The organism is Kineococcus rhizosphaerae, assembly GCF_003002055.1.
In the GTDB taxonomy this organism is placed as follows: Bacteria; Actinomycetota; Actinomycetes; order Actinomycetales; family Kineococcaceae; genus Kineococcus; species Kineococcus rhizosphaerae.
The window spans coordinates 167,938-225,608 of sequence record NZ_PVZF01000004.1; the positions used below are offsets into that span (position 1 = coordinate 167,938).

Below are 57,671 nucleotides of genomic sequence, written 5' to 3' on the forward strand. Positions count from 1 at the left end.
GTCCGTCACTAGCCGGCGCATGGCCGGGGTGGCGCGCAGACGGCGCGGGCGGATCGGCAACTGCACCACGGGGGAACCTCTCGACGGGACTCAGCGCGCCCGGCGGCGCGCGGACGACTTCTTCTGGCTGGGCCGCAGGACGGGTTCGCCCGCCTCGACCGCGGCGGCGCGCAGCACGTTGCCGTACGAGGCGAGGGCCTCGACGAGCGACTCAGCGCTGGGTTCGGCGGCGAGCACGTCGACGCGCAACCCGTGCTCCTCGGCCGTCTTGGCCGTCGCCGGGCCGATGCAGGCCACGACGGTCGACGGGTGCGGTTTGCCCGCGATCCCGACGAGGTTGCGCACGGTCGAGCTCGACGTGAAGACGACCGCGTCGAACGCGCCGGTCTTGATGGCGTCGCGCACGGGCGCGGCGGGCGGGGCCGCCCGCACGGTCCGGTAGGCCGTGACGTCGTCGACCTCCCAGCCGTTCTCGACCAGGCCCGCGACGAGAGTGTCGGTGGCGATGTCGGCGCGCGGCAGGAACACCCGGTTGATGGGGTCCAGGACGTCGTCGTAGGGCGGCCACGCCTCGAGCAGACCGGCCGCCGACTGCTCCGTCTCCGGCAGCAGGTCCGGTTCGATCCCCCACTCGCGCAACGCCTCGGCGGTGACGCCGCCGACCGCAGCGACCTTCAGGCCGGAGAACGCGCGGGCGTCGAGGCCGTACTCGGTGAACTTCTCGCGCACGGCCTTGACGGCGTTGACGGACGTGAAGCCGATCCACTCGTAGCGGCCCGTGACCAGGCCCTTGACGGCCTTCTCCATCTGCTGCGGGGTGCGCGGCGGTTCCACGGAGATGGTCGGCACGACCTCGGCGGTGGCGCCGTGGCCGGACAGCCGGGCGGTGATCCCGCCGGCCTGCTCCTTGGTGCGCGGCACCAGGACCCGCCAGCCGAACAGCGGTTTCGTCTCGTACCAGGAGTTCTGCTCGCGCAGGGCGACGACGTCGCCGACGACGGCCGTGGTGGGCGAGGAGTCCAGTCCGGCGACGGCGGCGGCGAGCTTGCCCAGCGTGGTCGTGGTCGTCGTCTGGCCCGTCGTCGTGCCGTGCGAGGTGAGCGCGACGGGCGTCGCGGCGCCCCGGCCGGCCCCGAGCAGCCCGGCGGCGGCGGCGGCGATGTCGTCCCCGGAGCCGAGCACGACGACCGTGGCGTCGGCGTCGGCGTGGCGCGACCAGTCCAGCGAACGGCCCGCGGGGTGCACGACGTTGACGCTGGAGGTGCCCGGCGTCGTCATGGGGATGCCCGCGTACGTCGGGACGGCGTTGACGGCGGAGACGCCCGGCACGACGTCGAACGTGACCCCGGCCTTGCGGCAGGCCGCGACCTCGTCGACGAGCCCGGTGAAGGTGGAGGGGTCCCCGTCCATGAGCCGCACGACCCGGCCACCGGCCTTGGCCGCCCTGACGACGAGCTTGGCGCGCGCGGCCCGGGCCAGCGGCTGGCCGTCGTCGCCGAAGGCGGCGTCGAGGACCTCCACCCCGGGCCGGGCGAAGCGGGCGACGAGGTCCTCACGGCTGCCCTGGTCGAGCACGACGACGTCGGCCGCGCCGAGCAGGTCCACGGCGCGCACGGTCAGCAGCCCCGGGTCGCCGGGGCCGGCCCCGACGAACGAGACGTGCCCGAGGTCCTTGTCGGTCTTGTCGCCCTTGAGCGTCTTCTCCGAGCTCCTGGCCGCCTTGGACCCGGACCGGCCCGCGGCCTTCTTCGCCCGCGACTGCGCGGGCACCTCGGACTTCTTGGCGTCGAGGACCTCGCTCAGGTCGCTCACCTCGGCGGGGGCGTCCACCAGTGCGCCGGCCGGCGTCTCGGCGGGCGCCTGGACCAGCAGGTCGACCGGGGTGCTCACCGGGGTGTCGACCGGGGCCTCGACGGCTTCGAGGACCGGTTCGACGAGGACCGGTGCGGTGACCGGGCTGTTCGTCATCGTGCTCACGAGCCACTCTCCGGATCGGGACGTGGACCGTCGTCGGAACGGTCCTGGGGGTGGTTCTCCAACGTGACTTCGGGGTCCCCGCCGCGAGCGGCGGAAGTGTGCGGGCGCAGCTCGTGCTGCAGGAGGTCGCGGGCGATCTCGGCGCCCAACGTACGCGCGGAGGGCTCGTCGGGGACAGTCGCGAACGGCCGGGCGCGGCGCACCAGGACCCCGGCGTGGTCCTCGACGGCCACGTGCAGGGTCTCCTCACCGGCGTGGGCGCCGACGGGGGCCGAGCAGCCGGCCTCCAGGGAGGCGAGCACCTGGCGCTCGGCGGCCACGGCCCGGCGCACGTGCGGGGCGTCGATGGCGGCCAGCACCTGCAGGACCTCGGCGTCGCCGCTGCGGCACTCCACGGCCAGCGCGCCCTGGCCGGGGGCCGGGACGTACTCGGTGGGGTCGAAGAACTCGGTGACGTCCCCGAGCCGGCCGAGGCGGGCCAGGCCGGACGCGGCCAGGACGACGGCGTCGAGCTCGCCGGCGGTCACGAACCCGATCCGGGTGTCGACGTTGCCGCGGATGGCGACGACGTCGAGGTCCGGGCGCAGCGCCCGCAGCAGGGCCGTGCGGCGGGGCGAGCCGGTGCCGACGCGGGCCCCGGCGGGCAGGTCGGCCAGGGTGCGCCCGCCCGAGGCGACGAGCGCGTCGCGCGGGTCCTCGCGCTCGGGGACGGCGCCCAGGACGAGCCCGTCGGCGGCCGCCGTCGGCAGGTCCTTCAGGGAGTGCACGGCGAGGTCGACCGCGTCGGCGAGCAGCGCGTCGCGCAGCGCCGAGACGAACACACCCGTCCCGCCGATCTGGGCCAGCGGCGCGCGGTTGACGTCGCCGTGGGTCGTGACCTCGACGAGCTCGACCTTGGACCCGTTGGCGCGCAGCAGGTCCGCGACCCACGTGCTCTGGGTGGTGGCCAGGGCGCTGCGCCGGGTGCCGAGCCGGAGGACGCGCGTCTGCGACACGGGGGTCACGACACGCGTCCCACCGCGTCGGCGACGGTCCCGGACAGCGGGGCGTCCCCGGGCAGGGCTCCCCCGCCGATCCCGACCTCGAGGTCGAACAGGGCCCGCAGCGCAGCGGCGTACCCGACGCCGCCGGGGGCCTCGGCGAGCTGCTTCACCCGCACCGTCGGGGTGTGCAGCAGCTTCTCGACGATCCGGTGCACCGTGCGGTCGACCTCCGCGCGGGCCGCGGCGTCCAGGTCGACCCGGCTGGCGAGGCGGCGCATCTCGGCCTCGACGACGTGGCGGGCCTGGGCCCGCAGCGCCACGACCGTGGGGGCGACGTCGGCCGCGCGCAGCGAGGCGGCGTGGGAGGCGACCTCCTCGGCGACGATGGCCCGCACCGAGCGCAGGTCGTCGGCGACGGCGGAGGCGGCCAGGTCGGCCCCCAGGCCCTCGAGGTCGACGAGGTGCACCCCGCGCAGGGTGGCGACGTCGGGCTGCACGTCGCGCGGCAGGGCGAGGTCGGCGACGAGCAGCGGCCGCTGCGGGCGGTCCAGGACGGCGGCGGCGACCGTCGCGACGTCCAGGACGTGCCCGACGGCGCCGGTGCAGCTAGCGACGAGGTCCGCGGCGGCGACCTCGGCGCGCAGGTCCTCCAGGCCGGTGGCCCGGCCCCCGACGGCCGCGGCCAGGCGCTGCGCGCGCTCGGGCGTGCGGTTGGCGACCACGACGTCCATGCCCGCGCGGGCGAACGTCGTCGCGACCAGCGCGCTCATCGCCCCGGCGCCCACGACGAGGGCGCGGCGACCGGCCAGCGGCCCGCCCACGACGTCGACCGCGCGGCGCATGGCGGCCTCCACCAGCCCGGCCCCCGCGGCGTCCAGTCCCGTCTCGGAGTGGGCGCGCTTGCCCACGCGCAGGGCGTTCTGCAGCAACCGGTCCAGCGTCCCGCCGGCCAGCCCGCGCTCGTGCAGGTCGCGCAGCGCCAGGCGCAGCTGGCCGAGGATCTGGCTCTCGCCGACCGCCATGGAGTCCAGCCCGCAGGCGACCCGGAACAGGTGCTCGACGCCGGCGTCCTCGTAGTGGACGTACAGCTGCTCGCCGAGCTGGTCCACGCCGAGCCCGATGCGGCGGCACAGCGCGTCACCGACGTCGGCGACCCCGCCGTGGAAGCGCGAGACGTCGCAGTACAGCTCGACGCGGTTGCACGTGGAGAGGACGAAGACCTCCTCGACGTGCGGGGACGCCGTCAGCTCCTCGACGACCCGGGCGGCGGCGGCCGCGTCGAAGCTGGCGCGTTCGAGGACGTCGAGGGAGGCCGTCCGGTGCGACAGGCCCACGACCATGAGCGCCACTCAGACCACCTCCCCGATCCGTTCGCCGACGGTGGCGGTGGGCGCGGGGACGCTGGAGCGCACGGCGCGGCGCTGGGCGTGGAAGGCGAGGATCTGGAGCTCCGAGGCGAGGTCGACCTTGCGCACGTCCACGTCGGCGGGGACGCGCAGCACGGTGGGGGCGAAGTTCAGGACGCTGGTCACACCGGCCGCGACGAGGCGGTCGCAGACGCCCTGGGCGTGCTCGACCGGGACGGCGAGCACGCCGATGGTGGGTTCCCCGGGGCGCACGACGGCTCCGAGGTCGGCCAGCGGACGCACCCGCAGGCCGTTGACGACCTCGCCGACCACCTGGGTCCCGTCGTCGAACAGACCGACGACGCGGAAGCCGCGGGAGGCGAACCCGCCGTAGCCGGCGAGGGCGTGGCCGAGGTTGCCGATGCCGACGATGACGACGTTCCAGGGCGTGGTCTGCCCGAGCCGGTCCGCGATCTGGCGGTGCAGGCCGGCGACGTCGTACCCGACGCCGCGGGTGCCGTAGCTGCCCAGGTGCGAGAGGTCCTTGCGGAGCTTGGCCGACCCGACGCCGACGGCCTCGGCGAGGGCCTCGGAGGACACCGTCCGCAGACCGGCGTCGGCCAGGGCGGCGAGGGCGCGCAGGTACTGCGGCAGTCGCGCCACGGTGGCCTCGGGGACGTCGACCGTCCCCACCTCGTCCTCGTCCACAGCGGTCAGACCGGCATCCTCGTACGCGTTGCTCAGGCTCCGGGCAGACCCCGGAACCACTGGTCGTGCCCCAGCAGCCTAGGCTCTTGTGAAGCCGCGCACAAAGTCGTGACGGGCCCGCGTGACGAGCGCCACGTCCACCCTGAGTCCCCCCTGAGCTGCGGCTTCGGAGGCAGGGAAGGCTCACCTGACCTCGCTCAGCGCCCCCGGCGCCGCCACCAGCGCCGTCCCGCCAGCGCCTGCTCCAGCCGTGCGGCGTCCAGCCGGCCGAAGTCGCGCTCGACACCGTCCACGAGCACCACGGGGACCTTGTCGGAGTACCGGCGCAACAGCTCCGGGTCGGCGTCCACGTCGACCTCCGACCACGTCACCCCGCGGGCCCCGGCGACCGCCCGGACCACCTCCCGGCCGTCGTCGCACAGGTGGCAGCCCACCCGCGAGACCAGCACCACCCGAGCCCGTTCCCCGTCCACGACCCCTCCTCCGCACCGACCCGGGCCTACGATGCCGCAGTGCCCCGGCCGACGACGCCCCCCGTGACGCCCCCCGTCCCGCCGGGGGTCGACGCGGCCTTCTTCGACCTGGACAACACCATGGTCCGCGGGGCCTCGATGTTCTACTTCGCCCGGGGGCTGGCCGCCCGCGGCTTCTTCTCCCGCCGCGAGCTGCAGCGCTTCGCCCGCCGCGCCCTGCACTTCACGCTGCGCGGCGAGAACCTCGGGCACCTCGGGGAGATCCGGGAACTGGCCCTGGCCTTCGTCGCCGGGCACTCCAGCGAGCAGATCCGGCAGATCGGCGAGGAGGTCTACGACGAGCACGTCGAGGCCAGGGTCAGCGCCGGCACCCGGGCCCTCGCCCGCCACCACCTGGCCGCCGGGGCCCCGGTCTGGCTCGTCACCGCCGCCCCCGTCGAGCTCGCCGACGTCGTCGCGCGCCGCCTGGGGCTCACCGGGGCGCTGGGGACGGTCGCCGAGACCGTCGACGGCACCTACACGGGCCGGCTGCGGGGCGAGCCGCTGCACGCGCAGGCCAAGGCCGACGCCGTGCGCGCGCTCGCGGCGCGCTCGGGGTTCGACCTCGCGCGCTGCGCGGCCTACTCCGACTCCGCCAACGACCTGCCGCTGCTGTCGATGGTCGGTTCGCCCGTCGTCGTGAACCCCGACCGGGTGCTGCGCCGGCACGCGGGCGCGCACGGCTGGCCCGTCCACGAGTTCCGGCAGTGGCAGCGCGCGGCCCGCTGGAGCGCGCGCGCCGGGGTCCTGGCCGTGGGGACGGTGGCCGTGGTGGGGCTGTGGCGGCGGCGCTGACGTGACGCAGGTGTGGTGCACGTCACACCCGAGAACGCTCAGGTCCCGTCCGCCGCGGGTCGAGGATGCGGCGTGCCCCGACTGAGCGCCCTCGCCCCCCGGATCGCCGCCGTGACCGCGGTCGCCGGCCTCGTCGCCGGCGCCGCCACCGCCGTCACGACCCTCGACACCCCCCGCGCGGCCGCGGCCGCCGCGATCTGCGACCAGTACGGCAAGGCGACGACCGCCGACGGCCGCTACGTCGTGCAGAACAACCGCTGGGGCACCTCCGCCGAGCAGTGCGTGGAGCCGACCGCCACCGGCTTCCGCCTGAGCAGGGCCGACGGCGCCGTGCCGACCTCCGGCGCACCCAAGAGCTACCCGTCGATCTACTGGGGCTGCCACTACGGGACCTGCACGCCCGGCTTCTCCCCCGTCCAGGCCTCCAGCAGCACCTTCGGCGACGTCCGCACGAGCGTGTCCATGACCTACCCGACCAGCGGCGAGTGGGACGCGGCCTACGACCTGTGGTTCGACCCGACCCCCCGCCTCGACGGCCAGAACACCGGCGCCGAGGTCATGGTGTGGCTCAACCACGCCGGCCGTCCCCAGCCCGTCGGGTCCAAGGTCGCCACCGTGACGCTGGCCGGCGCCACCTGGGACGTGTGGTTCGGCAACACGGGCTGGAACGTCGTGTCCTACGTGCGCACCAGCGCCACCGGCTCGGCCGACTTCGCCGTCCGCACGTTCTTCGACGACGCGCTGTCCCGTGGCTACGTGCAGCGCTCCTGGTACCTCACGAGCGTCCAGGCCGGGTTCGAGCCCTGGGTGGACGGCGCTGGCCTGGCGGTGACGTCGTTCTCCGCCGGCACCGGCTCGACGCCCACCCCGGCACCCACCGGCACGCCCACCCCGAGCCCCACCAGCCCGACGATCAGCCCCACCACCAGCCCCACGACCAGCCCCGTCCCGACGGTGACCCGCTCGCCGCGCCCGACGTCGGGCCGCCCCGTCTGCACCGCCACCGGGCGCACCGAGTCGGCCTGGGGCGCCGGCGCCGTCCAGACCGTCACCGTCACCAACGGCGCGCAGGCCCGCTCGGGCTGGACGGCCGTGGCGACCCTGCCCGCCGGGCAGACGGTGACGAACCTGTGGAACGGGACCTGGACGCAGACCGGCCGCACGCTGACCGTGCGCAACGCCTCCTACAACGGCACCCTCGCCGCGGGAGGCTCGGCGACGTTCGGCTACCAGCTCGCCGCGACCGGCAGCACCGCCACCCCCACGACGATCACCTGCACCTGAGCGCCGGGCGGGTCAGGACGCGAAGACCACGACGTTGTCCCGGTAGTGGCCCGTCGCCCGGTCGAACGAACCGCCGCAGGTGATCAGCCGCAGCACCGGGCCGGGCGCCGGGCCGTAGACGGCACCGGTCGGGAAGGCGTCCTTGGGGTACTGCTGGACACCGTCGACCGTGAAGGACCGGTCGGCACCGTCCGCCGCGGTGACGACGACCCGGGCCCCGACGGACAGGTCCCGCAGGCGGAAGAACGGGGCCGGGCCGTCCTTGCTGTCCACGTGCCCGGCGATGACGGAGGGGCCGGTGTCCCCGGGGGCGGCGCTCCCGGTGAACCACCCGACCTGCTGGTAGTCGGCCGGGACCTCGAGCGAACCGTCGGGGTTGGTGCCGAGCCGGATCAGCGGCACGTCGACCCCGATGGACGGGACCTGCAGGCGGACCGGGACCTTCGCCGGGTCCAGCGCCCGCACCGGGTCCCCGACCGCCGGCACGGCGCCGCCCCCGTCCGAGGACGACGGCGATGGTCCGGCGGGTCCCGACGGGGCCTCCGGGGGCCCCGCAGGCCTCGCGGACGGGGACGTGCTCTCCGTCGGTGGTGCGCCGGCCGACCGGCTCTCCGCGAGGGACGAGGAGCACCCCGCCGCCGCGCCCAGCACCCCCAGGCCCAGCAGGAGGACGGCGCGTCTGCCCGGGACGGACCGGCTCACGAGGCGTGCGACACCGTCGCCCGCCGGCGTGCGAGCAGCCCCAGACCGCCGACGACGAGGAACGCGGCGAGCCCCGCGGCGACCTCCCGTCCCGGCACCCACGAGGTGGAGCCGACACCCCCGGACGCGGTCCCGCCCCCGCCGGTCTGCGCACCGCCGACCGGCATGGTCGCAGCCCCCGCGGCATCGGTGACGACCTGGACGCCGAGCCCGCCGTCGCGGTCGACCACGGCCAGCGTGTAGATGCCGCCGGCGGTCAGGTCGACGTCCGTGCTCGCCGCGGCGAGACCCTCGGCGGAGGCCTGCAGGGTCCACTTCCCGGCCGGGACGGAGGCGTAGCGCGTGGGCTGGCCGAAGACGGCGTCCTGGGCGAGGACGGGCCCGTTCGCCGCCTGCACCGTCACCGCGGCGGCCGACGACGCGGCGGGCAGCAGCCGGACGCTCACGGTCCCGGGCGCGGGAGGGGTCAGGTCGTCCTGCAGCGTGGCCAGCCGCGGCGACTGCAGGGAGCCGAGCCCGGCGAGGGTGTACGCGGCGCCCGAGGTGGCGCTGAAGGTGCTCGACAGGACGGGCGTCGTCGTCAGGGCAGCACCGGCCGGACGCAGCTCGACGGTGTAGTCACCCGGGGTGAGGCGCTGGTAGGGGGCCACGTCACCGTAGGCCGCCGACGCGGCCAGGACCACCGGGTCACCGCCGGCGGCGGGACGGGCGGTGACCTCCATGGCCCCGAGCCCGGGCACCAGGTGCGCGGCCCGGACCCAGGCGTCACCGGGGACGGCGGCCGAGGCCGGACGGGCGCAGGACAGCGAGACCAGCAGCAGGGCCAGCACGGCGACGACCACCGCCCACGCACGGGACTGCGGGCGGGCGCGAGGGGGTGTGACCAGCACGACGGACTCCTCCGGTGGGACGGGTGCGTTCACGGGCACCCGGACTCGGACCAGCGCGAGCGCCTCCGAGGACCGCCCGGGTGCCGCGCGTGCCCCCAGTGTGCGCCAGACCGGGAGGCCTCGCACGCATGAGCGGCCGGCTCCGCACAGGTTGACTTCACGTGAGGCTCGAACTACTGGGAGTTCCCGGACGAGCCCCGGAACGGTCCTGGGAATTCACTCAGGGTGCATCTGATATCACACTGCGAAGTACTTTTCCAGAACCCCCATCCAACCGGGTGACTGGTCCGAACTCGCGGGGAAAAGGGACCTAGCGTTCGTCGACGAGGCCGCTCCACGGCCCGGGGAACCTCGACGGCGCGGACCCTGAAAACCCGTCGAGAGGTTCACCATGGTCTCCCCCGTCGCTGTCCGTCCTTCCCACCCGTCGGTGACGATCGTCGTGCCGGCGTGGAACGAGGCCCGCAACCTGGAGATCGTGCTCCCCAAGCTGCCGGACGTCCATGAGGTCATCGTCGTCGACGGGAACTCCACCGACGACTCGGCGGAGGTCGTCGCCCGCGTCCTGCCGCAGGCGAAGTTCCTGCAGCAGACCCGGCGCGGCAAGGGGAACGCCCTCGCGGTGGGGTTCGAGGCCGCGACCGGTGACGTCGTCGTCATGTTCGACGCCGACGGGTCCGCCGACGCCGCGGAGATCGCCGACTTCGTGGCCGCCCTCGTCGCGGGCGCGGACTTCGCCAAGGGCAGCCGGGTGCTCGCGGCCGGCGGCAGCGACGACATCACCCTGGTGCGCGACACCGGCAACCGGGTCCTGACGGCGATCACGAACGTGTTGTTCCGCACCAGGTACACCGACCTGTGCTACGGCTACAACGCGTTCTGGCGCGACGTGCTGCACCACATGTCGATCCCGTCGTCGCGCTACGACACCGCGCAGTGGGGCGACGGCTTCGAGATCGAGACGCTCATCAACTGCCGCGTCGCGGCCGCGGGCCTGCAGATCCACGAGGTGCCCAGCGTCGAGCTGCGACGCATCCACGGGGAGAGCAACCTGCACGCCGTGCGGGACGGCATCCGCGTCCTGCGCACCATCCTGACCGAGCGGTTCCAGCACGGGCGCAGCACCACCCCGACGCCCAGCGCCGACCTGCTCACCCACGCCCACGCCGACTCCGCCCACGCCGAGGCCACCGAGCGCGTGCTCGACGCCGTCGCGAACGGCTCGGCCGACGCGCCACTGCTGGCCGCCGACATGCCGATGGTCCAGGTCATCGACCTGCGCACCCCCGCGGAGCAGGTCGTGCTCCCCGAGCAGGGTCGCGACGTGCCTGCTCGGGAGAACGCGTGAGCCCCACCGCCGCGGCGGGCGGGAACCGCCGGACGCGGGTCCTGGTCGTCGGGTCGGGCTGGCGCTTCACCTCCGGCATCAGCTACTACACCTGCCGCCTGGCGAACGCCTTCGCCGAACGGACCCCCACCAGCGTCGTGCTCATGCGCCGGCTGGTGCCCCGGGCCCTGTACCCGGGCCGTTCACGGGTGGGCTCGGTCGTCAACGACATCGACTACTCCCCCGGGATCGACGTGTTCGACGGGGTCGACTGGTACTGGGGACCCAGCACCCGGGGGTTGCCGACGTTCCTGCGGCGCACGTCCCCCGACGTCGTCGTCCTGCAGTGGTGGACCGGCGCGGTGCTGCACTCCTACCTGCTGCTGACCCAGCTGGTGCGCCGGCGCGGCGCCAAGGTCGTCGTGGAGTGGCACGAGGTGCAGGACACCGGCGAGGCCCGCGTCCCCGGGGTCGTCCGCTACGTGCGGTCGGCGATGAAGACGATGCTGCGCCGGGTCGACGCCCACGTCGTGCACTCCGAGTACGACTCCGAACTCCTGCAGGGCGCCTACGGGCTGGATCCGGAGTCGATCACGGTCATCCCGCACGGGCCGTACGACCACGTCCTGGACACCACGGCGGAACGCACGGGGACGTCGACGGCGCAGACCCCGCTGCGGTTGCTCTTCTTCGGGACGATCCGCCCCTACAAGGGGCTCGAGGACCTCGTGGAGGCGTTCTCCTCGCTGCCGCGCGAGGTGGCCGAGGAGTTCCGGCTCACGATCGTCGGTGAGACCTGGGAGGGGTGGACCGGACCGCTGGACGCGGTGCGGGACAGTCCGCACCGCGACCGCATCGACCTCGTGAACCGGTACGTCACCGACGCGGAGGTCCGCACGCACTTCGCCGCGGCCGACGCCGTGGTGTTGCCCTACCGGCGGTCGTCCTCCTCCGGTCCGCTGCAGATGGCCATGAGCGCCGGGCTGCCCACCGTGGTGACCGCGGTCGGCGGTCTGGTCGAGGCCGCCCGGGAGTACGAGGGAGCTGTGTTCGTCCCCCCGGCGTCTCCCCGCGAACTCGCAGACGCCCTGCGCGGACTGCTCGAACGCCGGGGAGTCCGCTACGCGGACCCGCACTCGTGGGACACCTCGGTCAGCCGTTTCGCGCGCGTCTTCCGGGAACTCGGCGTGCCCGGGACCCTGGACGAACCCGGCGGGAACCGGGTCACGTCCCACGAGCAGAGCGACCGGCACGCCGAGGTCACCCGGGACGTCGTGGCCTGAGGGCCCGCGACAGGCCGCCCCGCGGAGCAGTCCACCGGTGCAGGGGCACGACCTCACTCCCCCGCGAACCCCCGGGCCAGCCGCGCGGTGACGTCGAACAAGGGGTCGCGGTCGGCCCGCACGACGTCGTAGCCGTCCGTTTCCGCCGTGCTGTAGTGCCACACCAGGTACCCGGAGGCTCCCGCGGCGAAGGCGGCCTCGGCCTTGGCCCGCAGGAGTTCCGCGCGCCGGCCGCGGCCGCCGGCGTCGTCCGCGGAGATGCCCGCCTCACCGACGACGATCGGTTTGCCGAGCTCTTCGGCGATGGCGAAGGAACACGCGACGGGTGCCGTCCGGGACCGGCAGGTCGACGAGTCCACCGCGGGCAGGGTCCCGTCGGAACCGGCTCCGGGCATCGCCTCGGTGTCCGACCCGTACCGGGCCCAGTCGTGGACCTCCACGAAGTCGAGGTCGGACTGGTTGTAGACCTCGCGCAGGTCCGCGCCGCTGGCCCCGGGAGCGCCGTTGCCCTGCGTCCCCAGGGTGACGAGGTGGTTCGGGTCGACCGAGTGCACCAACCCCGCGACGTCACCGGCGAAACTCACCAGGACCGATCGCCCGCGCTCGTCGCGGGCCGTGGTCTCCGCCTCGTTCACGAGCATCCACGCGACGATGGTCGGTTCGTCCCGGTAGTGCCGGGCCATGACCTCGGCGTACTCGCGGAACGACAACCGGGCGCTGCCGTACGGTTCGCGGTACCCCTGGGTGAACCAGGCCCCCTGGTCGGCCTCGGACAGCGGAACTCCCGGTTCGCCCGTGCTGCAGTCCCCCGGCCCGTCCTCCAGGACGGGGATCACCCGGATGCCGGTGGCCCGCGCGGCGGCCAGGACGGCGTCGACGGCGCTGAAGTCGCGGCCGGAGGCGGTGTACGTCTGGTAGGCCCAGAACCGGATGACGGTGACCCCCGCCTCGTCGTGCAGCCAGCGGAACTGCGCCTGCAGGTCCTCGGGTGGGATCCGGGAGGCGGGACGGCAGGAGTACCGGTCGCTGGCGGCGGCGTCGTACAGGTTGAAACCCACGAACCGGAACGGTTCACCGTCGACGGTGAACTCCCGCCCGTCCCGCTGCACGAACTCGTCGGCGCGGTCCGCGCAGGACGTCAGCCCGGCCCCGACCAGCGCGAGCAGGCTCAGCGCGGCGACGGGTCCGATCCCCGCCCGGCGACGGGACGGGCCAGCTCGTCCAGGACGGGAGCCATGCGGTCGACGACGCGTTCCCACGTGAACTCCTCCCGGACCCGCGCACGCGCCGTGGCGGCCATCGAGGAACTGCTGGCGGGGTCGGCCAAGGATCGCACGAGCGCTTCGGCGAGCGCCCGCGGGTCGTTCGGGGGGACGAGGCGGCCCTCGACCTGGTCGCGGACGACGTCCGGGATCCCGCACGACGCGGTCGTCACGATCGGCACCCCGCGGTCCATGGCCTCGAGCAGGACCAGCGGGAGGGGGTCGAAGATCGACGGCAGGACGAACACGTCGGCCTGGGCGTAGAGGCGGTCGACGTGCTCGCGGTCGTGGATGCGGCCGAGCACCTCGACGCCGGGTTGCGCCGGGACGTCGGGACGGGTCCCGACCAGGCGCAGCGTCGCGCCGGGGAACCGGCGGCGGACCTCGGCGAAGGCGACCAGCAGGTCCGGTCCCCCTTTGCGGGCGAAGTCGTTGCCGATGAACAGCAGGTTCGGCGCCGCTCCCGGCGCACGGTCCTCCCGGGCCGGTCCGCGGCCCGGGTCGCCGTTCGCCCCGGCCCACACGACGGTGACCCGGCCGGGTTCCACGCCGTACTCCCCCACGAGGGAGTCCCGCGTCGCGGAACTGAACGCGAAGATGTGCCGGGCGCTGCGGTAGGCCGCCGTCTCGCGGGCGTACCAGCGCTCGAGGGCTCTGCCCCGCAGGGGGTTCCAGGGCGCCCACCCGGCGGCCGACTGGCGGTGGGTGCAGTCGACGTACAGCAGGCTCCCGGCTCCGCCGGCCACGTCGAACAGGGCGTGGACCTGCAGGACCGGGGCGAGCGGGTCGGGCGAGCGTCGGCGCAGGGCCTCGGCGTTGCGCGACCGCAGGGCGTGACCCAGGCCGCTCTTGTAGAACTGCTCGGCCCACTGGACGCGGGAGGGCCGGAACGTCGCGGCGGCCACGGCGAGCCGCTGCCACTGCGTGAGGTCGGTCTGCAGAACCCCCGAGACGGGGTACCGACGGTGGATCTCGGCGAACAGGAACGGCGTCAGCGCGTCTCCCCGGGACGCGAGCAGCAGACCGCCCGGGGGTGCCACCCCGGTCGGGGCGGGACCGACTTCCACGACCACGGGCGCGACGCCCCCTCCTGCTCGACGATCGTCCGCCGCGCGACGGACGGACCCCTCCCCAGTTTCCCCCAGTTTCCCCGCCGTGCGGTCGCACAGCCAGACCCTGTCCGGGTGACGCCGGGTCGTGACGGTGCGTCGCGGGAAGGTCCCGGACCGTCCCGCGACCGGACACCTCGTGACCGCCCGTCGCGGACTCGTCGGGCGGCTCAGGCCGGGCACGTCCCGGTGACCCCCGGCCGGACGGCGCCGGACCACGCACCCTGGACGCCGCGGACCGAGATGCCGGCGACGCGGTACTCGAAGGACTTGCCCGCCGTGGCGGTGGTGTCGCTCCACAGCGCCCCGCCCGCGGGCAGGACCACCTGGTCGCGGGCCTGCGCGGTGAGCCCTTGCCACGAGGTCGTCGACCCGGCCGGCCGGCGCTGCACCGCGTAGCGGACCGCCGGGGCCGCACCCCGCCAGCGCAGACCGGTGCCGCCGGAGGCGGGGACCTGGGTCAGACCGCAGGGCGCGGGCGGCGCGACGTCGGTCGGCGCGGACCCCGACAGGGTCGTGGCGAAGGAGCGCAGCAGGTCCGTGCGGTTCCGTTCGTCGTCGTCACGACCGGGGAAGAAGAACTGGAAGCCGTCGTCGTGGTCCACGAACCCGGCGGTGTCCGCGTGCGGCACCACCGACCAGCTGAGCGCACCGACGGCACCCGACGTGCGGACGGCGTCGAGGAACTGGGTCAGGGGGACGCCGCCGCGGTGGTTGTTCCAGTCGTACTCCCCCACGAGGTAGGCCTTCTGGTGACGGGCGGCCGTCTGCGCGGCCGAGAGCACCCGGTCGGTCTGCATCGGGTAGAAGTGGTCGTCGACGACGTCGACGGACGCGATGTCCAGGCTGGGCTCGTGCAGGCACCCCGTCCGGCAGGACGGGTCGGTGCCGTGGCCGTCGATGACCAGCTGCTGGGGCGCCACCGATCGGACGTGGTCCGCCACCGCCCGGGTCCAGGAGCCGTCCCAGTAGTTCCCCGCGCACGTCTGGCACCACATCTCGTTGCCCGTCTCCCACGCCATGATGGTCGGGTCGTCGCGATAGGCGAGCTTCGTGTAGGGGTTCACGTGCTGCACGAAGTGGGTGATGTACGCCTGGTAGTCGGCGATGACGCCGGGGTCGGAGAAGAACGCCCACTCCGGCAGCCCGCGCCAGCCGGTGTAGGTGAGCTTGCTGCCGTGGTAGTAGTCCCAGTTGTCGACCAGGGTGATGACCAGCCGCTGGCCGTGGCGGGCGGCCGAGGCCACGGCGTAGTCGATGGAGTCGAACGCGGAGTCCTGGAACTGCCCCCGGTGCGGCTCGATGCACTTCGGGCACCCGACGAGACCGCCCCAGGTGCGGACGACCGTCCCCCCGGAGGCCTGCGCGGCCCGGAAGGCGTCGTCGATGCGGAAGCGGGTCGGGACCGTCGGCTGCCCCGCGGCGTCCCGCACGTTGTCGTCCAGGCCGAGCCAGTAGACGTTGGTCCCCGAGAAGCGGAAGGGCTTGCCGTCAAGCGTCAGCTGGGTGCCCGCGCGACGCACGAACGCACCCGTCGGGGGCACCGCGGCGACCGAGCGGGTCGTGGCGACCGAGCGCGTCGTGGCCCTGACGGTCGCCGGGCCGCTGAAGGCCTCCGCCGCGCTCGGCACCCCGGCAGCCGTCAGCACCCCCGCCAGCAGCGCCAGGCACACCGCGAGGACGGGGCTGCGCAGGGGGCCGGGAGCGGTGGAGGTCGATCGGCGACGACGCATCCCGTCCCATCGGCACCCGGCGCCCCACCCTTGACGGCCTCAGTGCGGGCGCCGGCGGGACGAGGTCAGGCGGGCGCCGGGCGCCCGCGACGGGACCGGGCCCGCTGCTCCTCGTAGACGGCGTCGACGGCCGCGGCGGTGCGCCGCGCGTCGTAGCGCTGCACCACGGCGGGCGGGACGGGACGACGGTGCAGCCCGCGGGCGGTGAGCAGGTCGAGCGCCCCGCGCAGCGCCTCCGGTCCCCCGCCGGCGGCCCGGACGACCCCGTCGGGCAGGTCCCCGAGCTCCTCCAGCGCGGGGCACTGCACGAACACGGCCGGCAACCCCCCGGCGACCGCCTCCAGGACCGCCAGGCCGAACGTCTCGTCGCGCGAGGCGCTGACGAGGACGTCCGCCGCGGCGAGCACCGCGGGGACGTCGTCGCGCGCCCCCAGCCAGCGCACGGACGCCGCGACCCCCAGCTCCTCGGCCCGGGCCGCCAACGCGACCCGCAGCCCGCCCGCACCGGCCACGAGCAGCACGTGGCCGCCGCCGCGCAGCCTCGGCGCGAGCGCCTCCAGGACCTCGTCGACGCGCTTGACCGGGTCCAGCCGTCCCACGACCACGTGGACCGTCACCCCGTCGTCCACCCCCAGCTCGGCCCGGACCCGGCGCCGGTCCTCCTCCCGGGGACGGGCGGCGTCCAGGTCGATCCCGTTGTCCACCACGGTGATGCGGTCCCGGGGGACGCCCCAGGCCACGAGCCGGTCCGCCGTCGTCGCCGAGACGGCCACGGTGTGGTCGGTCAGCGACTCCAGCCCCCGGTACAGGCGCCGCAGCCAGGGGGTCAGCGGCCGTCCCTCGATCGAGTCGGCCATCAGGGAGTGCTCGCTGGAGACGACGACCGGGACGCCGGCCAGTCGCGCGGCGGGTATCCCCCACAGCTGCGCGGCCAGCAGGTGGACGTGCACGACGTCGGGCCGCAGCCGCCGCAGCCGGCGGGCGAGGCGGGCGACGGCCAGGGGTTTGCGCCACCCCTCCATGCCCAGCACCTCGACCGGGTGCCCCCGCCGGCGCACGGCGTCGGCCACGGGCCCCCCCTCGTACAGGCACAGGGTCCGCGCCTGCGCCGCCGAGCGGTCGAGCAGGAGCTCCAGCTGCCGCTCGGCCCCCCCGGTGGTGAGCGTGGTGATGACGTGGACGACCCGGAGCGGGCGGTTCACCGGGTGCCCCCGCCCAGGACGGTCCGGTACACCGCAGCGGTGGCCTCGACGCTGGACTCCCACGTGGGCAGCGCCAGCGCCCGCGGGACGTGCGGCACGTCCCCGCGCGCGCGGGTCGCCGTCAGCTCCTCCACGAGCGCGGCGGCCACGGTGGCGGTGTCGGCACCGCGCACCACGCCCCGCACCAGCCCGTCCTCGACGAGGTCGCCGATGCCGGCCTCGTCGCTGCCCACCACCGGCAGCCCCAGGGTCAGCGCCTCCATGACGCCCACGGGGTGCGCCTCGTAGTCGGACAGGGCGGCCATCACGGCGGCGCGGGCGAGCTCGCCGGCCATGGCCGCGCGGTCCGCCGGGGGCAGCGCGCGGAACTGCACGTGGTCCGCGACCCCGCACCGGCGGGCGGTGTCCCGCAGCTCCTGCTCGTAGGGGCCGCTGCCGAGGACGACGACGTGCGCCTCCGGCACCCGGCGGCGCACCAGGGGCAGGGCCTCGACGACCCGCTGGTGCCCCTTGTAGCGCTCGAGGCGGCCGCTGGTCACGATCCGTCCCGGCACCGGCGGCACCGCGACGGGCGAGGGGGGCAGGGCACCGCCGTTGGGGATGACGCTGAAGCGGTCCTCGGGCAGGCCCGTCACCGCGGCGAAGGCCGACCGCTCGAAGCGGCTGACCGCGATGAGGCGGGCTGCGCGGCGCAGCAGCGGGGCGAGCACCCGGTACTGCACCCCGCGGCCCGCGGTCCGGACCGGGGAGGAGTGACCACCGCTGTGGAAGGTCAGCACGTACGGCGTGCGGGCCGCGAGCGCGGCGAGCATCCCCACCGGCGGGGTCAGCGTGTTGACGCCCTGGACGTGCACGAGGTCCCAAGCGCCGCGCAGCACCGGCACCGGCAGGCCGGGCGAGAGGTACAGGTCCCCCTCGCGGGGCCAGGAACGGCGGCGCAGCACCGGGATGCCGTTGACGACGTCGCGCCGGGCCAGGGCGCCGCTGCGGTCGGTGGCCAGCACGGTGACGTCGAACTCCCCGGTGGCCGCCAGCCGGCGGGTGATCTCGGCGACGTGCGTCTCCAGACCACCCATCTCGGGGAAGTAGCGCTGCACGACGTGCAGGACGCGGGGTCGACGGACGCTCACCGGTTCACCACCAGGGTTCGCAGGGGCTGGACCTGCCCGGGGTTGTTGACGGTCACCAGCACCCGCCCCCGGACGGGGACGACGACCGTGGTCCGCACGGTGCCGCCGGCGGGGACGCTCAGCAGGGGGTAGGTGACGACGGACCCGTCACCGGGGTCGGTGCGCAGCTCCAGGGGGCCGGTGGCGTCACCGCTCGACACCTCGACGACGGCCTCGGCGCCGTCGAGGGAGGCCAGCGACATCTGCAGCGGCGGGGTCGAGCTGTCCTGGACGCTGCGCACGGACACGACGAGCGCCGCCACCACGACCACGACCGCGGCGAGCGCCCACGGCGACGTGCGCAGCACCGCCCGGCGCACGGACCCCTCGGCCCGGGGCGCCGGCGGGGACGACGGCTCGTGGGCGCGGCCGGCACCGACGGCACGCACGCCGAGGGCGAGGAGAGCGGTCGCGCCCAGCCCGATCGCCCACGTGCGCGGCCGCAACCCGACACCGCTCACCCCCAGGGCGACCCCCACCAGGACGAGGGCCACCAGGACGCCGCCGACCCCGGCCAGCACGCGGTCCACGACGCTGCGCCGCCACCCCCACCCGGCCAGGGGCACGGCCGTGGCGACCGCGGCGAGCAGCACCAGCGGGGCACGCACCGCCACCGGCGCGTCCAGCAGCACGGCCGCGACGGCGGCGACGACCAGGACGCCCGCTGCGGCGAGCAGGGGCAGGCCGGTCCGGCGCCGGCCGGGGAGCGGAGGGGTCACCGGGACAGCTCCGAAAGGTCGTAGACGGCGATGGCGCCGTTGTCGTAGACGCGGTCGACGCCGGGGACGTCGTCGAACTTCTGCAGCGCGGCCGCCGGGACGGGCGCGGTCCGGTCCTGGCCCCCGAACTCACCGCTCTCGATGTAGACGCCCTGGTTGGGCAGCCCGTTGGCGTCCCGGCGGTCCACGACGAGGTAGCGGATGCCGGCCCGGCGGATGAGGTCGACGTCGTCCTGGCCGAACTCCGGGTCGAGGATCAGGCGGGAGGCGTCGATGCCGGTGCTGATGTGCCGGACCGTGAACATCCCGCCGTCGGCCGCCACGAGCAGGCCGCTGACGCGGTCGGCGTAGACCCGGGTCTCCGGCGGCAGGGTCCGGCCCATCCAGTCGGCGGCGGCGATGTTGTCCGCGTCGACGCTGCGGGCGTCGGCGGAGACGAGGAACGGACCGGGCAGCTGCGCGCTGACCGTCCCCGACCCCAGGACCACGCCCCCGAGGAACGCCACCGTGGCGGCCGCCCCGAACAGGCCCGCGGCCCGCCGGGACGCCGCGCGGCGCACCAGCCACCAGGCCACGACGAAGCCGACGCCGAGGAACACGAAGCCCGCGGCCCGGTCCCCGACCTCCGAGGTCGCCCGCGCGACGTGGCCGCCGGGCACGAGGGGCCACAGCACGGCCGTCAGCACCAGGACGACGGCCAGGGGGACGCGGACCCGGACCCACGCCCTGGCCGCCCAGAGGGAGGGGACGAGGGCCGCCGCGGTGATGACCAGCCCGCCGAGCAGCAGCCCCTGCTCCCACCAGGCCGGGCCGACGCCGGCGGTGTTCGCGAACAGCGCCTTGGTCTGGCGGCCCTCGAAGAAGGCGCCGAGGTCGCTGGAGGAGCTGGTGACGATGGAGCCGAGGTAGCTGCCCAGGGTGTTGCCGGGGTTGAGCAGCGTCGCGGCGAAGCAGACGGCACCGACGAGCGTCATGACCGCCAGGGCCCGCGCGTCGCTGCCCGGCGGCACGGCCACCACCCCCCCGACCTGCTCGGACCCGCCGGCCGCGCGGCGACGCACCCGGGCCAGGAGGGCGTCGACGACGGTCCAGACGGCCAGCGCGACGAGCAGCAGGACCGCGGTCACGTGGTGGGTGATGACGACCGCGCCGAGCGCGGCGAGCGGGAGCAGCAGACCCCGCAGCGATCCCCGCCGCCGCGAGGCGAAGAGCGCCACGGTCAGCACCGCCAGCGGCAGGGCCAGGGTCTGGTAGCTGAACTGGGAGTTGAAGAAGAGCATCTGCGGGTTGCAGGCGTAGACGACGACGGCCACGGCACCCGCCCGGTGCGAGCGGGTCAGCCGGGTCACGACCGCCACGATCGCCAGGCTCAGGACGACCCGGGCGGCCAGCAGCAGCAGCACGGCGCTGGTGTGCTGGGACAGGCCCGTCAGGTCGCCGACGCCGTCGGTGGCCACCTCCAGGCCGGGGTAGTAGGCCGTGATGGGCAGCAGGGGGTTGACCCCGAAGAGCTGACCCGTGTCGGAGATCTGCCGCAGCAGGTTCGCGTGCAGCAGCTCGTCGTGGAACATGAAGCGCGTCGGGTACAGCACGACCCGGCTGAGCTGGAGCGCGACGGCCGCGGTCACCGCCGTCCAGACGCGCACGGTCCCACTGGTGCGCGGCCAGGTCGCCAAGAGGGCCGCGGGGGCGACGATCAGGACCAGCCCGGCCTCCCAGAGCAGCTGGGTGAGGCCGCCGTCGTCGCCCGTGGTGCGCGCCCGCCCGGCCGCCAGGGCCATGGCGAGCAGGCCCAGGGCGATCGCCAGCAGGGCCGGTCCCAGGCCCCGCGAACCGCGTCGCGACGGCGCCGGGTCGACGACGGAGGCGACCGCCGGCTCCTGCTCGAGCACGTCCACCACGTCGTCCCCCCCGCTCGTCCGCACCTGTCCGCCGTCGCCGCTCCGGTCGCCGTCCCCCGACCTCGTCCCGTCCCGAGCCCCGTCCTCGTCCGCTCGCGCGCCGGCGCCCTCGGGCCGGTGCTCGCGTCCGCCGCCGTCGGGACCGGCGAGCTCCTGCTCGCGGGTCCGGGTGACGAACCGGCGCCGCGCCCGCACGAGCGGGACCGCGAGCAGCACCGCCTCCAGGACCAGCACGAGGACCCAGGCGGCGCTCAGGCCCTCGACGCCGCCGAGGTGGGCCCCGATGAGTGCGGCCACCAGCTCGGCGGCGGTGCAGACGACCAGCACGAGCGTCGCGCTGCCGGTGCGGCCCTGCACCCGGCGCAACGCGACGAAGTGGTCCTTGACGACGAAGGGCAACCCGGCCAGGACGAGGATCCGCAGGACGTCGGCACCGTCCTCGGCGTAGGAGGCGCCGAACACCCGCAGCACGTACGGGGCCAGGGGCCACAACGCCAGGTTGGCGGCCAGGCTCACGCCGAGCCCCAGGGGCAGGGTCACCCGCATTCGCCGCAGGACCTCGCCGTCGTCGCCCTCGGCCGCGGCGAAGAGCCCCACGGACAGCGCGTAGGGCAGGGCGAAGACGAAACCGGTCAGCTGCAGCGCGGCACCGAACGGCGCGTTCGCCGCGGCGGACACCGTCGCGGTGACGATGACCGGCAGGAGCATCAACGGGCTCTGCAGCGTGGTGTTCAGCGCGTGGTGGCTCAGCGCCCGCCGGCCCAGGCCGCGCATCGAGGACAGGTCGACCAGGCGACGGTGGCGCTGCAGCGGGCGGCCCCCGCGGGTCCGGTGGGCCACGACGGGCAACGAGACCAGCGTCCCGACGGCCCAGGCGGCGAAGACGGCCATCCCGTCGGTGGCGCCGGCGGCCGCGAGCCCCAGCAGGACGACGACCTTCGTGGCGCTCGCCGTGACGTTGCGTTCCAGCTGCAGGTTGCCCGACCCGATGACCAACACGGCCTGGTCCAGCACCAGGGCCAGGGCGGCGAGGCCGGTGCCGACGGCGAACAGGGCCGCGTGCCCGGGTGAGCCCGCGATGGGACTCAGGTTGCCCAGCCCCAGGAGGTGCACGGCGACGAAGGGGACCACGACGGCCAGCAGCGTGCCGGCGACGCCGGACACGGCCAGCGCGGTGCGGACGGTCACGCGGCGCACCCCCTGCTCGGTGCCCGGCAGCAGGGAGATCAGCAGGGTGCCCAGCCCCAGCGTCCCGAGGGCCCCGAGCAGGCCCATCGCGGAGACGGCGGCGTTCGCGACCCCGAACTCCTCCCGGGTGAACCCGCGGGAGGCGATGGCCCAGAAGAGCAGGCCCAGGACGCTGGTGGCGGCCTGCGTGGTGACGAGGGAGGCCGAGATGCGCAGGATGCGCTGCAGGCCGGGCGGGATGCTGCGGTCGCGGGGCGGACCTGCCGTGCTCGGGGTGCTGGTCGCTCCCGGGGTCATCGGACTCCTCGAATCGGCGGCGGGTACCGCTGCTCCGCGGGCTCTCGAAGTCTAAGGAGCGCACGGGGCCCACCGGGACCGCCGAGGGGCCCGAGCGGGCATCCGGGCGGACCCTTCACCGGATCGGCCCGAACAGCTCATACGCAGCGCGAGGAACCGGGCACGGGCGGTGAGGACCCGGGACGCACGAAGGGCGGGCCCCCCGAGGGGGCCCGCCCTTCAGCGCATCACTTCTTGTTGCGACGCTGGTGACGCGTGCGGCGGAGCAGCTTGCGGTGCTTCTTCTTCGCCATGCGCTTGCGACGCTTCTTGATGACAGAGCCCAAGGGGTCCTCGCTCACTCGATACGGCTGGTTGCTGCCGGCCCACCGGCGGACCGGCGACCGACGTGCCGCTCCACGAGCGGCAGACCGTCGTCGAGTCTACCCGTCCCGCCCGACCCCCCGGACACCCGCAGTGTCGAGGAAGTTCACGGGCCGTGCGCTCAGGCGGTGTCGATGAAGGACTGGCGCAGGTACTCGTGCACCGCGTCCTCGGGCACCCGGAAGGAGCGACCGACGCGGACCGCGGGCAGCTCGCCGTTGTGCACGAGCCGGTACACGGTCATCTTGGACACGCGCATCATCGACGCGACCTCGGCCACGGTCAGGAACCGGACCTCCGACAGCGGGCGATCCTCAGGCATCCCCACAGCACCCTTCAGTTGGCGCGCCTTGATGCACCGTCCCCCGCGGACGGCCCGGTGGGGGCGCGTTCACAGACCACTGTAGGGGCACGTGTGACGTGCGTGGAAGATCTCCGTGTCCAAAAAGTCACGCTGCGTGATCTAAACAGCCCGTGACCAGCACTTACGCTCTGTAAATCCGCTGGGAGATCAGTCGAAGTCCGGGTCCAGACCGTGCAGCGGGAACGCCGCGCGACGGGTCGCGAGGATCGCGCGGTCCACGGCGTCGTCCGGGTCGTACCCGGACTCCCACCCCGCGAACGTCGCGGGTTCACCGTCCGTCATCGCCGACGGCGCGTCCCGGCCGAACGTCGCGCGCACGTGCTCGCGCCACGCCGCCGGCAGCGGCGTCGAGGGGTCCAGCGGCTGCTGCGACGCCTCCGCGACCAGGTGCGCCCACGTCCGCGGCACCACGTCGACGACCTCGTACCCGCCCCCGCCCAGGGCCAGCCACCGCCCGGCCGCCGCCTCGTGCGCCAGCGCGTGCATCGACGCCGCCGCCACCCGCTGCGCGTCGACGGAGACCTGCAGGTGCCCCAACGGGTCCAGGGCGTGGGTGTCGCACCCGTGCTGCGTCACCAGCACGTCGGGGGCGAAGGAGCGCACGAGCTGCGGGACGACGGCGTGCACCGCGCGCAGCCACCCCGCGTCGCCCGTGCGCGCCGGCAGCGCCAGGTTCACCGCACCGCCCAGGGCCCGCGGGCCGCCGAGCTCGTCGGCGAAGCCCGTCCCCGGGAACAGCGTCGTGCCCGACTCGTGGACGCTGACCGTCAGCACCCGCGGGTCGTCCCAGAACACCGCCTCCGTGCCGTCGCCGTGGTGGCAGTCCAGGTCCACGTACACGATCCGCTCCGCGCCGTCGCGCAGCATCGCCACGATGGCCGCGGCCGCGTCGTTGTAGACGCAGAACCCGCTCGCGCAGCCCGGCTTGGCGTGGTGCATCCCGCCGCAGAAGTTCACGCCGTGCTGCGCGCGGCCCGCCACGAGCGCGCGCCCCAGGTCCACCGAGCCGCCCACGATCCGGGCCGCGGCCTCGTGCATCCCCGGGAACGCCGGGTCGTCCTCGGTGCCGAGCCCGAAGACCGCCTGCGCCTGCCGCGGATCGGCCGAGGCCGCCTTGACGGCCTCCACGTACGCGCGGTCGTGGACGGTCGCCAGGAGCTCGTCGTCGGCCGGTTCGGCACCCACGACGCGCACCCCGGGGCGCTCGAACAGCCCGAGCTGCTCGCACAGCCGCGCCGTCAGGTCCAGCCGGACCGGGGCCATGGGGTGCCAGCGGCCGAAGTCGTAGCCCGTGAACGCCTGGTCCCAGACGACCTGCACGACGTCCGACTCCTCGGACTCCTCGCGGCGCTCGGGGTGGTGGTCGGACACCGCCGCCGGGCACGGCCCCGGTCCACCGCGTGGGGCACCCGCCGCCTCGTCCGGCGCCGCGCCCGGCGGCGTCGTCCGGCCGCCACCGCGCCGTTCGTCGTCCTCGTGACTCACCTCAGCCCCCCGAGAGCTGCTTCGAGCGGGCCGCAGCCGCTTCCACGGCCGAGACGAGCGCCGCCCGCACCCCGGAGTCGTCGAGCTGGCGCAGCGCGGCCGCCGTCGTCCCCGCCGGGGACGTGACCTGCTCGCGCAGGACCGTCGGGTGCTGGCCCGTCTCGCGCAGCATCGCGCCCGCGCCCACGACGGTCTGCACGACCAGCTCGGTCGCCGTCGCCCGCGGCAGGCCCAGCAGCACCCCCGCCTCGACCATGGCCTCCACGACGTAGAACACGTACGCGGGACCGGACCCGCTCAGCGCCGTTACCGCGTCGAGGTGCTTCTCGGCGAGCACGACGGCCTTGCCGCACGAGCGCATCAGGTCCTCGGCCTCGGCGAGCTGGGAGTCCGCGCACGCGGACCCGGCGGCCAGCCCGGCCATCCCCTCGTCGACCAGGGACGGCGTGTTCGGCATGACGCGCACCACCGCCGTCCCGGCGGGGACCCGGGCCTCGATGGCGGCCGTGGTGACCCCCGCGGCCAGCGAGACGAGCAGCACGTCGGGGGCCAGGTGCGCGGCGATGGAGTCCAGCAGCGCCGGCAGGTCCTGGGGCTTGACCGCGAGCAGCACGGTCTTCGCCGACGCGACGGCGGTGACGTCCTCCACGACGCGGACGCCGAACCGCTCGTGCAGTTCCTGGCCCCGGCCCGCGCGGCGGTCCACGACGAGGACGTCGGCGGCGTCGCGGCCGGCGCGCAGCAGACCGCCGAGCAGCGTCTGCCCCATCACCCCGGCACCGATGAGCGCGAGCGTCACGACGTCACCCCCGTCGTCCCCGTCGTCTCGGTGACCGCCAGGTGGGTGCGGGCGAACTCGAGCGTGCGGGCCAGCGCGACCTCGCGCGCGCGTCGGCCCTTCGCCTTGCGGGTGTTCACCTCGGCCACCACCGTCCCTCGGAATCCGTTGCGGGCCAACTCGTTCAACGCCTCGGCGACGGGCTGGGAACCGTCACCGGGCACCAGGTGCTCGTCCTTGGCCGACCCCGTCCCGTCGCACAGGTGCACGTGCGCGAGCCGGTCGCCGAAGGCCCGGGTGAGCTCCGCGCAGTCCTGCCCGGACGTCGCCGCGTGCGAGTAGTCGAGGGTGAGGTTGCGGTACCCCAGGTGGGTCGGGTCCCAGCCCGGCGCGTACATGACCAGCTCCCGCCCGCGGGCGCGCCACGGGAACATGTTCTCCACCGCCATCGTGACGCCCGTGCGGTCCTCCAGGGCCTCGATGCCGGCGACGAAACCCGCCGCGTACTCGCGCTGCCAGCGGAACGGCGGGTGCACGACGACGGTGCCCGCCCCCAGCGACGCCGCGAGCTCGGCGGACTTCTCGAGCTTGCCCCACGGGTCGCGGCCCCAGGTGCCCTGCGTCAGCAGCAGCGTCGGGGCGTGGACCGACAGCACGGGGACGCCGTAGTGGTCCACGAGCCGGTGCAGCGCCGCCGCGTCCTGGCTGACGGGGTCGGTCCACACGAGGACCTCCACGCCGTCGTAGCCGAGCCGCGAGGCGATCTCGAAGGCGGCCGTCGTCGACTCCGGGTAGGAGCACGACGTCGACAGGCCGACCGGGATCCCGCTCTCGACGGCGCCCACGTCAGCTCGCCACCCGGACGTCGGCGCCCTGGACGGTGATGGCGTCCAGGCGGCGCAGGATGAGGCCCTCGCGCAGCGCCCACGGGCCCACGAGGGCCTCCTCGACGCCCAGCAGCTCGAACGCGGCCTCGGCGACCAGCGCCCCGGCCAGCAGCTGCGGCGCCCGCTCGGCGCTGACCCCGGGCAGGCCCGCGCGCTGCTCGCACGTCATCCCCGCCAGTCGCGGCACCCACGGCGACAGGTCCTCGCGGCGCAGGACCCGGCGCACGGCCGGCCCGGCCTCGGCGGGGGCCGCACCCGTCAGCCGGGCCAGGCTGCGGAACGTCTTGGACGTCACGACGACCCGGTCCGGCGTCCCGGCGCGCGTCACGTCGCGGACGCGGGAGGCGATCTGCTGGCGCACGTGGCGGCGCACCTCGCGCACCGCGTCGGCGGCCGGCGGGTCCCCCGCCAGCCGGTCCCGGGTCAGCCGACCGGCGCCCAGCGGCAGGGAGAACGAGACGTCGGGGGTCTCGTCGAGCCCGGCGGCGACCTCCAGGGACCCGCCGCCGATGTCGAGCACGAGGAGGCGACCGGCCGACCAGCCGAACCAGCGCCGGACGGCCAGGAAGGTCAGGTCGGCCTCGGCCGTGCCCGGCAGCACCTGCAGCCGGACGCCGGTGCGCTCCTCGACGTGGTCGAGCACGTCCTCGCCGTTGACGGCCTCGCGCACGGCGGACGTCGCGAAGGCCAGCAGCTCCTCGACCCCGGCGTCCTCGGCGGCGGCGGCCGCGGCCGTGACGGCGTCGGTCAGGGCGGCGACTCCCGCCGCGTCGACGGCCCCGTCGGGGGTGAGGTGCTCGGCGAGCCGCAGCAGCCGGCGCGTCGAGTGGGCCGCCAGGGGCTGGGCCCCCGGGTGGGCGTCGACGACGAGCAGGTGGACAGTGTTGCTGCCCACGTCCAGGACACCCAAGCGCACCCCGCGACCCTACTGTCCGCGCCGAGGTGCTCCGGCACGTGCTTACCCTTCACCGGTGAGCGTCGAGACCCCGCTGGACACCGCCCGCCTGTGGCTGGAGTTCCCCGACCCGACCGACGTCGCGGACGCGATCGACCCCGAGCACCAGCCGGAGACGGTCTACCGCGTCGACCTGACCTGGCTCACGAGCGACTACACCTGCATCTTCGGCAACGGCTGCCCGGGCATCTACGCCGACCGGCCCGACGTCGGCTGCTGCGCCCTGGGGGCCCACTTCACCGAGAAGGCCGACCAGAAGCGCGTCGCGAAGGTCGTCGCGCGCCTGACGCCGGAGGTGTGGCAGTTCCACGCCGAGGGTCACGCCGGCGGCTGGACCGAGCTGGAGGACGGCGCCCGCAAGACCCGCGTGCACGAGGGCGGCTGCATCCTGGCCAACCGCCCGGGGTTCCCCGCCGGCGCGGGCTGCGCGCTGCACCTGCAGGCCCTGCGCGACGGCGTCGACCCGCTGACCTACAAGCCCGACGTGTGCTGGCAGCTGCCGCTCAAGCGCTCCTACCGCACGGTCACGCGCGGCGACGGCTCGACGTACCTGGAGGTCAGCATCGGCGAGTACGACCGCCGCGGCTGGGGCGAGGGCGGCCACGACCTGGACTGGTACTGCACGGGCAACCCCGCCGCCCACGTCGGCGAGCGCCCGGTGTTCCGCAGCTGCGAGAACGAGCTGCGGGAGATGATCGGCGACGCCCCCTACGAGGAGCTCGCGCGGCACTGCGAAGCGCTGGTGGCGAGGACGCGCGGGGGGTCGGCGCACCGGCGCCTGCTGCCGCTGACCGTCCACCCCGCCGACCGCACCCGCGCGGGCCTGTGACGACGCGCACGACGATCGGCGCGGTGGGGGTCCGGGGACGGCGACGCGCCGACGGAGTCGCTGCGCGGGGCCGGCCCCGGGCCGCCACCCCGGGCGCCGTGAGGAGTGCGCGCAGGTGGGTGACGCGCACGACGATCGGCGCGGTGGGGGTCCGGGGGCGGCGACGCGCCGACGCAGTCGCTGCGCGGGGCCGGCCCCGGGCCGCCACCCCGGGCGCCGTGAGGAGTGCGTGCCGGTGAGCACCGTGATCCCGAGCCCGAACGTCTGGGACTCCCCCGACGTCTACGAGCTGGAGAACCTCGCCGTCGACCGCGGGCAGCAGATCGAGGCGCGCGTGCGCGAGGTCCACGACTGGGCCGGGCTGGACGTCCTCGACGTCGGCTGCGGCACGGGGTTCCACCTCCCCCGGTTCGCGGTGGACGCCCGCTCGGTGACCGGGGTCGAACCGCACCCGCCGCTGCTGCGAAGGGCGCTGCGACGGGTCGCGGGGCTGGGCAACGTCCGCGTCCTGCACGGCGAGGCGGGGGCGCTGCCGCTGCCGCCGGCGAGCGTCGACGTCGTCCACGCCCGCTGGGCGTACTTCTTCGGGCCCGGCTGCGAACCCGGCCTGGCCGAGCTGGACCGCGTCGTGCGCCGCGGCGGGACGGCGTTCGTGGTCGACAACGACGCGACGCGCTCGACGTTCGGCCGGTGGTTCGCCCGGTCGCTGCCGGCGTACGACCCCGTCGCGGTCGACCGGTTCTTCGCCCGCCGCGGCTGGACGACGGACCGGCTCGAGGTGGCGTGGGAGTTCGACGCCCGGGCCGACCTCGAGGCCGTCGTGCGGATCGAGTTCACGCCCCGGCAGGCCGAGGCGATCCTCGCCGAGCACGCCGGGACGGTCGTCGACTACGCCGTCGTGCTGCGCCACCGCACGTTCTGACGCAGGTGCTCGTGCGCCGCGTCCTCGCTGAGCGGTCGCGCGAAGTGGTACCCCTGCCCCCACGTGCAGCCGGCCCGGGCGACGAGCTCGCGGACGCGGTCGGTCTCGATGCCCTCGGCCACCGTGAGGAGCCCGAGGGCGCCGGCGAGGGAGGCGATGCCGGCCAGCACCGCGACGCCGTGGCCCCCGCCGGCCCCGCCCCGCTCGTCGGCCAGGTCGTCGAGGAACGACTTGTCGATCTTGAGGATGTCGACGGGAAGCCGCCGCAGGTACGACAGCGAGGAGTACCCCGTCCCGAAGTCGTCCAGGGCGGTGCGCACGCCGAGGGAGCGCAACCCCTGCAACGTGTCCCGGGCCGCGGACAGGTCGGCGACGGCCGCGCTCTCGGTCACCTCCAGGCACAGCCGGGCCGGGTCGACGTCGTGCCGGCGCAGGGCGCGCGCGACGAGGTCCTCGATGCCCGGTTGCTGCAGCTGGTGGCCGGACAGGTTGACGCTGACCTCGGGGGACGTCCCGGCCGTGGTGCGGAAGCGGGCCGCGGCGGCGAGGGCGGAGTCCAGCACGAACTCACCGAGCTGCAGGATCGTCTCGGACTCCTCGGCCAGCGGCACGAACACGGCCGGCGGGACGTTCCCGCGCTGCGGGTGCTGCCAGCGCACGAGGGCCTCGAAGCCGACGGTGCCGCCGCGGGCGAGGTCGACGAGGGGCTGGTAGGCGACGTGCAGCTCCCCGGCGGCGACGGCCTGGCGCAGGTCGGCGGCGAGTTCGGCGCGTTCGTGCGCGGCGTCGAGCAGCGCCCGGGAGAACGGGACGCAGCGGTCGCGGCCGCGGGCCTTCGCCGCGCCGAGGGCGGTGTCGGCGCGCCGGAACACCTCGCGCGGGTCCTCGTGCCCCGCAGCCGGTTCCCGGACGGCCGACCCCGCGCTGAGCGTCACGCGGACCGAGCGGCCGGCCACCGTCACGGGGTCGCGGGCGATCCGCAGGACGCGGTCGGCCAGGACCGCCAGGGAACGGCCGACGGCCGCCTCCTCGCCCTGGACGAGCACCGCGAACTCGTCGCCGTCGAGGCGGGCCACCACGCCGTCGGACCCCACGACGTCGGTGAGCCGCCCGGCGAGCCGGCGCACGACCTCGTCGCCGGCGTCGTGGCCGAGCCGGTCGTTGACGGCCTTCAGCCCGTCGAGGTCCAGCAGCAGGAGCCCGCAGCCGGTCCCGGCGGCGGGGAAGGCGTCGAAGAGGCGGCGCCGGTTGGGCAGCCCGGTGAGGGAGTCGTGGGTGGCGCTGTGGCGCAGCGCCTCCAGGGCGCGACGCTCCTCGGTGGTGTCGCGGCAGTTCCAGACGACCCCGCGCACCCCGGCCACCGCGCGGGCGTCGCTGAAGCGGGCCCGGCACCAGCGCACCTCGCCCGTGGCGCGCACGAGGTAGCGGTGGTCGCTGTCGACGGGGACGGCACCGGGGGCGCACGCCCGGGCCAGGAGGGCGCGGGCGCCGGCGCGGTCGTCGGGGTGGACCCAGTCGAACGCGTCGCGCCCGACCAGGGCCCACCGGTCGAGGTTCCAGCGGCGGCTGAAGGACGGGCTGAGGAAGCGGACGCGGCCGTGCTCGTCGGTGACGAGCACCTCGTCGCTGGCCTCGCGGGCCAGGGCCTCGTAGCTCGGGGAGACGGCCGGCAGGCCCAGCCCGCGCAGCTGCTCGCCGAGCCGCGTCCACCGGGCGCGGCTCACGTCGCCGCTCCCGGCGCGCTCGCCTGCAGCACGCGGTCGCGGCCCGACGCCTTGGCCGCGTAGACGGCCCCGTCGGCCTGCGCGAACGCGGCCTCCCACGGGCCGACGGCGGCCCCGGCGCTGACCGTGACGACACCCCCGTCGGGGTGGGGCAGCCCCAGGGCGCGCACGGCGGCGCGCAGCCGCTCCCCGGCGGCGCCGACACCGCCGAGCCCGTCCGCGCCCCCGTCCCCGTCCCCGTCCCCGTCCCCGTCCCCGTCCCCGTCCCCGAACACGTCGTCGAACACGTCGTCGAACAGCACCACGACGAACTCCTCTCCGCCGAGGCGGGCCACCACGTCGTCCGGGCGCGCGTGCGCGGCGAGCGCTCCCGCCACCAGCGTGAGGCACCGGTCCCCCTCGAGGTGGCCGAACCGGTCGTTGTAGTGCTTGAAGTGGTCGACGTCGAGCACGAGGACGCCCACGGACCGGCCCGCCGGGGCGCGGGCGGCGAGGCGCTCGAACAGGCCGCGCCGGTTGAGCAGACCCGTGAGCTCGTCGCGGACGGCGGTCTCGGCGAGCGCGGCGATGAGCCGTTCCCGCTCGGCGGCCAGGACGCGCTCGCGGCGCTCGGCGGCGAAGCGGGCGCGGTCGCCGAGCTCGACGCTGCGGGCCATGACGAGCCCGAAGAACCCGGCGACGGCGACGGCGAGCAGGGCCGCCACCCCCAGGGCCCCGGCGTCGGCGTCGACGAGGGCCTGCCCCCAGGCGAAGCCGGCGAGCATCGCCGTCAGCACGGCCGCCGCGCCCCGCACGTCGGAGCGCAGCAGGGTCACGAAGAACACCACGACGACGAAGGCGCCCGCGAAGTAGGCCCCGCCGAGGGCGTCGGGCGCGCTGCGCTGGACGAGGGCCAGGACCACGACCACGAGGAGGGCGGCCGCCCCGGTGAGGAACCCGTCGAGGTCGCCGGCGGGGTCGCGGCGCAGCCGGCGCGAGCGCAGGACCAGCCCGGCCGCGACCAGGGGCGTGACGAGGCCGAGGCGCAGCAGCAGGGACAGCACGAGCACCTGCGGGGCCAGGGCGAGGTCGACGAGGACGTAGGCGTCGAAGAAGGCCAGACCGAGCACGGCGGTGGGTGTGAACCAGCGCGAGCGCGCGGCGGTGCGGGCGACCCGGTACTCCCGCTCGACGCCGGCGTCGAAGAGGGCGGGGAAGACCGGCTGCAGGGTCGGTCGCCGGGCCGGTCGAGGGGTCACCCCCTGCGTGTCGGCGGGCCGGGCGGCGGCCAGGAGGGTGCGTCACCCGCGTGGCGCAGGTGCCCGGCCCCGCCCGGGCCGCCACCCGGCTCACCACCCGGCTCGCCACCTGGGTCGCCGCGGGGGGGCCGGAGCGTGGATGATGGGGGCATGAGCGCGCACACCACCCCGGCCCGACACGAGGAACAGCGGGCGATCGCCCCGATCCGCTGGCCCCGCCCCAGCAGCGGCACCGTCGTCGCGCTGGTCATCTGGCTCGTGGGCGTGCTCGTCTCGGCGATCGTGCCGCTGGCGCTGCTCGGCGCCGACCCGTACTCGGCGGCCCCGGGCGGGCGGATCGCGGTGGGCCTGACGTTCACCCTCGTCGGCGCGCTGATCATGGTCTTCTCCGCCTACCTGCTGTACCGCAAGAGCGGCAGCATCGGTGCGGCGATCCTGGCCTTCGTGCCGAGCTTCGTCATGGCCGTCCTCGGCATCCTCATGGCGACCATGAAGGTCCTGTACGGCGTCTGACCCCCTCCCGCTCCGCCACGACCCCCGCACCGGCCCCGGTGCGGGGGTCGTGTCGTACCCGGCGCCTACGGTGTCGTGGTGCCTGCCAAGACCACCGGTCGTTCCCGTCCCGCCTACAAGTGCTCCGAGTGCGGGTGGACGACGGCCAAGTGGGTCGGCCGCTGCGGGGAGTGCCAGGCCTGGGGCACGGTCGACGAGGTCGCGGGGGCGACCAAGGTCGTGGGGCTGAAGTCGTCCTCGACGGGCACGGCCCCCGTGCGTCCCGCCCGGCGCATCTCGGAGATCTCGCGCACGCAGGTGGGCAACCGGCTGAGCACGGGGCTGGCGGAGTTCGACCGAGTCCTGGGCGGCGGGCTGGTCGCCGGTCAGGTGCTGCTGCTGTCCGGGGAGCCCGGGGCCGGCAAGAGCACGCTGCTGCTGACGACGGCGAACAGCGTCGCCGCCTCGACCCGCCGGCCGGTGCTGTACGTCTCCGGGGAGGAGTCCGTCGAGCAGATCGCGACCCGCGCCCACCGCATCGGCGCGACGTCCGAGCACCTGTTCCTGGCCGACACGAACGACCTGGCCGAGGCCATCGGGCACCTCGACGCCCTCGGGGACGACGTGGCGCTGGTCATCGTGGACTCGGTGCAGACCATGGCCTCGGCGGACGTCGAGGGCCGCGCGGGAGGCGTCTCGCAGGTCATGGAGGTCGCGGGGACGCTGACCCGCCTGGCCAAGGCGCGCGGCGTCGCGCACTGCCTCGTGGGGCAGGTCACCAAGGAGTCGACGGTCGCCGGCCCGCGCGCGCTCGAGCACGTCGTGGACACGACGCTGGCCCTGGAGGGCGACCGGCACACGACGCTGCGGCTGCTGCGGGCGGTCAAGAACCGCTACGGCGCGGCGGAGGAGATCGCCTGCTTCGAGCAGACCGACGCCGGGATGGTGGAGGTCCCCGACCCCAGCGTGCTCTTCCGCGCCTCCCGGGAGGCGCCCATCCCGGGGACGTGCCTGGCGGTGACGATCGAGGGCCGGCGGCCGCTGATCACCGAGATGCAGGCCCTCGTCTCGCACACCAAGGCCCCCAACCCGCGCCGGGGCGTCACGGGCCTGGACTCGGCCCGGGTGAACATGCTCGTCGCGGTCACCGACAACCAGTCCGGGCTGAAGCTGTGGGAGCAGGACGTCTACGCCGCGACCGTGGGCGGGTTGCGCTCCACCGACCCCGGCGGGGACCTCGCGGTGTGCCTGGCGATCGCGTCCGCCTCGGCGGGTTTCCCCGTGCCGCTGGACGTCGCGGCCATCGGGGAGGTGTCGCTGTCCGGGGACATCCGGCGCGTGACGATGCTGGGGCAGCGCATCGCCGAGGCGGCGCGGCTGGGGCAGCGCCGGATCCTGGCCCCGCCCGGGGCCCGCGACGCCGTCTCGCACGAGAAGGTGAAGGCCGAGATCGTCGAGGTCGCGACGCTCCTCGACGCCGTCCGCGCCGTCCGGAAGTGGGCTCCGCGCGAGCCGGCGGACGGGCGCTGACCCGGGGCCGACCCCTGCGAACCACGCGTCCCACCGGTACCCCGCTAGACTCCGCGCCAGGATCAGGTCGCGACGCAGAGTTCTCGGAGGTGCCCGGTGGTCGATCGGAGCCCCGAGGAGGTCCTCCGGGCGACCCTGGCGACGGTCGCCCCCGGCACGGAACTGCGCGACGGTCTCGAGCGCATCCTGCGCGGGCGCACCGGCGCCCTCATCGTCCTCGGTTTCGACCGGGTGGTGGACTCGTTGTCCACCGGGGGTTTCGCCCTCGACGTGGAGTTCTCCGCGACCCGCCTGCGGGAGCTGGCGAAGATGGACGGCGCGATCGTCCTGGACCGCGACGTCTCGCGGATCGTGCGGGCCGCCGTGCAGCTCGTGCCCGACTCCTCCATCGAGACCAGCGAGTCCGGGACCCGGCACCGCACGGCCGAACGCGTCGCCAAGCAGACCGGTTTCCCCGTCATCTCGGTGTCGCAGTCGATGCGGATCGTCGCCGTCTACACGGGCAACCGCCGCTACGTGCTGGAGGGCTCGGACGCGATCCTGGGCCGGGCCAACCAGGCCCTGCAGACGCTGGAGCGCTACCGCGCGCGCCTCGACGAGGTGACCGGCACGTTGTCGGCCCTGGAGATCGAGGACCTGGTGACCGTCCGCGACGTCTGCTCGGTCGTGCAGCGCATCGAGATGGTCTCCCGCATCGCCGACGAGATCTCCGGGTACGTCGTGGAACTCGGCGTCGACGGCCGCCTGCTGTCGCTGCAGCTCGACGAGCTCGTCGGGGGCGTGGGCCCGGACCGCGAACTCGTCGTGCGCGACTACCTGGAGGCCTCCCGCCACGAGGGGCCGCTGGAGGTCGTGCTGGAGAACCTGGCCGGGCTGCACTCGGCGGACCTGGTGGACCTGGCGTCCGTGGCCCGGGTCCTGGGTTTCTCCGTGGGCGGCGACTCCCTCGACTCCGCCGTGTCCCCCAAGGGTTTCCGGCTGCTGAACCGCGTCCCCCGGCTGCCGGGGGCCATCGTCGAGCGCCTCGTGGACCAGTTCGGGGACCTGCAGAAACTCCTCGCGGCGAGCATCGACGACCTCATGACGGTCGACGGCGTCGGCGAGCAGCGCGCCCGCGCCGTGCGCGAGGGGCTGTCCCGGCTGGCCGAGAGCTCGATCCTCGAACGCTACGTCTGACGGTCCGCCGGGTCAGCGCGGCAGCCGGACCTCGTCCCGGCGACGGCGCGATGCGCAGCCGGCCGAGGCGCCCCGAGCGGTCCTCGGAGCCCAGGAACCGCTCCACCGGGGCCGTGGTGGTCACCACCGACGCCAGGCCCCAGGTCAGCGGCTGGCCCGTGACCCCGGCCCGGGAGCACCGAGCCAGCCGCAGGCCAGCCAGGCGCCCGCGATCCCGGCGATGCAGGTGACGGCGACGACGGTCCGGACCGCCTCGCGGTGCCGTCCGCCGTCCCTGTCGTGCACGGCCCTCCATCGACCGGCGACGCGGGCGGCTGCGGCGCCGGACGGCCGTGCCGTCCGGTCGGGTGAGAGCAGCCGGGTCAGCTCGTCAGCGTGATGGTGACGGGCTGGGCGTCCATCCCGTTCCAGGAACCGCCGATCGTGTAGTTCCCGGCCGCGACGGCCTCCTGGCCCGTGGGGCAGCCCGGCGCGGAACGCTGCCGGGACCAGACCGTCGACATGGACCGGGTCCCGCCGGGGTCGAGCTGATAGGTCTGCGAGGCGGTCTGGCTCTGGCAGTCGGCGCTGGACCACACCTGGGTCCCGCCGCTGCTCGCGGTGAACGTGCGCACGGCCGTGCCGATCTCCACCGAGCACGCCGCCTGCGACGTGTTCTTCACCGTCAGGACCAGCTTGGGGGTCTTGCCCGGGCCGTAGGCGGAGTACTCCGACGTCAGGGTCAGGTTCAGCGACTGCGTGGAGCACGCCGCGCCGGCGGCCTGGGTGCCGGTCTGGGTGCCGGTCGCCGTGGCGGTGCCCGTCGCCGTGTCCGTCCCCGAGGCGGTGGGGGTCCCCGTGGGGGTCCCGGCCGGGGTCGTCGTGGGGCTGGGGGTGGTGGCGACCGTGCTGGGGTCGAGCTTCGTCGGCTGCTGGGCGTTGGCGTCCGGGCTGGCCAGCGCGCGGACCCCGAGGGCCACCAGGACCACGACGACCACGAGCGCGAGCACCACGACCAGGCGACGTCGCCAGTAGGTGCCCTTGTCCTCCGGTCCGACGGGGTGCAGGACGCTGCTCACCGTCGCGAAGGTAGGCGTCCGGCCGGAGTCGGCGGTGGAGGCGCGCCGTGCGACGATCCTGCGCGATGAACGCCCCGTTCCCCCCCGACCTGCGCCCGGAGCTGCACCGGCGGGTGCTCGACTGGTACGCCGACCACGCCCGCGTCCTGCCCTGGCGCGAGCCCGGCTGCTCCCCGTGGGGGGTGCTGGTCAGCGAGGTCATGCTGCAGCAGACCCCCGTCGCGCGGGTGCTGCCGCAGTGGGAGGCGTGGACGGCCCGCTGGCCGACCCCCTCCGACCTCGCCGCCGACGCACCGGGTGAGGCGGTGCGGATGTGGAACCGGCTGGGCTACCCACGCCGGGCCCTGCGCCTGCACGCGGCGGCCGTCGCGATCCGCGACGAGCACGGCGGGCAGGTCCCCGACGACCACGCGGCGCTGCTGGCGCTGCCCGGCATCGGCGCCTACACCGCGGCGGCCGTCGCCTCGTTCGCCTTCGGGCAGCGGCACGCCGTCGTCGACACCAACGTGCGCCGCGTCCACGCCCGCGCGGTGACCGGCGACGCCGAGCCCGCCGCGGCGCTGACGGCGGCGGAGAACCGGCTGGCCGTCGCGCTGCTGCCCGACGACGAGGCCACCGCGGCGCGGTGGGCGGTGGCCGTCATGGAGCTCGGCGCGCTCGTCTGCACGGCCCGCGCGCCGCGCTGCGACGACTGCCCGCTGCTGGAGCGCTGCGCCTGGGTCCTGGCCGGCCGCCCCCCGCACACGGGCCCCGCCCGGCGCGGGCAGGCCTGGGCCGGGACCGACCGGCAGGTGCGGGGCAGGCTGCTCGCTGTGCTGCGCGAGAGCCCCGACCCGGTGACGGCCGAGGGGCTGGCGGCGTGCTGGGCCGACGCGGGGCAGCGGGACCGGTGCCTGGACGGCCTCGTCGCCGACGGCCTCGTCGAGCCCCTCGACGACGGGCGGTTCGCCCTCCCGCGCACCTGACCCGTCCCGCGATCGAGGGAGTCCCCACCGCGATCGAGGAATCTCACGGCGCGGCCGGATCCTCGATCGCGGTGGGGACTCCCTCGATCGCGGTGGGGACTTCCTCGATCGCGGGGTCAGTCCTCGGTGCTGCGGCGCAGCCGCTTCGTCTGGCCCCGGCGGCTCTTGGCCTCCAGGCGGCGGCGCTGCGAACCCCGTGTGGGCCGGGTCGGGCGGCGGGCGGCCGGCCCGGGGGCGAAGGCCTCGGCCAGCAGGACCCGCAGGCGCTCGGCGGCGGTGGCGCGGTTGCGCAGCTGGGCGCGGTGCTCGGAGGCGACCACCGTGACGACACCGTCGACGAGCCGGCCCCGCAGCCGCTCCAGCGCCCGCTCACGCAAGTCGTCGGGCACCGACGGCGAACGCTGCAGGTCGAAGAGGAGCTCGACGCGGGAGTCGGTCGTGTTGACGCCCTGGCCGCCCGGCCCGCTCGACCGGGAGAACCGCTCGAACAGCTCGGCCTCGGGGATCGTCACCCGGCGGTTCACGACGAGGTCCACGACCCGCCCCTCACACGACCACGCTCAGCAACAGCACCCCCAGCAGACCGCACACCGAGATGACGGTCTCCATGACCGACCAGCTCTTCAGCGTCTGCCCCACGGTCAGCCCGAAGTACTGCTTCACGAGCCAGAACCCGACGTCGTTGACGTGGGAGAAGAACAGCGACCCGGCGCCGATCGAGAGCGCCAGGAGCGCGAGGTGGTTGGCGCTGAGGTCCCCGGCGAGGGGGGCGACGATGCCGGCCGCGGTGATGGTGGCGACGGTCGCGGACCCGGTCGCGAGCCGGATGAAGACGGCGACGAGCCAGCCGAGGACGAGCGGCGACAGGGCGAGCGCGGCCGCCTGCGCACCCACGAGCTGACCGACGCCGGCGTCGATGAGGACCTGCTTGAACCCGCCGCCGGCGGCGATGATGAGCAGCGTCGAGGCGATCGGCGGCAGCGAGGCGTCGATGGTGGCGCCGATCGTGCGGCGGTCCATGCCGACGCCCGCCCCCAGCAGCACGATCGCGACCAGCGCGCCGATGAGCAGCGCCACCAGCGGGGTCCCCAGCGCGTACAGCAGGTCGTGGACCGCGTTGCCCTTCTCCGAGACGATCTCGGCGACGGCGCGGGCCAGCATGAGGACGACGGGCAGCAGCACGACGGTGAGCACCGCGATCAGCTTCGGGCGGCGGGCGTGCTCCTGGTCCCCGCCGAGGTCTCCGCCGGACGTCGGCAGGTGCTCGGCGTCCTGCGGGCCGAAGCGGGAGACCAGCGGCGCCAGCAGCGGCCCGGCGATGACCACCGTCGGGATCGCCAGCAGCAGCCCGAACCCGAGCGTGAGGCCCAGGTCGGCCTTGAGGCTCGCGATGGCCACCAGCGGGCCGGGGTGCGGGGGCACGAACCCGTGCAGGACGGACAGCCCGGCCAGGGCGGGGATGCCGAGCGCCAGGACGGGCCGGCCCGTCCGCTTGACGACGAGCAGCACGATCGGGACGAGCAGGACCAGCCCGATCTCGAAGAACATCGGCAGCCCGACGAGGGCGGCGGCCCCGGCCAGCGCCCACGGCAGCGCCTTGCCGTGGACGCGGTCGACGATCCGGTCGACGATCTCGTTCGCCCCGCCGGAGTCGGCGAGGAACCGGCCGAGGACCGCGCCGAGGGCGACGAGGATCCCGACGTCCGCGAACGTCTTGCCCGCACCGCCCGCGGCCCCGTCGGCGTCACCGAGCCCGATGGAGAACGAGGTGACGATGTCGCTGACCGACAGCCCGCCCACCAGGCCGAGGACGGCCGAGCCGAGCAGCAGGGCGATGAACGCGTTGAGCTTGGCCCAGGAGACGGTGACGACGACGACGGCGATGCCGAGCAGCGCCGCGACCACCAGCCGCGTGTCGTGACCGGTCCAGGCGGCGGCCTGGGCCGCGGCCGGGACGACCCCCGGCACGGACAGGGGGACGGACACGGGCATGGGCGGCTACCTCCGGGTCAGAGGTGGCGCAGCACCTCGTCGAGAACTTGGGCGGGTCCACCCTGCACCCGGACCCGGAAGCCCCGCTCGTCGGGGTGCAGGTCCTCGAGGGTGTCGAGCTGGCTGCGCAGCAGCGAGGCGGGCATGTAGTGGCCCTCGCGGTGGGCGAGCCGGTCCTCGAGCACCTCGTCGGGCACCTTCAGCTCGCAGAAGACGACGGAGGGGTTGTCCTGCGCGAGCAGGTCCCGGTAGGCGCGCTTGAGCGCGGAGCACGTGACGACGGCCGACTCCCCCGCCTCCTCGCGCTCGCCGATCCACGCGGCGATGGAGCGCAGCCAGGGCCAGCGGTCGGAGTCGGTCAAGGGGTGCCCGGAGCGCATCTTCTCGACGTTGGCCGCGCTGTGGAAGTCGTCGCCCTCGGCGTACGTCCACCCCTTGGCCTTCGACAGGTCCTGGGCGAGCGTCGTCTTCCCGCTGCCCGAGACGCCCATGACGATGACGGTGGTGGTGCTCACGCGTTTCCTCCTGTGAGCCGCAGCATGCGGCTGTTGCCCAACGTGTTCGGTTTGACGCGGGCGAGGTCGAGGAACTCGGCGACCCCCTCGTCGTGGCTGCGCAGCATCTCGGCGTAGACCTCCGGCTCGACCGGGGTCCCCTCGATCTCGACGAACCCGTGCCGTTCGAAGAACGCCGTCTCGAAGGTGAGGCAGAACAGCCGGGTGACGCCGAGGTCGTCGGCCCGGCGCAGCAGCGCGGACAGGATGAGGTGCCCCGTCCCCGTCCCGCGCACGCTCGGGTCGACGGCGAGGGTGCGCACCTCGGCGAGGTCCTCCCAGAGCACGTGCAGCGCACCGCACCCCACGACGTGGCCCTCGAACTCGGCGACGACGAACTCCTGCACGGCCTCGTAGAGGGTGATGAGCTCCTTGCCCAGCAGGATGCGCTGCCGCGCGTACTCCTCCACGAGGCTGCGGACGGCGCGGACGTCGCCCGTGCGGGCGGGACGGACCGTGATGTCGGGGCGCGGCATCCCGTGATCCTCCCAGACCCGTACCGGCACGTTGCCTCCCCGGTCGCTTTCATCGGGACCGGGGAGGCAACGTGCCCGAACGCGCCCACGGCCCCGGGACGCAGAACGGCCCGGCCCCCGCGAACGGGAGCCGGGCCGTGGGGCCTGCGAGGTCAGTCCTCGGTGGGCACGTCCCCGACGGGGACGGTCACCGGGAGGTCCTCCTTCGAGGTGCCCTCGAAGGTGAACGTCTGCTCCGAGCCCTCGCCGACGGTGTCGACGGAGACGATCTGGCCGGCGCGCAGGTCGCCGAACAGGATCTTCTCGGACAGGACGTCCTCGATGTCGCGCTGGATGGTGCGGCGCAACGGGCGGGCGCCCAGGACCGGGTCGTAGCCCTTGGTCGCCAGCAGCACCTTGGCCGAGGGCGTGAGCTCGATGCCCATGTCCTTGTCCTTGAGGCGGTCGTCGAGGCGCTTGAGGAACAGGTCGACGATCTGGATGATCTCGTCCTGCGTCAGCTGCGGGAACACGACGATGTCGTCGACGCGGTTGAGGAACTCGGGCCGGAAGTGCTGCTTGAGCTCCTCGTTGACCTTCGACTTCATCCGCTCGTAGTTCGTCAGCGCGGTCTGCGACCCCGCGGCGAACCCGGTGCCGACGCCCTTGGAGATGTCCCGGGTGCCGAGGTTCGTGGTCATGATGATCACGGTGTTCTTGAAGTCGACCATGCGGCCCTGGGAGTCGGTCAAGCGACCGTCCTCCAGGATCTGCAGGAGCGAGTTGAAGATGTCCGGGTGGGCCTTCTCGACCTCGTCGAACAGGACGACCGAGAACGGCTTGCGGCGCACCTTCTCCGTCAGCTGGCCGCCCTCCTCGTACCCGACGTAGCCGGGGGGCGAGCCGAACAGCCGCGAGACGGTGTGCTTCTCGGAGAACTCGCTCATGTCGAGCTGGATGAGCGCGTCCTCCTCGCCGAAGAGGAACTCCGCGAGCGCCTTGGCGAGCTCGGTCTTCCCGACGCCGGTGGGGCCGGCGAAGATGAACGACCCGCCCGGGCGCTTGGGGTCCTTCAGACCCGCACGCGTGCGCCGGATGGCCTGCGACAGCGCCTTGATGGCGTCGTTCTGGCCGATGACGCGCTTGTGCAGCTCGTCCTCCATGTGGAGCAGCCGGGTGGACTCCTCCTCGGTCAGCCGGACGACCGGGATGCCCGTGGCCGTGGCCAGGACCTCCGCGATCAGCTCCTCGTCGACCTCGGCGACGACGTCCATGTCACCGGACTTCCACTGCTTCTCGCGCTCGCCCTTCTGCGCCAGGAGCTTCTTCTCCTTGTCGCGCAGGGAGGCCGCCTTCTCGAAGTCCTGCGCGTCGATCGCGCTCTCCTTCTCGCGGCGGACGTCGGCGATGCGCTCGTCGAACTCGCGCAGGTCCGGCGGTGCGGTCATGCGGCGGATGCGCAGTCGCGCGCCCGCCTCGTCGATGAGGTCGATCGCCTTGTCCGGCAGGTACCGGTCGTTGACGTAGCGGTCGGCCAGCGTCGCGGCGGCCACCAGCGCGGCGTCGGTGATCGAGACGCGGTGGTGCGCCTCGTACCGGTCGCGCAGACCCTTGAGGATCTCGATGGCGTGGGCGAGGGTGGGCTCGGGGACCTGGATCGGCTGGAAGCGCCGTTCGAGGGCCGGGTCCTTCTCGATGTGCTTGCGGAACTCGTCCAGGGTGGTGGCCCCGACGGTCTGCAGCTCCCCGCGGGCCAGCATGGGCTTGAGGATGCTGGCGGCGTCGATCGCGCCCTCGGCGGCACCGGCCCCGACGAGCGTGTGGATCTCGTCGATGAACAGGATGATGTCGCCGCGGGTGCGGATCTCCTTGAGGACCTTGCGCAGCCGCTCCTCGAAGTCACCGCGGTAGCGGGAACCGGCGACGAGGGCGCCGAGGTCGAGGGTGTAGATCTGCTTGTCCTTGAGCGTCTCGGGCACCTCGCCGCGCACGACGGCCTGCGCGAGGCCCTCGACGACGGCGGTCTTCCCGACGCCCGGTTCACCGATGAGGATCGGGTTGTTCTTGGTGCGCCGCGACAGGACCTGCATGACGCGCTCGATCTGCGGGTCGCGGCCGATGACCGGGTCCAGCTTGCCCTCGCGGGCGGCCTGGGTGAGGTTGCGGCCGAACTGGTCGAGCACGAGCGAGCCGGAGGGGGTGCCCTCCTGGGGGCCGCCGGCGGTCGCGGGCTCCTTGCCCTGGTAGCCGGACAGCAGCTGGATGACCTGCTGACGGACCCGGTTCAGGTCGGCGCCGAGCTTGACGAGCACCTGCGCGGCGACGCCTTCACCCTCGCGGATGAGGCCGAGCAGGATGTGCTCGGTCCCGATGTAGTTGTGTCCGAGCTGCAGCGCTTCGCGCAGCGACAGCTCCAGGACCTTCTTGGCGCGGGGGGTGAAGGGGATGTGACCGGACGGGGCCTGCTGGCCCTGACCGATGATCTCCTGGACCTGCTCGCGGACGGCGTCCAAGGAGATGCCCAGCGACTCGAGGGCCTTGGCGGCGACGCCTTCCCCCTCGTGGATCAGGCCGAGCAGGATGTGCTCGGTCCCGATGTAGTTGTGGTTGAGCATCCGGGCCTCTTCTTGGGCCAGGACGACGACCCGTCGGGCGCGGTCGGTGAACCTCTCGAACATGCGGCGCTCCTCGCGGGTGGTCGGGCCCGGACTGCACGGGGGGCAATCCCCCGACCGGACCATTCCGATGCTAGTCCCGAGCCCCGACACTCTCACTCCCACCAGCGTCGCCGCAGTGGTCGTGAGCCGATCGTGACCCGGTTGTCCTGACCAACCTGCGCCCAGGACGGGGTGTTCCGCCAGTTCGTTCGCCGTCGGCGCAACGGCTCAGGTCCGGCCCCGCCCTGCCGCGCCCACCCGCTCGCAGCCCGCTCACCGCCCGCTCACCGCCCGCTCAACGGCGGGGTTCGGGCCCCACGTACCGCGCCGAGGGCCGGATGATCCGCGGGTCGGTGGCCTGCTCGAGGACGTTGGCGGTCCAGCCCACGACGCGGCTCGTGGCGAAGGTCGGCGTGAACAGGGACGGCTCCAGCCCGCACAGCGACATGACGACGCCCGCGTAGTACTCGACGTTGGCGTGCAGCCGGCGCCCCGGCTTCAGCTCCGTGAGCGTCTGGACCACCCGCTGCTCGACGTCGACGGCGAGCTCGACGAGCGGGCCGCCGAGGGCGAGCGCCGTCTCGCGCAGCAGCACCGAGCGCGGGTCCTCGGTCCGGTAGACGGCGTGCCCGAAGCCCATGACCCGCCCGCCCGCCGCGAGCTGGGCGCGCACCCACGCCGGGGCCCGCTCGGGCGTGCCGATCTCCTCCAGCGCGGCCAGCGCCCGGTCCGGGGCCCCGCCGTGCAGCGGGCCGGAGAAGGCGCCGAGGGCCGCGACGACGGCCGAGACCACGTCGGCGCCGGTGGAGGCGACGACGCGGGCGGTGAACGTGGAGGCGTTGAAGCCGTGGTCGACGGTGGCGACGAGGTAGCGGCGCAGCGCCGCGACGTGCTCGTCGTCGGGCAGCCGCCCGTGCAGCACCCACAGCCAGTTCGCGGCGGCGTCGAGGTCGTCGCGCGGGGCGAGGGGGTCGAGCCCGGAGCGGACCCGGTGCAGGGCCGCGAGGACCGTGGGGGTCAGCGCGCACACCCGCAGGGCGTCGGCGGCCCGCTCCTCGACGGACGCGTCGTAGACGGGCCGGCCGCCGAGGAGCGACAGGGCGGTGCGCAGCCCGGCCAGCGGCGGGAGCCCGGCCAGGGCCGGCAGCAGGTCGACGACGGCCGTCGGCAGCGCCCGGGCCGCCGCGACCTCGGCCCGGAACGCGTCGAGCTCGGCGGGCGAGGGCAGCCGGCCGCGGTGCAGGAGGAACCAGACGTCCTCCAGCGAGCGGGTCCGGGCCAGCTCGACGGCGGAGTGCTGGCGGTAGTGGAAGAACCCCTCCTCGCCGCGGACGTCGCCGAGCTCGGTCGTCGTGACGACCACGCCCTTCAGGCCCGGGGGAACCATCGTCTCGGTCATGCCCGCAGCGTCAGCGGGTTGACGGGCCCGGTCAACGTTGATCGGATCAACCGTGGACGAGTCGAGCACCCCGGGGACGAGCGCCCGGGAGATCGGCGCCCGGGAGATCGGCGCCCGGGAGATCGGCGCCCGGGAGATCGGCGCCCGGGAGATCGGCGCCCGGGAGATCGGCGCCCGGGAGATCGGCGCCCGGGAGATCGGCGCCCGGGAGATCGGCGCCCGGGAGATCGGCGCCCGGGAGATCGGCACCCGGGAGATCGGCACCCGGGAGGCCGCCCACCGGCTGGGGGTGAAGACGGCGACCCTGTACGCGTACGTGAGCCGGGGCCTGATCACCGCGCGGCGCACCCCCGGGGGCAGCCGCTTCGACGCGGCCCAGGTCGCGGCGCTCGCCGCGCGCGGGCGCAGCCGTCCGGCCGGCGCGGTCGAGACGGTCGCGAGCGAGCTCACGTCGCTCGACGGGGACCGCCTGCGCTACCGCGGGCGGGACGCGGTGGAGCTGTCGCGGACGACGTCGTTCGAGGAGGTCGCCCGCCTGCTGTGGTCGGGGACGGCGACGGCGGGGCCGTTGCGCCGCGACGAGGACCTGACCCGGCGGGTGGGGGACGTGCTGGCCGGGCTGCCCGCGGCCACGCGCCCCCCGGCCCGGCTGCGGGTGGCGGTCGCGGTCGCGGGGGCGCTGGCCCCGGCCGCTCCCGAGGCCGGTCCCGAGGCCGGTGCCGATCCCGAGCCCCTGCTGGCCGCGGTCCTGGGCGTGCGGACCTCGGTGGCCGAGGCCGTCGACGAGGCGCTGGGGGCGCCGGGCCGCTGGGGCCCGGCGCTGGTCCTGCTGGCCGACCACGGCCTGGCCGTCTCGACGGTCGCGGCGCGCGTGGCGGCCAGCGCCCGCGCTCCCCTGCCGTCGGCGCTGTCGGCGGCCCTGGGCGCGGCGGGCGGTCCGCTGCACGCCGGCGCCGCCGCGGCCGCGCACCGCTTCCTGGAGCAGGTCCTCACGGACGGGCCGGCGCGGGCGGTTGCCGCGCGCCGCCTGTCGCAGGACGGCGTGCCGGGTTTCGGTCACGTCGTGCACACCGCACGCGACCCGCGCGCCGAGGAGCTGCTGGACGCGCTGCCGCCCGGGCCGGTGGCCGACGTCGTCGGGCCCCTCGTCGAGCAGGTGGTCCGCGCGCACGGGGCGCGGGCGTTCCCGAACGTCGACCTGGCCCTGGCCGCGCACGCCCTGGCCCACGGCCTGCCCGCCGACGCCGGGGAGTTCGTGTTCGAGGTGGCCCGCACGGCGGGGTGGATCGCGCACGCCCTGGAGGAGTACCACGCCCCGGGTCTGCGCTTCCGCGTCCGGGGACTGCAGCAGACCTCCCACGGGACGTGAAGGTGCTGGACGCTCCGAGCCACCTCACCGGGTGGTTCCGGTGAGCGTCGAGGGTGAGCGTCGAGGTCGAGGACGGCCGCGCGGCGCTCGGGCCGCTGACGTCGCTGCGCCGACCGTCCGGGGAGCCGGGACGGTCCGGCTCCCGCTGGACCCGCACGACCCCGGAACGACGGCGACCCGCCGGTCGCACCTCGCGACCGGCGGGTCGTCCACCTGCCCGGACCCGTCGTCCGGGCCTCGTCGGGCCGAGCGCCGCCTCAGACGTCCCGCGACTTCAGCGTCAGGACCGCCAGCGCGCCCAGGAGCACGATCCAGCCGGCGAAGGCCGCGATCCCCGGGCCGATCTCGAGGTAGGCCGGCGAAGCGGTCAGGGTGCCGAAGTTGGCGACCGTGTTCGTCAGGAAGAACTCGTTGATCTTGTCCCCGCCCCAGGAGTCGGGGACGAGCCCCAGCAGCGGTGGCACGACGAACAGGGCGGCGACCACCGTGACGATCGCCCCGGCGGAGTTGCGCAGCAGCGCCCCGACGGCCAGCCCGATGAGGGCGACGCCGACGATCGTGACGATGGTGCCGACGAGGGCCCGCAGGACGTGGTCGTCACCGATCGAGACGCCGAGGTCGCGGGTGTTCAGGACGGCCTGCCCCAGGAAGAACGAGACGAACACCGCCAGCCCCTGCAGCACCAGCACGTTGGCCGCCAGGACCACGGCCTTGGCGGCCAGGACGCCGACCCGGCCCGGGGCGGTGACGAACGATGTGCGGACCATGCCCGTCGAGAACTCACCGGCGATGATGATCACGCCGAGCGCGGCGACGACGAGGGACGCGAACTGGGCGCCCATCATGTTGAAGGCGAACCCGTTCACCCCGGCCTGCGCCTCGGGCGGGCCCGAGGTCAGGGCCGTGCGCGCGGCGAGGGAGAACAGCACGCCGATCCCGACCGTGGCGACCACGGACGCGAGCATCGTGACGACGACGGAGCGCACGCTCCAGAACTTGATCCACTCGGAGCGGACGAGCCCGCCGAACGTCACCCGGTGCTGCACCGGCCGGAACTGCTGGACCTCGACGGTCGTCGCGCTCATCGCGCGACCTCCTCTCGCACGGGGGATCCCGGGACGCCGGGTTCGGGGACGACCACCGCGGCGGCACCGGCGCTCTGCGCCTGGTACTCCACGGCGTTGGCGGTGAGCTCCATGAAGGCCTCCTCCAGGGACGCCTTGACGGTGGTGAGCTCGTGCAGGGCGACCCCGCGGCGGGCCGCCGCGTCGCCGATGCGCTCGGCGGACAGGTCGCGGACGTCGAAGCTGCCGTCGTCCATCACGGCCAGCGAGCCGCCCTCGGCGGCGACGATCTCCCGCAGCTCCGCCGGCTGCGGTGAGCGCACCGTCACCCCGCGCGGCTGGACGCGGTCGACGAACGCCGCGACGCTCTCGTCGGCGATGAGCCGGCCCTTGCCGATGACGACGAGGTGCTCGGCGGTCAGCGCCATCTCGCTCATGAGGTGCGAGGACACGAACACCGCCCGCCCCTGACGGGCCAGTTCCTTCATGAGGTTGCGGATCCACAGGATGCCGTCGGGGTCCAGGCCGTTGACGGGTTCGTCGAACATCACGGTCGACGGGTCGCCCAGCAGGGCCGAGGCGATGCCGAGGCGCTGCCCCATGCCCAGGGAGAACCCGCCGGCCCGCTTGCGGGCGACCTCGCCGAGGCCGACGAGGTCGATGACCTCGTCCACCCGGGAGTTCGGGATGCCGGCCGTGGCGGCCATGGCCTGCAGGTGCTTGTACGCCGAGCGGCCCGTGTGGACCGCCTTGGCGTCCAGCAGCGCGCCGACGGTCGACAGCGGGGCGCGGTGCGCCGTGAACGGCCGGCCGTCGACGAGCACCTGACCGGCGGTGGGCCGGTCGAGCCCGACGATCATCCGCATGGTCGTGGACTTGCCGGACCCGTTGGGTCCGAGGAACCCGGTGACGATGCCCGGGCGCACGGTGAAGCTGAGGTCGTGCACGGCCACCTTCTTGCCGTAGACCTTGCGCAGGCCGACCGCCTCGATCATGAGGAGCCCTTCGGTGAGTGGTGGGTCGAACGGGGACGAGGACGCCGGGGGCCCTCGGACGGGGCCCCGCAGCGGAACGTCCCGATCGTCACGCACCGTGCCCGGCGGCCGCATCCGTCGTTGGGCGCACCCGCCGTCGGAAGGAGGGATGGTCCCCTCCCCCCTGCGGTGCCCCCGCGGGCCACCCCCCGCACGACGAACGGCACGACGAACGGCACGACGGACGAGGCGGGAACGACGAAGGGCCCGACCACCGGGTGGTGGTCGGGCCCTGCGTGGGTGGGGTCAGTGCGCGGCGTCGAACGCCTGCAGCACCTCGGCGGAGATCCGGCCGCGGTCGGAGACCGTGTAGCCGTTCTCGCGGGCCCAGGTGCGGACCTCGGTGGTGTCCCGCTCCGGACCGCCGGCGGCGCGGGCGGCCGGCTTCGGGGCCGCGGCGGCGGTCTTGCGGCTCGCACCGGTGCGGCCGCCGACGCGGCGGGCGTGCCCGACCCACGGGGCGAAGGCCTCGCGCAGGGCGGCGGCGTGCTCGTCGGAGAGGTCGATCTCGTAGTTGACCCCGTCGAGGGAGAAGGTCAGCGTCTCCGTCGCCTCACCGGCGTCGATGTCGTCGACGAGGAGGACCTGCACCTTCTGCGCCATCAGGGTCTTTCCTTTCACAAAAGTGGACGACCGGCGTGGGTGCACCGGGCGAAGAACACTCTGGCGCATTCGTGAGCGCGGGGTCAAATCACCCGGGAAAGGAAAAGCCGTGTCGCGACTTCAGGAAGGGCCGTCGGTCGGGGCGCTTTCGGCGGAAGCGCGTCGTTCGGCGCGCACGCGGGCCGCGGCGGCCCGTTCCCGGCGGTCGGCGTGCAGGATGGAACGCATCAGGAGGACGAACAGCACGGCCAGTCCCGCGGAGGGCAGGAGAGCGGCGAGGTATTCCACCCGACCAGGGTACGTCGCCGCCGTCCTGCTCCCGCGGTGAGCGGCTCAGCGGGGCTTGACCAGCGGGAACGTGATGGTCTCGCGGATCCCGAGCCCCGTCAGGGCCATGAGCAGGCGGTCGATCCCCATCCCCATGCCCCCCGTGGGCGGCATCCCGTGCTCCTGGGCGCGCAGGAAGTCCTCGTCGATGCGCATGGCCTCGTCGTCGCCGAGGTCGGCCAGCTTCGCCTGCTCCACGAAGCGCTGGCGCTGCACGACGGGGTCGACGAGCTCGGAGTACCCGGTGGCGAGCTCGAATCCGCGCACGTACAGGTCCCACTTCTCCACCACACCCGGCACGGAACGGTGCGCCCGCACCAGCGGGGACGTTTCCACGGGGAAGTCGCGCACGAAGGTCGGGGAATCCAGGGAATCGCCCAGCCGGTGTTCCCAGAGTTCTTCCACGAGCTTGCCGCCGGTCCAGCGCACCTCGTCGACGCCGATGTCCAGCTTCTTCGCGATCTCCAGCAGGTGGGCCCGCGGGGTTTCCGGTGTGATCTCCTCGCCGAGGGATTCCGACAGCGACGGGTACATGGAGATCTGCTTCCACTCCCCGCCGAGGTCGTACTCGGTCCCGTCGGCCCACGTGACCACGTGGGAGCCGAAGGCGGCCTGCGCGGCCTCCTGGACGATCGTCCTCGTCAGGTCGGCGATGGTGTCGTAGTCGCCCCAGGCCTGGTACGCCTCGAGCATGGCGAACTCGGGCGAGTGGGTGGAGTCGGCGCCCTCGTTGCGGAAGTTCCGGTTGATCTCGAAGACGCGCTCCATGCCGCCGACGACGAGCCGCTTGAGGAACAGCTCGGGCGCGATGCGCAGGTACAGGTCGGTGTCGAAGGCGTTCGAGTGCGTCACGAACGGGCGCGCGCTGGCTCCGCCGTGCAGGGTCTGCAGCATCGGCGTCTCGACCTCGAGGAACCCGCGGTCCTCCAGGGTGCGGCGCACCTGGCGCACGACGGTCGAGCGGGCGCGCACGTTCGACCGGGCCGCCTCGCGCACGATGAGGTCGACGTAGCGCTGCCGGACGCGCGTCTCCTCGGACAGTTCCTTGTGCAGGACGGGCAACGGGCGCAACGACTTCGACGCCATCCGCCAGCTGTCGGCGAGCACCGACAGCTCACCGCGCTTGGAGGAGATCACGGTCCCGTGGACGAACACGACGTCGCCGAGGTCGACGTCGGACTTCCAGCCCGCGAGGGCCTCCTCGCCGACGCCGTCGCGCGAGACCATGGCCTGCAGCCGGGTCCCGTCGCCCTCCTGCAGGGTCGCGAACACCAGTTTCCCGGTGCCGCGCAGGAACACGACGCGCCCCGTGACGCCGACCTCGTCGGTCGTCTCCTCCCCGGCCTCCAGGTGCGCGTACGCCGTGCGCAGGTCGGCCAGCGAGGTCGTGCGCGGGACCGAGACCGGGTACGCCTCGCCGCCGGAGGCGAGGATCCGGTCGCGCTTCTCCCGGCGGACCCGGACCTGCTCGGGCAGGTCCTCGAACTCGTCCTCGGGCAGGTCGGGCGTCTGTTCACTCACCCGGTAGAGGTTAGTGGGGTCAGTCGACGCCCCGCCCCACCACGAGGGGGACGTTGTCGATCAGCCGGGTCGAGCCGACCCTGGCCGCGACCGCCAGCAGCGCCTCGCCGTGGTGGTGCTCGGGGACGTCGGCCAGGTCGTGGGGGTCGACGAGGGCGAGGTAGTCGACGCGGGCGGCGGGTTCGGCGACCAGGACGTCGCGCGCGGCGCGGCGCACGGCCGACGGCCCCTCCGAGGCGGCCCGGCGCCCGGCCTCCAGGGCGCGCTGCAGGACGAGGGCGACCTCGCGGTCGAACGGCGTGAGGTAGCGGTTGCGGCTGGACATCGCCAGGCCGTCGTCCTCGCGGACCGTCGGCACGGCGACGACCTCCACGCCGAGGTCGAGGTCGCGGACCATGCGGCGCACGAGCAGCAGCTGCTGGGCGTCCTTCTGCCCGAAGAACGCCAGGTCGGCGCGGGTGAGGTGCAGCAGCTTGGCGACGACCGTCAGGACGCCGTCGAAGTGCCCGGGCCGGCTCGCGCCCTCGAGGACCTGCCCGAGCGGGCCGGCCGCGATCCGCACCCCGGGGTCGCCGTCGGGGTAGACGACGTCCGGCCCGGGGGCGAAGACGACGTCGGCGCCGTGCCCGGCGGCGAGGGCGAGGTCGTCGTCGAGGGTGCGGGGGTAGCGGGCGAGGTCCTCGTTCGGCCCGAACTGCAGGGGGTTGAGGAAGATCGTCACGAGCACGGAGGCGGCGCGGCGGCGGGCCTCGCGGATGAGCTCGGCGTGCCCGGCGTGCAGGGCGCCCATCGTCATGACGACGGCGACGGGACCGGTCAGGCCGGCGCGCGCGGCGGCGAGCTCGGTGCGGGTGCGGGTGACGACGAGGGCTGCGGACTCGGGGGCGGACGGGCTCACGGTTCTCCTGCGGTGGGGGCGGCGAGGGCGGCGCGGACGGCCTGCGCCGCGGGGTCGGTCAGGCGGCCGGTGCCGGACGCGCGGTCGACGGCGACGGCGGCGAGCTGGGCGTAGGTCCGCGCCGTGGCGGGGTCCTGCCCGGCCAGGACGCGCAGGTGGGTGGCGACGGTCCCGGCGTCACCGCGGGCGACGGGACCGGTCAGCGCCGCGTCCCCGTCGCGCAGGGCGTTGTCGAGCGCGGCCTGCAGCAGCGGTCGCAGCACCCGCTCGGCGTCCTCGCCCACCGCGGCGCGCGCGGCGTCGAGGGCCTGGGCGACGAGCGTGACGAGGTGGTTCGAGCCGTGGGCCAGGGCCGCGTGGTAGAGCGGGCGGTCGGCGTCGGCGACGACGACGGGCGTCGCGCCCCACTCGCGGACGAGGGCGTCGGCGACGGGGGCCAGCACGGGCGGGCTCGTGACCGCGACCGCCGCCCCGAGCAGGCGCTGCAGGTCCAGCGACGTGCCGGTGAACGTCATGGCCGGGTGCAGCGCCAGCGGCAGGGCGCCGCGCGCGGCGGCGGGGTCCAGGACCCCGAGGCCGTGCAGGCCGCAGGTGTGGACGACGAGCTGGCCGGCCCGCACGTTCGGGGCGAGGTCGGCCACGAGGGGGCCGAGGACGTCGTCGGGCACGGCGAGCAGGACGAGGTCGGCGGCGAAGGCGTCGGCCGCCTCGACCCAGGGCACGTCGGGCAGGAGGGCCTCGACGCGTTCGGCGTCCTGCCGGGACCGCGCGGCGATCCCGGTGAGGCGGTGCCCCGCGGCCCGCAACGCGGCCCCCAGGACCGGGCCGACGCGCCCGGCTCCGACGACCGCCACGTCGAGCCTGCCCGCGGAGTTCACGTCCGGAACCCTAACCCGAACGCGCAAAGCACACTCCGGACCCCTCCTCCGGGCCGCTGAGGGCTCGAAGTGTGCGCCGGACCCTCGGGAGGGGCCGTGCGGGGCGCGAAGTGTGCTTTGCGCGGTGGTGCGGTGGAGCGGGGTTGTCTCAGCGCGCGAGGAGCGCGGCCTGCTCGGCGCGCAGGGCGTCGATGAGCCGGCCCTCGGGCAGGATCACGTCGTCGTACGTCAGGACCTGGTCCTTCTGCACGGCGTGCTTGAGGACGCAGCCCTCGGCGACGCCCATCGGCAGCAGGTTCTGCGCCTTCGTGGCCGCGTACGTCTCGGCCACGCCGTAGGAGTCGTACCCGCCGAGGCGGTCGATCTCCTTGCCCGCGGCGAGGTCGGTCTTGGCCGTCGTGACGACCTCCACCTTCACCTCGTCCCCGGGCACGATCGCGGCGTCGCCGAAGATCACCGCGCGGGCGACGGTCAGCGGCACCTCGAAGTGGCACAGGTGGTACGGCGTGTAGAACGAGTACAGCGGCCCGGTGCCGAGCTTGTACAGGTTCAGGTAGTGCTGCTGCTTGGGGTCGTCGTGGGTGCCGAGCACGTAGACGCCCGGGCCCGGCTTGGACCCGACGACGTAGTCCACGACGCCACCGAGTTCCTTGAGCTGGTCCACGTCGTACATCGTCGTCAGCTCGTCGACGTGACCGCGGTGGTCGGCGCCGCGCATGCCGCGCTTCTCCACGCTGAAGCCCGCCGCGTTGGCGACGAGGGCCTGCTCGAACGACACCTTCGTGCCGTCGGCGAAGCTCGTCACCATGTAAGGGTCCTGCCCCCACTGCTTGGCGAAACCCTCCTGGGTGGTGGGGTTGCGGTACTCGTCCTGCAGGCCCTTGATGTTCCCCGAGACCAGCGGCGTGACGCCGATGGAGCGCACGAAGCGGATGAGGTTCATCTGCACGCCGGGCTGGTCGCCGTCGCAGCCGGTGTAGATCACACCGGCCTTCTCGGCGCGCGTGCGCAGCGCCAGGCCGGCGGTGCCGTCGACCTCGGCGTTGAGCAGGACGATGTGCTTGCCCTGCTCGATGGCCCGGACGACGACGTGGGCGCCGTACTCGGTGTTGCCCGTCGCCTCGACGACGGCCTCGACCTGGCCCGCGTCGACGACGGCCTCGTAGGAGGCCGACACGACCGGCTTGCCCTGCGCGATGGCCTTGTCGACCGCCGCCGCGGAGTCGGCCTCGACGACGCCGGTGAGCCCGGCCTGCTCGTAGGCGTCGACCGCCTTGGAGACGGTCCGGTTGGCGATGGCGACGAGCTCCATGCCGGGCACGGAGTTCACGACCTGGTTGACGAAGCCGCGGCCCATGAACCCCGCGCCCACGAGCGCGACGCGGATCGGGCGACCCTCGGCCTGACGCTGCTGCAGCGCCTTGTCGACGATGATCACGACAGGTCGGCCCCGTCCGCCAGGAGGGTCCAGCTCTTGTCCTTGTCGCTGATGACCGCGACCTCGCGCGCCCAGGGCAGGGCGAGGTCGGGGTCGTCGTGGCGCAGGCCGCGCTCGGTGCCCGGGGTGTAGCTCTGGGACACCTGGTAGACGACCTCGGCGCCGTCGGTCAGCGTCAGGTAGCCGTGCGCGAAGTACTCCGGCACGTACAGCGCCGTGCGGTTCTCGGCGGTCAGCTCCACCGCGACGTGCTGGAACCGCGTGGGCGAGTCCGGGCGCAGGTCGACGATGATGTCCTGGATCGCACCGGCGGTGCAGCGCACCAGCTTGGCCTCGGGCGCGGGGTCGACCTGCGTGTGCATGCCGCGCAGCGTCCCGGCCTTGTGGTTGTAGGACAGGTTGCACTGCTCGACGGCCGGGTTCAGGCCGGCGGCCAGGAACTCGTCGCGGCAGAACGTGCGGGCGAAGAAGCCGCGGTCGTCCGCGCGCTCCTCGAGCTCGACGATGGCGACGCCCTCGATGTGGGTCGTGGTGATCTTCACTTGGCGATCCCACTGGTCGGCGGGACCGTCCAGAACAGCTCCTTGTCGAGCTGACCGGTGCGGATGAGGTGCTCGAGCTGCTTGAGGCGGGTGTGCCCGCGGCCCGTGAACGTCGCCTCGTCGAGGTCGATGTTCTTGAAGACGTCGACGAGCTGCTGGGCGCCCTTGTCGGCGTTCCAGTCGCAGCGGAACCCCTCCAGCGTGGAGTGGATCTTGTCGAAGTTCACCTTGTACGAGCGGTTGTCGCCGTTGTTGGACTCGCCGAAGGTGATCTCGGCCTCGGGCAGCGCCCGGCCGACGGCCTCGGCGATCTCGCGGACGCGGTAGACCTGCTCGGAGTCGCCCACGTTGAAGATCTGGTTGTGGACGGCCTCGCGCGGGGCGTCGAGGACGGCGCGGATCGACTTGGCGATGTCCAGGCCGTGGACCAGCGGGCGCCAGGGCGACCCGTCGGAGGTCATGGCGATCTTGCCGGTGGTCCAGGCCACGCCCGCGAGGTTGTTCAGCACGATGTCGAAGCGCTGGCGCGGCGAGGCGCCGTACGCGGTGGCGTTGCGCATGAACGTCGGGGAGAAGTCGTCGTCGGCCAGCAGCGCGACGTCGCGCTCGACGAGCGCCTTGCACTCGGCGTAGGCGGTCTGCGGGTTCACCGCCGACGTCTCGTCGACGGTGTCCTCGGCCACGCCGTAGACCGAGCAGCTCGACATGTAGACGAACTTCTGCACGCCGGCCTGCTTGGCGACCTCGGCGAGGCGCACCGAGCCCTTGTGGTTCACGACGTAGGTGACGTCGGGGATGAGCTCGCCCAGCGGGTCGTTGGACAGCTCGGCCATGTGCACGACGGCGTCGGCCCCGGCGAGGTCCTCGGCGGTCACGTGGCGGATGTCCTTGGCCAGCGTCTCGACGGAGGCGGTGACACCGTTGTAGAGCCAGCCCTGCTTGTAGTAGCCGGTGTCGATGCCCAGCACCGAGTGGCCGGACTCGAGCAGGGTGGGGGCGAGCAGGGCACCGAGGTAACCCTCGGTCCCGGTGACGACGATCTTCACAGCTGTTCTCCGGTTCTCGGGGGGTCTCAGTCTTCCCAGGTCTTCCACGGGGCCTTGCCGGAGTCCCAGAGCTTGTTGAACTCGGTCCACTCCCGGAAGGTGTCCATGCCCAGCCAGTAGCCCTCGTGCTGCGAGACGGTCAGCTGGCCGTCGCGCGCCACCGTCTGCAGCGGCTTCTGCTCGAGCATCATGTCGGGGTCGTCCTCGAGGTACTTGTCCGCGAAGGCGCGGTCGAAGACGAAGAACCCGCCGTTGACCCAGCCGTCGGCCAGGGTCGGCTTCTCGTTGAACTCGGTGACGGTGTCGCCCGTGACGTGCATCTCGCCGTAGCGGGAGCTGGGGTGCACGGCGGTGACGGTGGCCAGGCGGCCGCCGGCCTCGTGGTCGCGCAGCGTCTTGAGGATGTCGACGTCGCCGAGCCCGTCGCCGTAGGTCAGCACGAACTTGTCGGCGGTCAGGTGCTGCTCGACGCGCTTGATGCGGGCCGCGGTCGCGGTCGTCAGGCCGGTCTCGACGAAGGTCACGTCCCAGTCCTCCTGCACACCGTTGGTGTGGAAGGTCGGGGCGTCCTGGGTCGACAGGTTCAGCGTGAAGTCGCCGGCGTTGATCCGGTAGTCGAGGAAGTAGCGCTTGATGAGGTCGCTCTTGTACCCCAGGCACAGGACGAACTTGCGGAAGCCGTACGAGCTGTAGAGCTTCATGATGTGCCACAGGATGGGACGGCCCCCGATGTCGACGAGCGGCTTGGGCAGCTTCTCGCTGGCCTCGCGCAGTCGGGTCCCCATGCCACCGCAGAGGATGACGACGGGGATCTCGGAGACGGGCGTCCCGCCGGGAGCAACGGACTCGGTCATGTCTTCCCTCACTCGAACCTGGATCGGTCGGATCTCGTCGGCCCGGACGGGGAACCCGGCCAGGACCACACGTGGGGGAACGCAGCACCCGTCGATGACCGGGCGATCTCACCGGTGGCGGTCCGAACCCCCCACGAATCCGAGCCACCGGTTTCCCCGTCGAGGTGCTGCCGCGAGGCTACTACAGCGGCACGATCACGGAGCGTGAGGTTGGGCAGAGCGGGTGAAAAGGAACCCCACTCCACCCAATTAGCTACGGATGGTGAACAACAGGTCGCGCAACGGAGTCATCGCGGACTCCCACGAGAAACCGCGACCGACCTCGGCCCCCGCCGCGGCGAGCGCGCGGACCTGCGCGGGGTTCTGCAGCAGGTCCACGAGCGCGTCCGCGAAGGGTTCGGCGCCGTCGGCCGTGCGCACCGCGGCCGCGTGCTCCTCCAGGCCCTCCAGCCCCAGGGACGTGCTGACGACGGCACGACCCCGCGACAGGGCCTCCACGAGCTTGATCTTCGTGCCGCCGCCGGACAGCAGCGGGACGACGCAGATGTCGGCCGCGTCGTAGAAGGGGTCGACCGCGGCGACGTCGGAGTGGAACTCGACCCCCGCCGGCTCCCCCGCCGGGCGCGGGTGCGAGGCGGCCAGGCCGCGGCCCACGACGTCGAACCGGGCGTCCGGGACGCGGCGCAGCACCAGCGGCCACACCTCGTCGAGGAACCAGCGCAGCGACGCCTTGTTCGGGCCGTAGTCCATCGCGCCCACGAACAGCACCCGCCCTTCGCCCCGCAGGGGCACCGGGTCGGCGCTCGCGCCGGTCAGCACGCCGTTCGGCACGAACGTGCTGTCGACGCCGGCGGCGGCCAGCACCTCCTGGTCGCGCCGCGAGCAGGCCGTGACCCGGCGCGCCCGGCGGGCCTGGGCGAACTCGAACCGGCGGAACCGGGCGACCTCCAGCGCCAGCGCGGGACGCAACCGCGGGTGCTCCGAGCGCAGCCGGCGTTCCAGCAGGTCGGACTCGATGTTGTGCAGGTCCAGGACGTCGACCTGGACGTCGGCCGGGACGTTCACCGCCATCTGCGGGAAGTCGACGTGCACCACGTCGCCGGCCCGGACACCGACCGAGAGCATCCGCTGGATCTGCGGGGAGAACCACTTCCCCGCGAACACCGAACCGCGCAGGACCGCGCCGGGCCGCGGGGCGGGCGAGGCCACCTCGTGCACCCGCACGTGCGCCGGCAGCTGGGTGTCCCGCTGCGGCCAGGCGCCGAACCCGACGACGTGGACCTCGTCGAACACCGCCGCGTACGCGTCGATCACCGCGCGGGTGCGCTGGCGCCCCCCGGAGTCCGTCGTCGCCGGGAGCTGCTTGGCGACCACCCACGCCGTCGTCCGCTGCCCGCTGCTCACGTCGCCCACGTTCCCCCCGTCAACCGTCCGACCAGCCACCACCCGTCCAGCATGGACCACGGCCGCAGCGGCGCGACACCTCCGGGGGGACCGAGCGCCCGGGAAGCCTCACCCGGGTGCACCCGTACGTGTGGGTTCCGTCGCCGCACCGCGGAGAACCACTCGCACAGCAGTCTGGCAGGTCGCGTTCCATGTTCACCACGGTTCCACGCGGGTAACCTTGTGCCGTGCGCGACGTCGAACTCGTCCTGGTCAGCTACAAGAGCGCCCACCAGATCTCCGGACTGCTCGCCGGACTGCCCGCCGACCTGCCCGTTGTCGTCGTCGACAACGCCCGGAACTCCGACGGGGTCCGCGAGGTCGTCGAGGCACGCCCGCTGGGCCGGTACGTCGACTCCGGCGGCGGCAAGGGTTTCGCGAAGGCGGCGAACATGGGTGCCCGCAGCTCCACCCACGAGTTCGTGGTGTTCGGCAACCCCGACT

At 74.3% G+C, this 57,671-nt stretch carries 56 protein-coding genes (2 of these 56 only partly in view); 12 read left to right on the forward strand and 44 right to left on the reverse strand.

Annotated features, from left to right (window positions below; all coding sequences use genetic code 11):
- From hemB to CLV37_RS10020, 6 genes are all read right to left on the reverse strand, one after another.
- Window positions 1-69, reverse strand: partial view of a porphobilinogen synthase gene (hemB, locus tag CLV37_RS09995; protein WP_106209786.1) — the beginning only. The gene continues 912 nt to the left of window position 1, outside the view; the window shows 69 of its 981 coding nt (coding positions 1-69); it begins with the start codon at window positions 67-69; its stop codon lies beyond the left edge, outside the window.
- 21 nt (window positions 70-90) lie between these two features.
- Window positions 91-1,968 carry a bifunctional uroporphyrinogen-III C-methyltransferase/uroporphyrinogen-III synthase gene (locus tag CLV37_RS10000; protein WP_211298560.1) on the reverse strand — a complete coding sequence of 626 codons (1,878 nt, stop codon included), beginning with the start codon at window positions 1,966-1,968 and terminating at the stop codon, window positions 91-93.
- A 5-nt stretch (window positions 1,969-1,973) separates the two neighbouring features.
- On the reverse strand, window positions 1,974-2,972 hold the full coding sequence (hemC, locus tag CLV37_RS10005) for a hydroxymethylbilane synthase (protein WP_211298530.1): 999 nt from the start codon (window positions 2,970-2,972) through the stop codon (window positions 1,974-1,976).
- A 5-nt stretch (window positions 2,973-2,977) separates the two neighbouring features.
- Window positions 2,978-4,300, reverse strand: coding sequence for a glutamyl-tRNA reductase (locus CLV37_RS10010; protein WP_245885353.1), 1,323 nt, complete (start codon window positions 4,298-4,300; stop codon window positions 2,978-2,980).
- Between the two features lie 9 nt (window positions 4,301-4,309).
- Entirely contained in the window at window positions 4,310-5,014 is a 705-nt protein-coding gene (locus CLV37_RS10015) for a redox-sensing transcriptional repressor Rex (protein ID WP_106209793.1), read from the reverse strand.
- Window positions 5,015-5,211: 197 nt separating this feature from the next.
- On the reverse strand, window positions 5,212-5,487 hold the full coding sequence (locus CLV37_RS10020) for a glutaredoxin family protein (RefSeq protein ID WP_170127159.1): 276 nt from the start codon (window positions 5,485-5,487) through the stop codon (window positions 5,212-5,214).
- Between the two features lie 63 nt (window positions 5,488-5,550).
- Here CLV37_RS10020 and CLV37_RS10025 point away from each other — a divergent pair, with 63 nt between their 5' ends.
- Window positions 5,551-6,321: an HAD family hydrolase gene (locus CLV37_RS10025; RefSeq protein WP_245885339.1), complete on the forward strand. Its 771-nt coding sequence runs from the start codon at window positions 5,551-5,553 to the stop codon at window positions 6,319-6,321.
- Window positions 6,322-6,393: 72 nt separating this feature from the next.
- Entirely contained in the window at window positions 6,394-7,605 is a 1,212-nt protein-coding gene (locus CLV37_RS10030; RefSeq protein WP_170127160.1) for a GH12 family glycosyl hydrolase domain-containing protein, read from the forward strand.
- A gap of 12 nt (window positions 7,606-7,617) precedes the next feature.
- Here CLV37_RS10030 and CLV37_RS10035 read toward each other — a convergent pair whose 3' ends face one another.
- Complete coding sequence (locus tag CLV37_RS10035; protein ID WP_211298531.1) at window positions 7,618-8,091, reverse strand: class F sortase; 474 nt, start codon at window positions 8,089-8,091, stop codon at window positions 7,618-7,620.
- Window positions 8,092-8,303: 212 nt separating this feature from the next.
- Complete coding sequence (locus tag CLV37_RS10040; RefSeq protein WP_106209799.1) at window positions 8,304-9,197, reverse strand: DUF4397 domain-containing protein; 894 nt, start codon at window positions 9,195-9,197, stop codon at window positions 8,304-8,306.
- A 430-nt stretch (window positions 9,198-9,627) separates the two neighbouring features.
- Here CLV37_RS10040 and CLV37_RS10045 point away from each other — a divergent pair, with 430 nt between their 5' ends.
- Both CLV37_RS10045 and CLV37_RS10050 read left to right on the forward strand, forming a co-directional pair.
- On the forward strand, window positions 9,628-10,545 hold the full coding sequence (locus CLV37_RS10045) for a glycosyltransferase family 2 protein (protein ID WP_211298532.1): 918 nt from the start codon (window positions 9,628-9,630) through the stop codon (window positions 10,543-10,545).
- Entirely contained in the window at window positions 10,542-11,807 is a 1,266-nt protein-coding gene (locus CLV37_RS10050; protein WP_106209803.1) for a glycosyltransferase, read from the forward strand. Before CLV37_RS10045 ends, CLV37_RS10050 begins: the two co-directional genes overlap by 4 nt.
- Window positions 11,808-11,860: 53 nt before the next feature.
- On the opposite strand, the gene CLV37_RS10055 is transcribed toward CLV37_RS10050, so the two are convergent.
- The 13 genes from CLV37_RS10055 to CLV37_RS10110 all read right to left on the reverse strand — a co-directional run bounded on the left by CLV37_RS10055 (window position 11,861) and on the right by CLV37_RS10110 (window position 27,180).
- A complete protein-coding gene (locus CLV37_RS10055; protein WP_170127161.1) occupies window positions 11,861-13,066 on the reverse strand; it encodes a cellulase family glycosylhydrolase in 1,206 nt (401 codons plus the stop codon).
- Window positions 12,976-14,142, reverse strand: a complete 1,167-nt coding sequence (locus CLV37_RS10060; protein ID WP_170127162.1) for a glycosyltransferase family 4 protein — start codon at window positions 14,140-14,142, stop codon at window positions 12,976-12,978. Before CLV37_RS10060 ends, CLV37_RS10055 begins: the two co-directional genes overlap by 91 nt.
- A gap of 206 nt (window positions 14,143-14,348) precedes the next feature.
- Window positions 14,349-15,911, reverse strand: a complete 1,563-nt coding sequence (locus CLV37_RS27000; RefSeq protein ID WP_146149356.1) for a glycoside hydrolase 5 family protein — start codon at window positions 15,909-15,911, stop codon at window positions 14,349-14,351.
- Window positions 15,912-15,976: 65 nt separating this feature from the next.
- Window positions 15,977-17,113, reverse strand: coding sequence for a glycosyltransferase (locus tag CLV37_RS10065; protein ID WP_106209810.1), 1,137 nt, complete (start codon window positions 17,111-17,113; stop codon window positions 15,977-15,979).
- A complete protein-coding gene (locus CLV37_RS10070) occupies window positions 17,110-18,243 on the reverse strand; it encodes a glycosyltransferase family 4 protein (RefSeq protein ID WP_106209812.1) in 1,134 nt (377 codons plus the stop codon). The genes CLV37_RS10065 and CLV37_RS10070 overlap by 4 nt, the downstream gene beginning before the upstream one ends.
- Window positions 18,240-19,001, reverse strand: a complete 762-nt coding sequence (locus CLV37_RS10075) for a hypothetical protein (RefSeq protein ID WP_106209814.1) — start codon at window positions 18,999-19,001, stop codon at window positions 18,240-18,242. The genes CLV37_RS10070 and CLV37_RS10075 overlap by 4 nt, the downstream gene beginning before the upstream one ends.
- Window positions 18,998-22,387 (reverse strand): lipopolysaccharide biosynthesis protein, encoded by a 3,390-nt coding sequence (locus CLV37_RS10080; protein ID WP_106209816.1) that lies wholly within the window; start codon window positions 22,385-22,387, stop codon window positions 18,998-19,000. Before CLV37_RS10080 ends, CLV37_RS10075 begins: the two co-directional genes overlap by 4 nt.
- Window positions 22,388-22,614: 227 nt before the next feature.
- On the reverse strand, window positions 22,615-22,713 hold the full coding sequence (locus CLV37_RS10085) for a 30S ribosomal protein bS22 (RefSeq protein ID WP_012085056.1): 99 nt from the start codon (window positions 22,711-22,713) through the stop codon (window positions 22,615-22,617).
- Window positions 22,714-22,871: 158 nt separating this feature from the next.
- A complete protein-coding gene (locus CLV37_RS10090; protein ID WP_106210166.1) occupies window positions 22,872-23,072 on the reverse strand; it encodes a helix-turn-helix domain-containing protein in 201 nt (66 codons plus the stop codon).
- Window positions 23,073-23,261: 189 nt separating this feature from the next.
- Window positions 23,262-24,377 (reverse strand): acetoin utilization protein AcuC, encoded by a 1,116-nt coding sequence (locus tag CLV37_RS10095; RefSeq protein ID WP_170127185.1) that lies wholly within the window; start codon window positions 24,375-24,377, stop codon window positions 23,262-23,264.
- Window positions 24,378-24,600: 223 nt separating this feature from the next.
- A complete protein-coding gene (gene proC / locus CLV37_RS10100; protein ID WP_106209820.1) occupies window positions 24,601-25,398 on the reverse strand; it encodes a pyrroline-5-carboxylate reductase in 798 nt (265 codons plus the stop codon).
- The gene (locus tag CLV37_RS10105; protein WP_211298533.1) at window positions 25,395-26,222 is read right to left on the reverse strand and encodes a sugar phosphate isomerase/epimerase family protein; all 828 of its coding nucleotides are present in this window, start codon (window positions 26,220-26,222) and stop codon (window positions 25,395-25,397) included. Before CLV37_RS10105 ends, proC begins: the two co-directional genes overlap by 4 nt.
- Before the next feature lies 1 nt (window position 26,223).
- Window positions 26,224-27,180: a Ppx/GppA family phosphatase gene (locus tag CLV37_RS10110; RefSeq protein ID WP_106209822.1), complete on the reverse strand. Its 957-nt coding sequence runs from the start codon at window positions 27,178-27,180 to the stop codon at window positions 26,224-26,226.
- Window positions 27,181-27,235: 55 nt separating this feature from the next.
- Here CLV37_RS10110 and CLV37_RS10115 point away from each other — a divergent pair, with 55 nt between their 5' ends.
- Together CLV37_RS10115 and CLV37_RS10120 are read left to right on the forward strand one after the other, a co-directional pair.
- Entirely contained in the window at window positions 27,236-28,048 is an 813-nt protein-coding gene (locus CLV37_RS10115; protein WP_106209824.1) for a DUF3109 family protein, read from the forward strand.
- Between the two features lie 235 nt (window positions 28,049-28,283).
- Entirely contained in the window at window positions 28,284-28,970 is a 687-nt protein-coding gene (locus CLV37_RS10120; RefSeq protein ID WP_106209826.1) for a class I SAM-dependent methyltransferase, read from the forward strand.
- On the opposite strand, the gene CLV37_RS10125 is transcribed toward CLV37_RS10120, so the two are convergent.
- Both CLV37_RS10125 and CLV37_RS10130 read right to left on the reverse strand, forming a co-directional pair.
- Complete coding sequence (locus tag CLV37_RS10125) at window positions 28,937-30,694, reverse strand: putative bifunctional diguanylate cyclase/phosphodiesterase (protein ID WP_170127163.1); 1,758 nt, start codon at window positions 30,692-30,694, stop codon at window positions 28,937-28,939. The genes CLV37_RS10120 and CLV37_RS10125 overlap by 34 nt on opposite strands.
- Window positions 30,691-31,932, reverse strand: a complete 1,242-nt coding sequence (locus CLV37_RS10130) for a GGDEF domain-containing protein (RefSeq protein ID WP_106209830.1) — start codon at window positions 31,930-31,932, stop codon at window positions 30,691-30,693. The genes CLV37_RS10125 and CLV37_RS10130 overlap by 4 nt, the downstream gene beginning before the upstream one ends.
- Window positions 31,933-32,082: 150 nt before the next feature.
- Between CLV37_RS10130 and CLV37_RS10135 the strand changes: the two genes are divergently transcribed.
- From CLV37_RS10135 to disA, 3 genes are all read left to right on the forward strand, one after another.
- A complete protein-coding gene (locus CLV37_RS10135) occupies window positions 32,083-32,445 on the forward strand; it encodes a hypothetical protein (protein WP_106209833.1) in 363 nt (120 codons plus the stop codon).
- 78 nt (window positions 32,446-32,523) lie between these two features.
- Window positions 32,524-33,954, forward strand: a complete 1,431-nt coding sequence (gene radA, locus CLV37_RS10140; protein ID WP_106210170.1) for a DNA repair protein RadA — start codon at window positions 32,524-32,526, stop codon at window positions 33,952-33,954.
- Window positions 33,955-34,050: 96 nt separating this feature from the next.
- Window positions 34,051-35,130: a DNA integrity scanning diadenylate cyclase DisA gene (gene disA, locus CLV37_RS10145; RefSeq protein WP_106209835.1), complete on the forward strand. Its 1,080-nt coding sequence runs from the start codon at window positions 34,051-34,053 to the stop codon at window positions 35,128-35,130.
- 144 nt (window positions 35,131-35,274) lie between these two features.
- Here disA and CLV37_RS27495 read toward each other — a convergent pair whose 3' ends face one another.
- Window positions 35,275-35,415: a hypothetical protein gene (locus CLV37_RS27495; protein WP_170127164.1), complete on the reverse strand. Its 141-nt coding sequence runs from the start codon at window positions 35,413-35,415 to the stop codon at window positions 35,275-35,277.
- A 77-nt stretch (window positions 35,416-35,492) separates the two neighbouring features.
- The gene (locus CLV37_RS10150) at window positions 35,493-36,188 is read right to left on the reverse strand and encodes a DUF4232 domain-containing protein (RefSeq protein ID WP_106209837.1); all 696 of its coding nucleotides are present in this window, start codon (window positions 36,186-36,188) and stop codon (window positions 35,493-35,495) included.
- A 65-nt stretch (window positions 36,189-36,253) separates the two neighbouring features.
- Here CLV37_RS10150 and CLV37_RS10155 point away from each other — a divergent pair, with 65 nt between their 5' ends.
- Window positions 36,254-37,153 (forward strand): HhH-GPD family protein, encoded by a 900-nt coding sequence (locus tag CLV37_RS10155; RefSeq protein WP_106209839.1) that lies wholly within the window; start codon window positions 36,254-36,256, stop codon window positions 37,151-37,153.
- Window positions 37,154-37,269: 116 nt separating this feature from the next.
- Here CLV37_RS10155 and arfB read toward each other — a convergent pair whose 3' ends face one another.
- From arfB to CLV37_RS28995, 7 genes are all read right to left on the reverse strand, one after another.
- Window positions 37,270-37,689: an alternative ribosome rescue aminoacyl-tRNA hydrolase ArfB gene (gene arfB, locus CLV37_RS10160; RefSeq protein ID WP_106209840.1), complete on the reverse strand. Its 420-nt coding sequence runs from the start codon at window positions 37,687-37,689 to the stop codon at window positions 37,270-37,272.
- 10 nt (window positions 37,690-37,699) lie between these two features.
- Window positions 37,700-39,145, reverse strand: coding sequence for a GntT/GntP/DsdX family permease (locus CLV37_RS10165; protein ID WP_106209842.1), 1,446 nt, complete (start codon window positions 39,143-39,145; stop codon window positions 37,700-37,702).
- A gap of 17 nt (window positions 39,146-39,162) precedes the next feature.
- Window positions 39,163-39,636 carry a gluconokinase, GntK/IdnK-type gene (locus tag CLV37_RS10170; RefSeq protein ID WP_106210172.1) on the reverse strand — a complete coding sequence of 158 codons (474 nt, stop codon included), beginning with the start codon at window positions 39,634-39,636 and terminating at the stop codon, window positions 39,163-39,165.
- Between the two features lie 20 nt (window positions 39,637-39,656).
- Window positions 39,657-40,175: an amino-acid N-acetyltransferase gene (locus tag CLV37_RS10175; RefSeq protein WP_106209844.1), complete on the reverse strand. Its 519-nt coding sequence runs from the start codon at window positions 40,173-40,175 to the stop codon at window positions 39,657-39,659.
- 152 nt (window positions 40,176-40,327) lie between these two features.
- Window positions 40,328-42,832: an ATP-dependent Clp protease ATP-binding subunit gene (locus tag CLV37_RS10180; protein ID WP_106209846.1), complete on the reverse strand. Its 2,505-nt coding sequence runs from the start codon at window positions 42,830-42,832 to the stop codon at window positions 40,328-40,330.
- 274 nt (window positions 42,833-43,106) lie between these two features.
- Window positions 43,107-44,210: a citrate/2-methylcitrate synthase gene (locus tag CLV37_RS10185; RefSeq protein ID WP_106209848.1), complete on the reverse strand. Its 1,104-nt coding sequence runs from the start codon at window positions 44,208-44,210 to the stop codon at window positions 43,107-43,109.
- 46 nt (window positions 44,211-44,256) lie between these two features.
- Window positions 44,257-44,490, reverse strand: a complete 234-nt coding sequence (locus CLV37_RS28995) for a pentapeptide repeat-containing protein (RefSeq protein ID WP_211298534.1) — start codon at window positions 44,488-44,490, stop codon at window positions 44,257-44,259.
- Here CLV37_RS28995 and CLV37_RS28070 point away from each other — a divergent pair.
- Window positions 44,467-45,579 carry a citrate/2-methylcitrate synthase gene (locus CLV37_RS28070; RefSeq protein ID WP_425433617.1) on the forward strand — a complete coding sequence of 371 codons (1,113 nt, stop codon included), beginning with the start codon at window positions 44,467-44,469 and terminating at the stop codon, window positions 45,577-45,579. The two genes, CLV37_RS28995 and CLV37_RS28070, sit on opposite strands and share 24 nt — an antisense overlap.
- A 257-nt stretch (window positions 45,580-45,836) precedes the next feature.
- Here CLV37_RS28070 and CLV37_RS10195 read toward each other — a convergent pair whose 3' ends face one another.
- The 12 genes from CLV37_RS10195 to CLV37_RS10245 form a co-directional block, all read right to left on the reverse strand.
- Entirely contained in the window at window positions 45,837-46,664 is an 828-nt protein-coding gene (locus CLV37_RS10195; protein WP_106209852.1) for an ABC transporter permease, read from the reverse strand.
- Entirely contained in the window at window positions 46,661-47,638 is a 978-nt protein-coding gene (locus CLV37_RS10200; RefSeq protein ID WP_106209854.1) for an ATP-binding cassette domain-containing protein, read from the reverse strand. The genes CLV37_RS10195 and CLV37_RS10200 overlap by 4 nt, the downstream gene beginning before the upstream one ends.
- A 285-nt stretch (window positions 47,639-47,923) precedes the next feature.
- Entirely contained in the window at window positions 47,924-48,280 is a 357-nt protein-coding gene (locus CLV37_RS10205; RefSeq protein ID WP_106209856.1) for a histone-like nucleoid-structuring protein Lsr2, read from the reverse strand.
- A gap of 120 nt (window positions 48,281-48,400) precedes the next feature.
- Window positions 48,401-48,568 (reverse strand): hypothetical protein, encoded by a 168-nt coding sequence (locus CLV37_RS27505; protein ID WP_170127165.1) that lies wholly within the window; start codon window positions 48,566-48,568, stop codon window positions 48,401-48,403.
- Between the two features lie 45 nt (window positions 48,569-48,613).
- The gene (lysS, locus tag CLV37_RS10210; protein ID WP_245885341.1) at window positions 48,614-50,128 is read right to left on the reverse strand and encodes a lysine--tRNA ligase; all 1,515 of its coding nucleotides are present in this window, start codon (window positions 50,126-50,128) and stop codon (window positions 48,614-48,616) included.
- 19 nt (window positions 50,129-50,147) lie between these two features.
- On the reverse strand, window positions 50,148-51,026 hold the full coding sequence (panC, locus tag CLV37_RS10215; RefSeq protein WP_106209858.1) for a pantoate--beta-alanine ligase: 879 nt from the start codon (window positions 51,024-51,026) through the stop codon (window positions 50,148-50,150).
- On the reverse strand, window positions 51,023-51,904 hold the full coding sequence (locus CLV37_RS10220) for a Rossmann-like and DUF2520 domain-containing protein (protein WP_211298536.1): 882 nt from the start codon (window positions 51,902-51,904) through the stop codon (window positions 51,023-51,025). The genes panC and CLV37_RS10220 overlap by 4 nt, the downstream gene beginning before the upstream one ends.
- Window positions 51,905-52,052: 148 nt before the next feature.
- Window positions 52,053-53,342, reverse strand: coding sequence for an NAD(P)H-dependent oxidoreductase (locus CLV37_RS10225; RefSeq protein WP_106209862.1), 1,290 nt, complete (start codon window positions 53,340-53,342; stop codon window positions 52,053-52,055).
- Window positions 53,339-53,884: a dTDP-4-dehydrorhamnose 3,5-epimerase family protein gene (locus CLV37_RS10230; protein ID WP_106209864.1), complete on the reverse strand. Its 546-nt coding sequence runs from the start codon at window positions 53,882-53,884 to the stop codon at window positions 53,339-53,341. The genes CLV37_RS10225 and CLV37_RS10230 overlap by 4 nt, the downstream gene beginning before the upstream one ends.
- Window positions 53,881-54,930 (reverse strand): NAD-dependent epimerase/dehydratase family protein, encoded by a 1,050-nt coding sequence (locus tag CLV37_RS10235; protein WP_106209866.1) that lies wholly within the window; start codon window positions 54,928-54,930, stop codon window positions 53,881-53,883. The genes CLV37_RS10230 and CLV37_RS10235 overlap by 4 nt, the downstream gene beginning before the upstream one ends.
- 26 nt (window positions 54,931-54,956) lie before the next feature.
- On the reverse strand, window positions 54,957-55,784 hold the full coding sequence (locus CLV37_RS10240) for a glucose-1-phosphate cytidylyltransferase (RefSeq protein ID WP_106209868.1): 828 nt from the start codon (window positions 55,782-55,784) through the stop codon (window positions 54,957-54,959).
- A 249-nt stretch (window positions 55,785-56,033) separates the two neighbouring features.
- Window positions 56,034-57,188, reverse strand: coding sequence for a glycosyltransferase family 4 protein (locus CLV37_RS10245; protein ID WP_170127166.1), 1,155 nt, complete (start codon window positions 57,186-57,188; stop codon window positions 56,034-56,036).
- 227 nt (window positions 57,189-57,415) lie between these two features.
- Between CLV37_RS10245 and CLV37_RS10250 the strand changes: the two genes are divergently transcribed.
- A protein-coding gene (locus CLV37_RS10250) for a glycosyltransferase family 2 protein (protein WP_106209872.1) crosses the window boundary here: on the forward strand, window positions 57,416-57,671 show its 5' end (the start). The gene runs 653 nt beyond the window's last position; 256 of the gene's 909 nt are visible here — the first part of the coding sequence; it begins with the start codon at window positions 57,416-57,418; its stop codon lies beyond the right edge, outside the window.

Coding starts and splice junctions, on each gene's coding strand:
- CLV37_RS10000 (WP_211298560.1), bottom strand. CDS start 1,968: ATGACGAACAGCCCGGTCACCGCACCGGTCCTCGTCGAACCGGTCCTC.
- CLV37_RS10010 (WP_245885353.1), bottom strand. CDS start 4,300: ATGGTCGTGGGCCTGTCGCACCGGACGGCCTCCCTCGACGTCCTCGAA.
- CLV37_RS27000 (WP_146149356.1), bottom strand. CDS start 15,911: ATGCGTCGTCGCCGATCGACCTCCACCGCTCCCGGCCCCCTGCGCAGC.
- CLV37_RS10080 (WP_106209816.1), bottom strand. CDS start 22,387: ATGACCCCGGGAGCGACCAGCACCCCGAGCACGGCAGGTCCGCCCCGC.
- CLV37_RS10090 (WP_106210166.1), bottom strand. CDS start 23,072: ATGCCTGAGGATCGCCCGCTGTCGGAGGTCCGGTTCCTGACCGTGGCC.
- CLV37_RS10095 (WP_170127185.1), bottom strand. CDS start 24,377: ATGGCCCCGGTCCGGCTGGACCTGACGGCGCGGCTGTGCGAGCAGCTC.
- CLV37_RS10135 (WP_106209833.1), top strand. CDS start 32,083: ATGAGCGCGCACACCACCCCGGCCCGACACGAGGAACAGCGGGCGATC.
- CLV37_RS10155 (WP_106209839.1), top strand. CDS start 36,254: ATGAACGCCCCGTTCCCCCCCGACCTGCGCCCGGAGCTGCACCGGCGG.
- CLV37_RS10165 (WP_106209842.1), bottom strand. CDS start 39,145: ATGCCCGTGTCCGTCCCCCTGTCCGTGCCGGGGGTCGTCCCGGCCGCG.
- CLV37_RS10170 (WP_106210172.1), bottom strand. CDS start 39,636: ATGGGCGTCTCGGGCAGCGGGAAGACGACGCTCGCCCAGGACCTGTCG.
- CLV37_RS10175 (WP_106209844.1), bottom strand. CDS start 40,175: ATGCCGCGCCCCGACATCACGGTCCGTCCCGCCCGCACGGGCGACGTC.
- CLV37_RS10180 (WP_106209846.1), bottom strand. CDS start 42,832: ATGTTCGAGAGGTTCACCGACCGCGCCCGACGGGTCGTCGTCCTGGCC.
- CLV37_RS10185 (WP_106209848.1), bottom strand. CDS start 44,210: ATGACCGAGACGATGGTTCCCCCGGGCCTGAAGGGCGTGGTCGTCACG.
- CLV37_RS10195 (WP_106209852.1), bottom strand. CDS start 46,664: ATGAGCGCGACGACCGTCGAGGTCCAGCAGTTCCGGCCGGTGCAGCAC.
- CLV37_RS10200 (WP_106209854.1), bottom strand. CDS start 47,638: ATGATCGAGGCGGTCGGCCTGCGCAAGGTCTACGGCAAGAAGGTGGCC.
- CLV37_RS10205 (WP_106209856.1), bottom strand. CDS start 48,280: ATGGCGCAGAAGGTGCAGGTCCTCCTCGTCGACGACATCGACGCCGGT.
- CLV37_RS10240 (WP_106209868.1), bottom strand. CDS start 55,784: ATGACCGAGTCCGTTGCTCCCGGCGGGACGCCCGTCTCCGAGATCCCC.